We start from the raw sequence: 45342 nt of genomic DNA, 5'->3' as shown, positions 1-45342 counted from the left end.
GAGGTAACCGCAAGGGGCCAGCCGCCGAAGGTGGGGTAGATGATTGGGGTGAAGTCGTAACAAGGTAGCCGTATCGGAAGGTGCGGCTGGATCACCTCCTTTCTATGGAGTACCTCGTGACCGTAGCGTCACGGTACAATGAGCAAGACAATCGGCTGATGTTACTTACTCGTGTTCAGTTTTGAAGGATCACCGGAATAAGAGAGACACCTCACGGATGTGGGGTGTCTCTTTTGCGTGACCAAACTGTACGTCAGACTGCTCTTAGCGGCTTAACCGTTCGAGCCGGTGTCTGCCGTGGACGCCGCTTCCCATTCGGCGATCTTCTCTTTGTACTTCTCCAGCAGCTTGGTAAGGGCCTGTTTGATGGCCTCCGCCTCTTTGGCCTCCACCGCTTGGGATAAGGCGATCTCCGCTTCCATCAGGGACGCGTCCGGCATCCACGCCGGAATCGCACGTACGGCATCCGGTGCGCCGTCGAGCGTTACCGCCGATACGGCCCGAATCATATCCGGCGCTCCGTCCGGGATCAGATCCGGCGTAGCGCCCGGGATCCACGCAGGCACTGCGGGGACAGCATCGGGCTCTCCTTCGGGAAGGTGGGCTGCTCCGATCACGACATTCCCGTCAGGGCCGGCCACGGCGGCAGGCTGATCCGGGCTGCCAGTGTCAGCGGCAACTGCCGCTGAATAGAAGATTCGGACCGGCCCGGGTCCCTCGGCTCCCGGGGCGGCTGCTGTGATGGTGATGGCCACCTTATCGGGGCGGGGGACCGTGTTTTCGTCATCGGACGGTTTCGTAAGGATGACCTTCATCTTCGGCCTAAGAGCATCGTACCGGTCCAGCGTAGCCTTCCAATCCTCGACGGTGGCAGGGGCATAGGTCTCGGCCGCTGCAACAGGATCGACCATCCGGTAAACCTGGAGAGCCGGAGCGGAGACTGCGGACACCTGAACGGCGGGGGCCATGGGTTGGGCCGGTTGAACGGCATCGGTTGACGTGTCATCAGAGGCGTTCACCGTCAGGGGAACGGCGGCGAATGCGGCGAGCATGGCGGTCAGGGCGGATTTCTTCAGGGTCTGCATGGGAATCATGGTTACACTCCTTCGAATAGGGATATTGTCTTACAGGCTTCATTGTAGAGGGCGGGTGTGGCAGAACATCCGCGCTTTTGTGGAAAAACAATGGCATACGCCCCAGGCCGGCTGCCACGTTGTTATAATGGATCCAAGAACCTGCGTAGATGGAGGCCGGTCATGAAGCAGCAGCCTTTGATTGCCGTCGTGGATGACGATCCGAATATAAGGGAATTGGTGGAAGCCTACTTAAGAAAAGAGCAGTATGCCACGGTCGGGGTCGGCAGTGCGGAGGAAGCGCTGCAGCTGTGGCGCTCCCATGAGCCCGACATGTGGGTACTGGACATCATGCTTCCCGGAATGGATGGGTATACGTTCCTGCGGAGAGTCCGCCAGGAAGCCGAGGTGCCCATCATCATGATCTCGGCGAAGGATGCGGAGGTGGACCGGGTTCTGGGGCTGGAGCTGGGCGGGGACGACTACCTGGTGAAGCCGTTCAGCCTCCGCGAGCTGGTAGCCCGGGTCAAGAGACAGCTCCACCGTTGGCAGGCAGCGGGCCACCCAGCCGAACACCGGGGACAGCAGAGTCTGCTGGAGGCCGGACGGCTGAAACTGATGACGGAGGAGCGCCGCGTATTCTGGAACGGGATGGAGGCGGACGTCACGATGAAGGAATTCGAGCTTCTGAAGACTCTGGCGGAGCATCCCAACCGGGCCTTCACGAGGGAGGAGCTGCTGGTGAAGGTGTGGGGGGACGATTACTACGGCAGCGACCGGGCGGTGGACCACCTGATCAAGCGGGTCCGCAAAAAGCTGGAGCAGGTGCCGATCGAAGCGGTATGGGGCCACGGCTATCGGCTTCGTACGGAGGAAGGGGGAGCAGGCGATGAAGCTGGGACATCAGATTAATCTGGCCTTCGGCCTGATGCTGCTGGCGGTGATGTCGGTGACGGCGGTCGTTCTTCACTATGCGCTCTTGGACCATCTGATCGGCGTGCAGAAGGCAGACCTGAAGATCATGAGCCAATCCGTAAGCGACGTGCTGACTCTGAAGGCTTCCGAACCGGCGGGTAATGGAGTGGACCGGACGGAGGTGACGGTCTCGCTGGCCGGTGTTCAGGCGATTGTTGCCGACAAGGAGGGCCGGGTCGTCTATGGGGCTATGCCTGAGGGGGCCAGCCAGCTGACGGCTGCCGTTGCGGCCGCACGGGCCTTGCCCGCACAGCCTATCGCGGAAGCGGAGCCCGGCTGGAACGGCACCAAGCTGGGTTATCTGATGGACGTCCGCCCGATCCCGGAGGGGACGCTGACGCTGATGACCCCCATGAAGCGGATCGAAGAGATGGAACGGGCGCTGTTTTTGCGGCTGCTGTGGATTTTTGCAGCGGGCGGGGTAGTGGTCTACCTGCTCAGCCTTCTCCTAACCCGGAAGCTGACCAAGCCTCTCATGCTGCTGAAGACGGAGCTGGAGAAGGTGAAGGACCGGAGGTTCTCCGATGTCCGGAGGGTCCGGGCCGGAGGGGAAATCGGGGCCGTGGCCCAGACCGTCCACGATCTGGCGGAGGAGCTGCACCGGTACAGCGTGGCGCAGAAGCATTTTTTCCAGAATGCGTCCCATGAGCTGAAGACTCCGCTGATGTCCATCTCCGGGTATGCCGAAGGGATCCGGGACGGCGTATTCGAAGGAGAAGGCATGCACCGGGGACTGGAGATCATCATGAAGGAGAGCAATAGGCTGAAGAAGCTGGTGTCGGAGATGATGCTGCTGGCCAAGCTGGACAGCGAGGAAGACATCTACAAGTCCTCGAAGGTGAATCTGACGGAGCTGTTGACCGAGACGGCAGAGCGTCTGAACCCGGTGCTCGCCGCCAGAGGGCTCCAGATGGATGTGCCCGTGGATCAAGGGGAGCTGTACGTGGATGCCGACAAGGACAAGCTGCTGCAGGCGCTGCTCAATGTGGCCTCGAATGCGGCCCGGTATGCGAGGAGCCGGATCCGGCTGTCCGCGGAGGGGCATGGAGGACGCGTCGTCCTTCGGGTGGCGGATGACGGGGACGGCATCTCGGGGGAGCTGCTGCCGTACATGTTCCACCGCTTCGTGAAGGGGAAGGACGGGGAATCCGGCTTGGGACTGGCCATTGCACGGGCCATCGTCGAGCGCTGCGGAGGCTCCATCTCCGCCGGGAACCGAGCGGAAGGAGGGGCCGAGCTGGTGCTGGAGCTTCCTGCCGCGGCTTAAGGGGAGCGCCTCGTTGCAGGTGCTCTAGATCGTGCATAGGAGCGGGCGTAACGCAATATAAGTAGAGAATTCATGGATATTAACGGAGGAAGCCTCATGAACAAGCTCCTGAACCTGGTGAAGGAGGGGCTCCTGCCCCGGTTGACGCTGGAGAGTCCGGATCCCCATGACCCGGTCGAGGTGCTCGAGGTTCCGTCGCCCTGGCAGCTCTTGGGCGTCGGCAATTATGCGGCGGTGCTGGTCCATCCAGACTATGCGGATTATGCGGTGAAGGTCTACGCTCCCGGAAAACCGGGGCTTCAAGATGAGCTTCAGGTGTACGGGCGATTGGGCCGGCACCGGGCTTTTTCGGAATGCTACGGGTCGGGGGAGAGCTTCCTGATCTTGAAGCGCCTGCAGGGAGTAACCTTGTACGACTGCATCCGGAGAGGGATCCCCATTCCCGAGCGGGTGATCCGCGATATCGACGAGGCGCTGGAGTATGCCCGCTCCAAAGGGCTCTATCCCCATGACATCCATGCGAAGAACGTGATGCTGGCGGACGGACGGGGACTGGTGCTGGACGTGTCGGATTTCTTGAAGATGGAGTATTGCCGGATGTGGGATGATTTCAAAAAAGCGTACCGCAAGCTCTACAAGCCGCTTCTGCTCAGGAGACCGGTGCCCATTCCCGAGCGGCTGCTGGAGGGGGTCCGCAAGAGCTACCGGTATTATAAGAAGTGGCGCGGCGAGGACTGAAGGGTTTGGATTCGGGCGGACCGATGTGTTAGGATATTAGCACAATCCGGAAAAAACAGGAGGTCCCCCTAAATGAGCATCCGGTCGCGTTCGATCATTCCCGCCATCCTAGTGACCGCGCTGGTATCCAGCGGCCTGACGCTGGTGTGGGCCCGCGAGCAGGACAAGGACTGGGTGAAGCTGAAATCGGTCTATTCCATGCTGAATAAGGAATACGTGCAAACCGTAGATACAACCAAGCTGATGGACGGAGCGGTCGACGGCATGCTGAAGGCCTTGGACGACCCGTATACCGTCTATATGAGCCAAGAGGAATCCAAGGGCTTCGAGGAGTCCATCACCTCCTCCTTCGTCGGCATCGGTGCGGAGATTACGGAGCTGGACGGGCATATCGTCATCGTGGCGCCGATCAAGAATTCTCCCGCCGAGAAGGCAGGGCTGAAGCCCAACGACCGGATCGTCTCCGTCGGGGCTACGAGCCTGGAGGGGATGAAGGTCAGCGAGGCGGTCAAGCAGGTGCGCGGCGAGAAGGGCACCAAGGCGGAGCTCACCATCGAGCGTCCCGGAGAGTCCGAGCCGCTGCATGTTACGGTGGTCCGGGATACGATTCCCATCGAAACCGTCTACGGGGAGATGAAGGAAGGGCAGATCGGCTACCTGCAGATTACCAAGGTGTCCGAGTCCACCGCCCAGGAATTCGCCAAGCAGCTGAAGACGCTGAAGGACCAGGGCATGAAGGGGCTGGTGCTGGACCTGCGCCAGAATCCGGGCGGCCTGCTCGGGGTATCCTTCGAGATTGCGGAGATGCTGGTGCCGGCGGGCAAAACCATCCTGCAGGTCGAGAACCGCAGCGGCAAGAAGGAGATCTATACGTCCAACGGCAGCGGGGCCAACCCCAGCGTGGCGGGCCTGCCTATGGCGGCGCTGATCGACGAGGGTACGGCTAGCGCTGGCGAGATTCTGGCGGGCGCGCTGCAGGAGTCGGGGGGCGCCAAGCTGGTGGGGCAGAAGACCTTCGGCAAGGGCACGGCCCAGGCGGTGGTGGAGCTGGACGACGGCTCCACCGTCAAGTACACCAACGCCAAGTGGCTGACTCCGGGCGGCACCTGGATCCACAAGACCGGCATCAAGCCGGACGTGGAGGTGAAGCTTCCGGAATACGCCGGACTGCCGCTGGTGGATCCGGAGAAGGAGTGGAGGAAGGACAGCTTCTCCACGGATGTGAAGAGCATCCAGATGATGCTGGAGGCGCTGGGGTATCCGGCCGGGCGGACCGACGGCTACTTCGACGGGAAGACCGAGGCGGCGGTGCTGGCCTTCCAGCAGGCCCAAGGGCTGGAAGCGAACGGCGTCGTATCCGGCAAGACGACCCGCCGGATGATCGAGCTCCTGCGGGAGCTGATCCGCAAGAGTGATCCGCAGCTGGAGGCGGCCCTGAAGGTGGCGGCCGGGCGGTAGAAGAGAGGAGCATTCAGGCCGGGGGTCTGGATGCTTCTTTTTTTCGGTGGGGGCAGTTTATTGGAGTGTCACTGTCGAGGGCGCCTCGTTAGGGCAGGGGCAGATGTGCTCAATATGGCCCCGCTCGGGTAACACCGAAGGGGAATCCCGCAGCTTGACCCCATCCTCGCCCGGGTGGCTCCGCAGCATAACTCGACCCTGGAGAAAGGGGGGGGGTGAAATAAGGCGGTGGGAGGCCTTAAATCCACACCACGGCCCTATCCTCGGGCAGGGAGGGGGCGGGGACATAAGGAGACAGGCAACCACGCCTGCCTAGGGAGGTGGACCAGCCAAGCCAGTTTATGGTTCAGCCACGCCCGTCTGGTGGCATTTCGTGTGGGCCGGAGCTCGATTGCGGGAATGTTGTGACGGAGTGTCTCAAACCTTGTGAAAGCGTCGAAAAAAGCGAATGTTCGTAATTTGTGAACTTAGGAACGTTCGTCTTTATCGGTTGACATGGGGGGGATGGGGCTGTTACACTAAGCTTACATGGGAAAACCCACATATTGTGCGAATCAAGTCGTTTTTACTCGTATACCTTCGGGAATAGGGCCCGAACGTTTCTACCCGGAAACCGTAAATTTTCGGACTACGAGCGAAGATGCTTTTTTCTGTCTGCGCGTCGGCGTACACAGGTAGCATCCGCTCTGTCCGGCAGGTTGCAAGGGACATTTCGGTAAGCAGGCCTGGTCGCGGACGTTTTTTTGCGTATTCGGAAGCGGTTTGCCGGGGGCTGCCGCAATGGAATACGGCGTCGTTAAGGGGGCGCCGATGGCTTTTGGGAGAAATTTATAGTTGTGCTAAGATGGAATCATCAGGATATCGAGGAACAGGAAAGAAGGGGAATTATGTCCGCTGTTGTTGGAGTAATCATGGGAAGCCAGTCCGATTGGGAGACGATGAAGCATGCGTGCGACGTGCTCGACGAGTTGAACATCCCCTATGAGAAAAAGGTGGTCTCGGCCCACCGGACTCCGGACCTGATGTTCGAATACGCCGCAAGCGCGGTGGAGCGGGGCTTGAAGGTCATCATCGCCGGAGCGGGCGGCGCCGCCCACCTGCCGGGTATGGTGGCAGCCAAGACGGTGCTGCCGGTCATCGGGGTGCCTGTCAAGTCGTCCAACCTGAACGGGCTGGACTCGCTGCTCTCCATCGTGCAGATGCCGGGCGGCATTCCGGTGGCAACGGTGGCCATCGGCAAAGCGGGAGCCACCAACGCGGGCCTGCTGGCGGCACAGCTGCTGGGCGCCTTCGATCCGACGCTGCAGCAGGCCGTGGCCGACCGCCGGGAGCGCATCGCCCAGAGCGTCATGGAAACGAGTGATCAGCTGATATGAGCGGCGCAATGAGAAGAACCGAAGGGACGGCCCCCGTCGGCAGAGCATATGATCCCGGCAAGGTCATCCTGCCCGGCAGCACCATCGGCGTGCTGGGCGGCGGCCAATTGGGCCGGATGCTGGCACTGGCCGGCAGCCACATGGGCTACCGGTTCGCCACCCTGGATCCGACGCCGGACTGCCCGCTGGGGCAAGTGGCGAGCTACCAGATTACGGCAGGCTACGGGGATGCCGAAGCGGCAAGAGCCCTGGCGAAGCAGTCGGATGTCATCACCTACGAATTCGAGAATGTGGACGCCGCCGTGGCGGACATGCTGGAGCGCGAGTCCTACGTCCCCCAGGGCAGCCGGCTGCTGTACACGACGCAGCACCGCCTGCGCGAGAAGCGGGCCGTGGAAGCGGCCGGCGCTCCGGTGGCGCCGTACGCGGAGATCGGCAGCCTGGCCGAGCTGGAGGCCGCCGTGGCCCGCTTCGGCACGCCCTGCGTGCTGAAGACGGCGACCGGCGGCTATGACGGCAAGGGACAGTGGGTGATCCGCTCCGCGGACGTATGCGCCGAGGCCTACGCGGCGCTGAGCCGGGCGGGCACGGAGCTGGTGCTGGAGCAGTTCATCCGCTTCGAACGGGAGATCTCGGCCATCGCGGCCCGGAGCCCCCGGGGCGAGGTTAAGGTGTTCCCCATCGCGGAGAATATTCACGTGGACAACATTCTCCACCTCTCCATCGTCCCAGCGCGGACCACCGATGCGGTGCGGAAGAGGGCGGAGGAGCTGGCGGTGAAGATCGCCGAGACGCTGGATGTCGTAGGCCTGATCGCGGTGGAGATGTTCCTGACCCCGGACGGGGAGCTCTATGTGAATGAGCTGGCACCGCGCCCCCACAACTCCGGCCATTACACCATGGAGGCTTGTATGACCTCCCAGTTTGAGCAGCATGTCCGGGCGGTATGCAACCTGCCGCTGGGCTCTACGGAGCTGTTGACTCCCGTGGTGATGGTCAATGTGCTGGGCGAGCATGTGGAGCCTCTGCTGCAATGGCTCGGCAGCCAAAAGGCCGAGGAGCCTGGCGTCAGTGTGAAGGTGCACTTGTACGGTAAGGCCGAGGCGAAGCATAAGCGGAAGATGGGCCACGTGAACCTGCTGGCCCGCGACACGGAAACCGCGCTTGCATGGGTTGAGCGGACAGGGATTTGGAACCGGGAGCAGGAAGGCTAAGCCATCAATCAACTTATTGGAGGATTCCTATGTTAGAGCGTTATAGCCGCAAGGAAATGGCGTCCATCTGGACGGAAGAGAATAAATTCAAGGCATGGCTGGAAGTGGAGATCCTGTCCTGCGAGGCGTGGGCCGAGCTGGGCATCATCCCGAAGGAGGATGTGGCGGAGCTGCGCAAGAACGCCTCCTTCAACATCGACCGGATCTATGAGATCGAGCAGGACACCCGCCACGACGTCATCGCCTTCACCCGCGCGGTCTCCGAGACTCTGGGCGAGGAGCGCAAGTGGGTGCACTACGGCCTGACCTCCACGGACGTGGTGGATACGGCGCTGGGCTACCTGCTGCTGCAGGCCAACCGGATCCTGGAGAAGGATCTGGTGAACTTCATTGAGATCCTGAAGGACAAGGCCAAGGCCTACAAGGACACTCCGATGATGGGCCGGACCCACGGCGTCCATGCGGAGCCCACCACCTTCGGCCTGAAGATGGCCCTGTGGTACGAAGAAATGAAGCGCAACCTGGAGCGGTTCCAATATGCGGCCGACCAAGTCCAATACGGCAAAATCTCCGGGGCCGTCGGCACCTACGCCAACATCGACCCCTTCATCGAACAATACGTCTGCGGCAAGCTCGGCACCAAGGCTGCTCCGATCTCGACCCAGACCCTCCAGCGCGACCGCCACGCCCAATACATGGCGACCCTGGCGCTGATCGCTACCTCCCTCGACAAGTTCGCCACCGAAATCCGCGCGCTCCAGAAGAGCGAGTTCCGCGAGGTGGAGGAACCGTTCGCCAAGGGCCAGAAGGGCTCCTCGGCCATGCCCCACAAGCGCAACCCCATCGGCTGCGAGAACATCTCCGGCCTGTCCCGCGTCATCCGCGGCCATATGCTGTCGGCCTACGAGAACGTGCCGCTGTGGCATGAGCGGGATATCAGCCACTCCTCCGTGGAGCGGATCATCCTGCCGGATGCCACCTCGCTTCTGGACTACATGCTGAACCGTCTGGGCAACATCATCAAGAACCTGACCGTATTCCCGGAGAATATGAAGCGCAACATGCAGAGCACCTACGGCGTACCGTTCTCCGGCCGCGTCATGACCAAGCTCATCGACAAGGGCTTCAGCCGCGAGCAGGCTTACGATACCGTCCAGCCCAACGCTATGAAGGCGTGGGAGGAGCAGCGCTCGTTCCGCTCCATCATCGAGGCGGACCCGGTGATCTCCGAGGCACTGACGGCAGAGGAGATCGAGGATTGCTTCAACCCGGCATGGCATCTGAAGCATGTCGATACGATTTTTGAGAAGCTGGGGCTGAATTAAAGGATTGGTTCGGATAGAGGCAAGCGGAAGGTAAACGAGAAGGAGGCCTCGGGAGTGGAGACGAAGGCGCTGTCCACGGCGGTGGACCTGGTGAAAGCCCCCCTGCTGTACAAAGGCAAGGTGCGGGAGCTGTACGATTTGGGCGAGCATTATCTGATTGTGGTGACGGACCGGATCTCGGCATTCGACTACGTGCTGGATCCGGCAGTGCCGGATAAGGGCAATATGCTGAACCAAATCAGCGCATTCTGGTTCGGGCTGACGAAGAGCATGCAGGCGAACCACGTGGTGCACACGGATGTGGAGAAGCTGGGGGACCTGGTGACCGCGCCGGAGCTGCTGAAGGACCGCATCATGGTCACGAAGAAGGCGGAGCGGATCGACATCGAATGTATCGTGCGTGGCTATATCACCGGTGGCGGCTGGAGACAATACCAGCAAACGGGTGAAATCAACGGCCGCAAGCTGCCCGAGGGACTGCGCAAGAACCAGGCCCTCGCCGAGCCCATCTTCACTCCGTCGGCCAAGAACGATGTGGGCCACGACGAGGACATCTCCATCGAGCGGATGAAGGAGCTGGTCGGCGCCGAGCTGACGGCGGAGCTGGAGCGCCGGAGCATTCTGCTCTACATGCTGGCTCACCAGTATTGCGACAGCCGAGGCATCATCCTGGCGGACACCAAGTTCGAATTCGGCATCATCGGCGGAGAGATCATCCTGATCGACGAGGTGTTCACGCCGGACTCCTCCCGTTTCTGGGCCAAGGAGAACTACGCCCTCGACATCGAGATCGACAGCATGGACAAGGAACCGGTGCGCACGTATTTGGCCCACTCCGGCTGGGACAAGAACAGCAAGCCCGACCCGCTGCCCGCCGAGGTGGTGGAGGCGACGGCCAGCCGCTACCGGGAGATTTACCGCCGGCTGACGGCCCAGTAAAACAACAAACGGCCCTCAATGCGGCCGGTTCTCATAGACGGGCTGCCTGACGGCAGGCCGGTACTAAGCTTCCACCACGCTGCCCCTGCGGTAGACATCGTTATTCCAGACTAGGAGGAATCCTCATGATCAAAGCGACCGTATACGTCACGATCAAGCAAAGCGTGCTCGACCCTCAAGGCAATGCCGTTCAAGGCGCCCTGCATTCCATCGGCTTCAGCGAAGTTGAGAAGGTGCGCATCGGCAAATATCTGGAGCTGAACCTGAACACCACGGATCGGAACGAGGCGGAATCCCGCGTACGGACCATGTGCGAGAAGCTCCTCGCCAACACGGTCATCGAAGATTACCGCTTTGAACTGGAGGGCTATTAAGATGAACTTCGCAGTGCTTGTGTTTCCGGGCTCCAATTGCGACCTGGACTGCTACAAGGCGGTGGAATCCACCATCGGCCAGCCGGTGGACTACGTGTGGCAGACGGAAACCGACCTGTCCAAATATGATTGCATCATCGTGCCCGGCGGCTTCTCCTACGGCGACTACCTGCGCTGCGGGGCCATCGCCAACTTCGCTCCCGTCATGGGCGCGCTGAAGGAAGCGGCCCGGGCCGGCAAGTACATCCTGGGCATCTGCAACGGATTCCAGATTCTGACCGAATCGGGTCTCCTGCCGGGCGCCCTGATGCGCAACAAGACGCTGAAGTTCCGCTGCCATCCCTCGGCTCTCGAGGTGGTGAACAACAAGACCCCCTTCACCAACCAATACGCCGCCGGCGAGAAGATCGACATTCCGATCGCCCACGGCGAAGGCAACTACTATTGCGATGAAGCGACCTTGAAGGAGCTTCAAGCCCACAACCAGATCGTGTTCCGTTATGCGGCGGAGAACCCCAACGGCTCGGTCGCGGATATTGCAGGAATCTGCAGCAAGGAAGGCAACGTCGTCGGCATGATGCCCCATCCCGAGCGGGCGGTGGATCAGCTTCTGGGCTCCGAGGACGGGGTCCGCATGTTCACATCGATCTTAAGCACTTGGAGGGAAAAACATGGCGCAGCAGCTATCGGCTAAGGAGCCTACGGCAGAGCAAATCGCAGAGCAGAAGATTTACAAGCAGTTCGGCGTATCCGACGACGAGTATGCCAAGATCTGCGGGTTCATGGGCCGCAAGCCGAATTACGTCGAGATCGGCGTGTTCAGCGTCATGTGGTCGGAGCACTGCTCCTATAAGAATTCCAAGCCGGTGCTTCGGAAGTTCCCCGTGACGGGCCCCCGCGTCCTGATGGGACCGGGCGAAGGCGCGGGCATCGTGGACATCGGCGACAACCAGGCCGTCGTCTTCAAGATCGAGAGCCACAACCACCCCTCCGCCATCGAGCCTTACCAGGGCGCAGCGACAGGTGTGGGCGGTATCATCCGGGATATTTTCTCCATGGGCGCACGTCCGGTGGCCCTCTTGAACTCCCTGCGCTTCGGGCGCCTGGAGAGCGACAACGTCAAGTACCTGTTCGAGCACGTGGTGTCCGGCATCGCCGGCTACGGCAACTGCATCGGCATCCCGACGGTGGGCGGCGAAGTCATGTTCGACGAAAGCTACGAGGGGAACCCCCTGGTCAACGCCATGTGTGTGGGACTCATCGATCACGATAAGATTCAAAAGGGTGTGGCCCAAGGCGTGGGCAACCCGGTCTTCTACGTCGGTCCGGCTACCGGCCGGGATGGCATCCACGGGGCGACCTTCGCTTCCGAGGAGCTGACCGCTGAGTCCGAGGCCAAGCGCTCCGCCGTTCAGGTGGGCGATCCGTTCATGGAGAAGCTGGTGCTCGAGGCCACCCTCGACCTGATCAATTCCGGCATCGTCGTGGGCATCCAGGACATGGGAGCGGCCGGCTTGACCTGCTCCAGCTCCGAGATGGCCTCCAAGGCCGGCAACGGCATGGAGCTGTATCTGGACGCCGTGCCCCAGCGCGAGGAGGGCATGACGCCCTATGAGATGATGCTGTCCGAATCCCAGGAGCGGATGCTGTTCGTGGTGAAGCCGGAGCATGAGGAGCAGGCTAGGGCGATTTTTGCACGGTGGGGGTTGGATTGTCCGAAGGTGGGCAAGGTGACCGACGACGGCAACTTGAAGCTGTTCCACCATGGAGAGCTGGTCGGCTGCATGCCGGTCACCGCTCTGGTGGACGAGTGTCCGGTGTACAACAAGCCTTCCGCCGAGCCGGCCTATTACCGGGACAATGCGTCGGTGGACACCACCCGCTATCCCGAAGTGACGAACCTCGAGGAAGCCCTTCTGAAGGTGCTGGCCTCCCCGACGGTGGCGAACAAGGAATGGGTTTATAACCAATATGATTACATGGTTCGGACGGAAACATTCGTGCGGCCGGGCTCCGATGCTGCCGTCGTAGGCGTGCCGGGCACCCGCAAGGCGCTGGCCATGACCACCGACTGCAACGGCCGGTACGTGTACCTGGATCCTGAGGTGGGCGGGGCTATCGCGCTGGCGGAAGCGGCGCGCAACATCGTGTGCTCCGGCGCCGAGCCGCTGGCCATTACGGACAACCTGAACTTCGGAAGTCCGGAGAAGCCGGAGATCTTCTGGCAGCTGGAAAAATCCGTCGACGGCATGGCCGAAGCCTGCCGCCGTCTGAATACGCCGGTCATCGGCGGCAACGTCAGCCTGTACAACGAGAACGCCAAGGGGGCCATCTATCCGACGCCGGTCGTCGGGATGGTCGGCCTGGTCCATGATACGGACCATATCACCACCCAGGCGTTCAAGCAGGAGGGCGACGTGATTCTGTTGACCGGCGTGACGAAGGCGGAGCTGGGCGGGTCCGAGTTCCAATATGCCGTACACGGCGTGACCGAAGGGCGTCCTCCGGTTCTGGACCTGGACGTGGAGAAGAAGCTGCTGGACGGCGTGTTAGGCGCTATCCAAGCGGGCTTGGTGGCCTCGGCCCATGACCTGTCGGACGGCGGTCTTGCGGCGGCGCTGGCGGAATCCTGCATCAGCGGCCAGGTAGGCGCAGCGGTGGAGCTGGCCAGCGACCTGCGCGCCGACCACCTGCTGTTCAGCGAGAGCCAGTCCCGCATCCTGCTGACGGCTTCGGCGGAGAAGGCGTCGGCGCTGGTGGAACGGCTGGCTGCGGCCGGCGTTCCGGTTCAGCGGATCGGCACTGTGGAAGGCTCTGCATTGAACGTGAAAGTGAATGGTACCCCTGTCCTCAACACACCTGTAGCGAAGCTAGAAAAGGTTTGGAAGGATGCGATTCCATGTCTGATGAACTCCTGATTCCGGTCTCCAAGCCGGCGTTATGGACAGGTGACTACTATAACGAAGGCGTCGATCCGCAGGTGTTTGACAAGCTGAAGGAAGAGTGCGGCGTGTTCGGGGTGTTCGGACATCCCGAGGCGTCGGCTCTGGGATATTTCGGACTGCATGCGCTGCAACACCGGGGCGAGGAATCGGCGGGGATGTGCACGACCGACGGCGAACAGTTCTATGTTCATAAGGGCATGGGCCTGGTGAAGGAAGTGTTCGACAACGACAAGATCCAATCGTTGAAGGGGCACATCGCCATCGGGCACGTCCGCTACTCCACCTCCGGCGCCAGCAAGCTCCAGAATGCCCAGCCCCTGGTCTTCAAGTACCGGGGCGGGGATCTGGCGATTGCGACCAACGGCAATCTGGTGAACGCAGATGAGCTCCGGAGGGAGCTGGAGGAGGAAGGCTCCATCTTCCAGACCACCAGCGACACGGAGGTTCTCATCCACCTGATCGCCAAGTCCAAGGCGCAGGATCCGGCCCAGGCCGTGAAGGAAGCGCTCCGCCGCGTGGTCGGCGGCTTCGCGTTCCTGATCCTGATCAACGACCGGCTGTTCGTGGCCCAGGACCCCAACGGCCTGCGGCCGCTGATGATCGGCAAGCTGGGCAACGCCTACGTCTTCGCTTCGGAGACCTGCGCCTTCGAGACCATCGGCGCCTCCTATATGCGGGACGTGCAGCCGGGCGAGCTCTTGATCTTCGACTCCCGCGGCATGACGGAGGACCGCTTCGCCACCATGTCGAGACGGTCGCTCTGCGCCATGGAGTTCATCTACTTCTCCCGTCCGGACAGCGACGTGGATGGCTTGAATCTCCACATGTCCCGCAAGCGGATGGGCAAGCATCTGGCCATGGAGAGCTTCGTGGATGCGGACGTGGTGACCGGCGTGCCGGACTCCAGCATCTCCGCCGCCATCGGCTTCGCCGAGCAGACCGGCATCCCGTACGAGATCGGGCTGATCAAGAACCGCTACACGGGCCGGACCTTCATCCAGCCCAGCCAGGAGCTCCGCGAGAAGGGCGTCAAGATGAAGCTGTCGGCGGTCCGCAAGGTGGTGGAGGGCAAGCGCGTCGTCATGATCGACGACTCCATCGTCCGCGGCACCACCTCCCTGCGCATCGTGAACATGCTGCGGGAGGCGGGCGCCAAGGAAGTGCACGTGCGCATCAGCTCGCCGCCGTACATGAACCCGTGCTTCTACGGCATCGATACGCCGAGCCGCAAGGAGCTCATCGCTTCGCAGAAGAGCGTGGAGGAGATCCGCCAGGCCATCAACGCGGATTCGCTCCACTTCCTCTCGAAGCCGGGGCTCCTGGACGCCATCGGGCGTCCTATCGGGGAGCACAACCGGGGCATGTGCCTCGGCTGCTTCGACAACGACTATCCGACGAAGGTGAACGACGAGGCGGGGGAAGTCAGCTGCGGGTGTTAAGGGCCTGCCCGCCCGCCCGGGAAGCGAGCGGATTTCAACATCCCCGTCCAGCGTTCACTGCGTTAAATACTTCCGCTATGAACGGCTAAGAGCATCAATCATTCTACTTAACGGAATCAATATCCGTTAACCTGAAATACTCCGATAAACCGGAAGGATCGAGAGGCGCTGTATACACTCTGGAGGAGCGTGTACGGAACTCGCAGAGCCTGGAGCTTGTTTATCGTTATTCTTTTTTAGCTAAAGGAGCGAATCCCGGTGTCAGAAGCCTATAAAGAAGCAGGTGTCGATATCGCCGCAGGCAACGAAGCGGTGGAACGGATGAAGAAGCACGTGGGCCGGACCTTCCGTCCCGAGGTGCTGACCGGCCTGGGCGGCTTCGGCGGCCTGTTCGGTCTGAACAAGGACCAATACGAGGAGCCGGTGCTGGTGTCCGGCACGGACGGCGTGGGCACCAAGCTGAAGCTGGCCTTCGCCATGGACAAGCACGACACCATCGGCATCGACGCGGTGGCCATGTGCGTCAACGATATCGTGGTCTCCGGCGCCGAGCCCCTCTTCTTCCTCGACTATCTGGCTTGCGGCAAGCTGGTGCCGGAAAAAATCGAGGCCATCGTGGCCGGTGTGGCCGAGGGCTGCGTTCAGGCCGGCTGTGCGCTGATCGGCGGGGAAACCGCTGAGATGCCCGGCATGTACCAGGACGGCGAGTATGACATCGCCGGCTTCTCCGTCGGCATCGTGGACCGCAAAAAGATGGTGGACGGCTCCGCCATCCGCCCCGGCGATGCCGTGATCGGCTTGGCGTCCACAGGCGTGCACAGCAACGGCTTCTCGCTGGTCCGCCGCCTGCTGCTGGAGCAGATGGGCTATAAGCTCGATCAACGGATCGAGGGCTTGAACGGAACCCTGGGCGAGACCCTCCTGACCCCCACCAAGATTTATGTGAAGACCATCCTGGCGCTCCTGAAGCAGGTCGAAGTGAAGGGCATGGCCCATATCACGGGCGGCGGCTTCCTGGAGAACATTCCGCGCTGCCTGCCGGACGGCGTCAACGTGGAGATCGATTACGGCTCCTGGCCGATCCTGCCGATCTTCGAACGGATGCAGAAGGACGGCCAGATCAGCAACAACGATATGTTCCGCACCTTCAACATGGGCATCGGCATGGTGCTGATCGTGCCCGAGGCGCAGGCCGAAGCGGCCATCCAGCTGGCCAACAGCCTGGGGGACCCCGCATACCGGCTGGGCCGCGTCACCGAAGGCGAGAAGATCGTAACATTCAACGGGGCGGTCGTATGACCACCCGACCATTACGCATAGCCGTATTCGCATCGGGAAGCGGAAGCAACTTCCAAGCGATCGTGGACGCGGTGCGTGCGGGCCGGCTCGATGTGCGCATCGAGCTTTTGGTATGCGACAAGCCGAACGCAGCCGTCGTCACTCGCGCCCAGCAAGCCGACGTGCCGGTCCACACCTTCCGCCCGAAGGAGTACGCCTCCCGGCAGGACTACGAGCGGGAGATCGTGACCCATCTGCAGGAGAAGCAGGTGGACCTGATCGTGCTCGCCGGTTATATGCGCATCCTGACGGAGGTGCTGGTGGAAGCGTATTGGGGCCGGATGATCAACATCCATCCGTCCCTTCTGCCCTCCTTCCCCGGGCTCCACGCCGTCCGCCAAGCGCTGGACCACGGCGTCAAGATTACGGGCGTCACCGTCCATGTGGTGGACGGCGGCCTTGACAGCGGCCCGATCCTGGCCCAGCGAGCTCTCTCCATCGAGCCGGACGATACGGAGGATACCTTGAGCAGCCGTATCCACGCCATCGAGCATGATCTATACCCCCAAGTCATCGACGATATTGCGGCAGGACGCATCGACTTAACCCAACTATCGAACAAAAGGACGGGATGATCGAACCATGAGCCAGAGTGTCAATACCTCCGCCAATGTGCTGGAGCTCCGTTACGGCATGAACCCTCACCAGAAGCAAGCCAAGCTGATGAACGACGGCCCGCTGCCGATCCAAGTCCTGAACGGGGATCCGGGCTTCATCAACCTGCTGGACGCCCTGAACGGCTTCCAGCTGGCCCGCGAGCTGCACAAGGCTACCGGACTGCCGGCGGCCGCCTCCTTCAAGCACGTGAGCCCGGCCGGTGCGGCCGTTGCCGTGCCGATGACGCCGGAGCTGGCCAAGGCCTACTTCGTCGAGGGTCTGGAGCTGTCTCCTCTGGCTACGGCTTACGCCCGCGCTCGGGGTGCGGACCGCATGTCCTCCTTCGGGGACGCGGCGGCCCTCTCCGACATCGTGGATGCATCCACCGCCAATCTCTTGAAGCGGGAGGTCTCCGACCTGGTTGTGGCTCCGGGCTACACCGAGGAGGCGCTCGCCATCCTGAAGGCCAAGAAAGGCGGCAAATACCTGATCCTCCAGATCGATCCGGACTATGTGCCGGAGCCGGTAGAGACCCGCACCCTGTTCGGTCTGAAGCTCCAGCAGGAGCGCAATGACGCCGTCATCGACGAGAGCCAGGTCACCCACATCGTCACCGAGAACAAGGACCTTCCGGAGAGCGCCAAGCGCGACCTGCTGATCGCCCTCGTGACGCTCAAATACACCCAGTCCAACTCCATCTGCTACACCTTGAACGGCCAGACCATCGGCATCGGCGCCGGCCAGCAGTCCCGGATTCACTGTACACGGCTGGCGGGTGACAAAGCCGACCGCTGGTTCCTGCGCCAGCACCCGACGGCGCTCAGCATGAAGTTCCGCGAAGGCTTGTCCCGTGCGGAGCAGAACAACGCCATCGACCTGTGGCTCGAGGAGGAGCTGACTCCCGTGGAGCAGGCGGCTTGGGAAGCGGCCTTCGCCGAAGTGCCGGCCCGTCTCTCCCGCGAGGAGAAGCGCGCCTGGCTGAACCGGCTGACCGGCGTATCCTACGGCTCCGATGCCTTCCTGCCCTTCCGCGACAACCTGGACCGTGCCAGCCGCAGCGGCGTGAAGTACGTGGTCCAAGCGGGCAGCTCCATGCGTGACGAGGAAGTGGTCCAGGCCGCCAACGATTATGGCATGGTCATGGCTTACTCCGGCGTCCGTCTGTTCCATCACTGATATCGTGTACGGCCATCCCGGAAGCGGGATGGTTCTGGTTCTACGAACGATCCGAAGGAGGCATATATCCGAAATGACCGCGAACCGAGCCGCGCAGGCGGAGCAATATTGGACCAAGCTGCAGCAGAATGTATACCCGGGCCGGGGCATCGTCATCGGTCTGACCGAAGACGGACAGCAGCTCGTCCAGGTGTACTGGATCATGGGCCGCAGCGAGAACAGCCGCAACCGGGTGTTCATTGCCGAGGACAACGGGTTCCTCCGCACCGAGGCCAAGGACCCCGCCAAGCTGACCGATCCGTCCCTGATCATCTACTACCCGGTCCGCCACATCAAGGGCGCCCATATTGTGACCAACGGCGACCAGACCGACACCATCTTCGAGGAGCTGCAGAAGCACGGCGGCACCTTCGAGTCGGCCCTGGCCAAGCGAACCTATGAGCCGGACGCGCCCAACTTCACCCCCCGCATCAGCGGCCTGGTGGATCTCTCTAACAAGCAGTTTGCCTACAAGCTGTCCATCCTGAAGTCCGCCGGCAACACGGAGGACCAGACCCTGCGTCATACCTTCACGTACGAGAAGGCGCTGCCGGGCTACGGACATGTGATCCATACTTACGAAGGCGACGGCAATCCGCTGCCCTCCTTCGACGGCGAGCCGAAGCTGGTGCCCTTGAAGGGAGATGCCAAGCAGATCGCAGATACCTATTGGGGTATGTTGAATGAGGAGAATAAGATCTCCCTCCTCGTCAAAACCATCCGTCTGGACGACGGCGCCTCCGAGCTCCTCGTCATCAACAAGGAATAGGAGGCAGCTCATATGCGGGTATTGGTTATCGGTAGAGGCGGCCGGGAGCACGCCATCGTCTGGGCGTTGAAGAAGAGCCCCAAGGTCAAGGAATTGTACTGCGCGCCGGGTAACGGCGGCATTGCGACGCTGGCCGAGTGTGTGCCGGTGTCGGAGCTGGATTTTGAAGGGATCAGCCGGTTCGCTCTGGACAACAGCATCGATCTCGTGATGGTGGCCCCGGACGATCCTCTGGTGGCCGGTCTTGTGGACCATCTGGAGGAGAAGGGGATTCCCGCTTACGGCCCCCGGAAGAATGCGGCCATCATCGAGGGCAGCAAGGTGTTCACCAAGGATCTGATGCGCAAATACAGCATCCCGACCGCCGCCTACGGCAGCTTCGAGACGTATGAAGAGGCGCTGGCGTATGTGCGCGAACAAGGTGCGCCCATCGTCATCAAGGCCGACGGCTTGGCGGCAGGCAAGGGCGTTATCGTGGCCCAGACCCTGGAGGAAGCGGAGAAGGCGCTGCGGGAGATCATGCTGGACAAGGTGTTCGGGGAATCCGGCAACTGCGTGGTCATCGAGGAATTCCTGACCGGCCAGGAGATGTCGCTCCTGTCCTTCGTGGACGGCACGACGGTCCGCCCCATGGTCCCGTCGCAGGACCATAAGCAGGTGTTCGACAACGATAAGGGTCCGAATACAGGCGGCATGGGCACTTACTCCCCGCTGCCGCATATTCCGGAATCGGTCGTGCAGGAGGCCATCGAGACCATCGTCAAGCCAACGGCGGAGGCGATGGTGAAGGAAGGCCGCCCGTTCCGCGGCGTGCTCTACGCCGGGCTCATGCTGACGGAGAAGGGTCCGAAGACCATCGAGTTCAACGCCCGCTTCGGCGATCCGGAGACCCAGGTCATCCTGCCGCGGCTGGAGACAGACCTGCTCGATATCTTCCTGGCCACCATCAACGGTCGGCTGGCGGATCTGGAGCTGAGCTGGAGCGACGAGGCGGCGGTGTGCGTCATACTCGCCTCGAAGGGATACCCGGGTACGTACCCAAAGGGATTGCCGATTACCGGGCTGGAGAATGTGAGCTCCGACGCCATGGTATTCCACGCAGGCACAGCCGTCCAGGACGGCGTCACCGTCACCAACGGCGGACGGGTGCTGGGCGTGGTCGGCAAGGGCAAGGATATCGCGGAAGCCCGGGACCGGGCCTACGCCGAGGCCTCGAAGATCAGCTTCGACGGCGTTCATTACCGGACCGATATCGCGGCGAAGGCACTAAAGGGTGCCGGAATCCAATAAGTCTATTACACGCAGGCATTCAAACGATTTCCGTTTGAATGCCTTATTTGTCTTCCGGGTCTGCCGAAGCTCCGGACCGGCGTCCGGGCGGGCTGCCGTGGCGCAGCTGCGTGGGGGCTAGACCGGTATGTCCCTTTATGGCTTTGGAGAAGTGGTAGGGGGAATGGAAGCCGGTCTGATCGGCGATGTCCTTCATGGAAAGCCCGGTATTGCAGATCAAGCCGACCGCTTTGTCCAACCGGTAGCTCCACAAATATTTGACGGGGGTCGTTCCCCGGCTAAGGCGGAACAGCCGGACCAGATGCTCCTTGCTGATGGCCGCCGCCTGCGCCATATCCGTCAGCGTCAGCTCGGATTGGTAATGCTCGTGGATATAGGAGATGACGGTGGAGACAACCGGATTGGAGATCCGTGCGGTGCGGTTGATCTGGCATTCGGACAAGTACAGGTACAGAGCGGAGCTCCCGAGGGCCTTCAGGCAGTCGTCCCGATACGGAGTGCGGGTCCCGTTGTCCAAGAGAACCATCAGGTCGATCATCCGCACCATCTCATCCGATAACGGAATGTACGGGGTGGCCGACAGGTCCGGGCATTCCCACTCGGCGAGCCGAACCCAGATCCAGCGGTGCCAGGTCCGGACCGCCCGGTCAAAGCGGAACTCCTCCAGAACTCCAGGCTTCAACAGGGTAATATGCCCTTCCGGCACAAGGCGGGGAACCCCGTCCAGATAAACCTCCATACTTCCCTTATGGACGGATACCAATTGGTAGTCCGGCTGCAGGCGCGGGCCGAACCGTCCTCCTGGGGGATACTCGACGGTTCCTGCCCCCGCTTCCAATACCCGGTGGAGACAATAGGATGGATGGTTTCCCATAAAATCGCGGCCTCCTTCCTTTCGACGGCATATCAATTTGAATTAAAAACGGATCAACGGCAAGGATGGTCCTCGCAGTCAATGTCAGTATACTTGAAATCAAGAGGATATCCATCATCATTATGCGGTCCGAAGGAGAAGCGGGAATGCGGGAAACACTGGATCTGAACGGAGTGTGGGAATGTGAGCCTGTTGCTTGGCTTCTCGTGGCGAAGGACGGCTCGCTGCAGACGGTGGAGAGGGAGCTGCCGGCCGTACGGCACATGCAAATCCCGTGCAACTGGCATATGGGCGGGCTGCCGAACTTCTATGGTTCTGTCAGGTTCAAGAAGGAGTTTCCGTATTCCTCCAATGGGCTGGAGCCTTACCTTCTCTTCGAGGGTGTCGATTATGCCTGTGAGGTGTGGCTGAACGGCAGGCGGGTGGGAGAGCATGAGGGCTGCTTTCAGACCTTCGAGTTTCGGGTCGGGCCCTTCCTGAAGGAAGGCAAAAACATGCTCGAGGTCTTGGTCCTCTCGCCGAACGAGCTGCCGGGTGAGGTATGGCCACACCGGAAGCACCTGATTAAGGGCATACTGAGCCATTGGGATGCCCGTCCGGGAGGATGGGATCTGACAGACGGCCAGGACGGCAACACAGGCGGTATATGGGGAGATGTCAGGCTGGAGTTCCGCCGGCATATGTTTCTGGTAAGCGTGCGAGCCCATACGCAGCTCTTGCCCAACAAGCCGGTGGAGGACATTTTCTTCACTCATTGGGAGGACCGAAGCGAGGTCGACTTGCAGCAGAAGGCCTATGTGTGGTTCAAGCTCCGGCTGAACAGCTGTCCTGATCCTGGAATACCGCTCCGGGTATTAATTGAGCTGTACGCCGAAGACGGTGCGGTAACAAGCGGGGAATGGGAGTGGACCGTTCCCGGCAGCGAGCACCATGTCCTTCTGGTGCTGGACCGGCCGAGGCTGTGGTGGACCTGGGATCTGGGCCACCCCCATCTGTACCGCGTAGAGGTCCGGCTGCATGCCGGCGGGCAGCTGCTGGACGAGGTCTATTTTCATACTGGGGTCCGGGAGATCGGCGTAGAGCCGGAGACGGGGACGTGGAGAGTCAACGGCAAACGTCTTTTTGTCCGGGGGACCAATGTGATCCCTACCTTGTGGCTTGGCCATTACCGGCCCGAATCGGTCAAGCAGGACCTGGAGCTGATCAAAGGGGCTCATATGAACGGGGTACGCGTATGCGTGCATGTGACCCGCAAGGAATGGTACGAGGCCTGCGACCGCGAGGGCATCCTGATCTGGCAGGACTTCCCCCTGCAATGGGGCTATGCGGAGAACAAGCAGATCGTAGAGAGCGCCGTGCGCCAGATTCGCGATATGATCCGTCAGCTGCACCATCACCCCTCGATCGGGCTGTGGTGCTGCCAGAACGAGTCGCTGGCCTTCAACAACGAAATCGTAGGCCCCCAGCTGTACCGCGCCGCCAGGGAGGAGGACGGCAGCCGGTACGTCCACCAGGTCAGCCACTTCGAGGAGCATCCGTACAACGGCTGGTACTACGGGGTCAAGGAAGACTATGCGCACCTGTCCGGAGCGCGTATGCTGTCCGAATTCGGCGCACAGGCCCTCCCGTCCTTGGAGGAGACGACCGCGATGAACAGAAGCGATGCCTGGCCGCCCGATTACAAGAAGCTGGGGTATCATAATTTCCAGTATGACCAGACCTTCTTCGTGGCCAAAATCGAAACCGGCGGCTGTTGGGAAAGCTTCGTCCGCAACTCCCAGGATTATCAGGCCCAAGTGCTGAAGCTGGCCATCGAATCCATCCGCAAGTCGAAATTCGAGAAGGCCGGTTCCTTCTTCCAGTTCATGTTCATGGATGCCTGGCCTTCGATCTCTTGGTCTGTCGTCAGCCATGCCCGGATTCCGAAGAAGGCCTATTTCACGCTGCAGCAGGTGAATCAGCCGATTCTGGCAGGCGTCACCTTGAGCCGAACCCAATGGCCGTCCAGGATGCAGAAGGGCGGAGGGGATCCGTATATGTCGCTGACGCCTTGGGTGATCAATGATCTCCACACAGGCTATCCGGCCTGCACGCTGGAGATTGCCATTGAGAGCGCAGACGGGCGAATCAGGGAAACGATCGAGACGCAAGCCTGCGACCTGCCGCCGGACAGCAAACGTACCTTGAGCCCGTTCCGGTTCCGCCACATGGACCGTTTCCCCGCCGGCGACTACGAGATGGTGCTGGTTCTGGCCTGCGGCGGTCAGATCCTCTCCCGCAACAGTTACGCGATCGGGTACGGAGAGTCGGATGTGCAATCCTAACCGTATCCCGGCTCGCCGGCAGAAAGGCATTCCCCATCCGGGAATGCCCTTTTTTTCCATTCAGCAGGAAAAAGAGCGGTCCCGTCGAACATGACCTTGTACATGGACGGAAGAAAGGTCGGTGGGCCATGCTTCGTGCCAAGATCAGGCTGATCCCAACCACGCTTCGCAACCGGTTATTCGTCACCTACATCTTGCTGGTGCTGCTACCTGCAAGCTTCGCCTTTTACTATCTGTTCCACCGCATGGAGGCCGATCATCTGAACGATGTGACCCTGCGGATGTCGGGGCAGCAGCAGCAGATTACCCGTTCCTTCGAGGAATTGATGGGACTGGCCTACAAGTCCAGCATTCTTCTGAATCAGGACGAGAGCGTCTACGCGATGATGCGGCACCCGGAGCAGTATGACCGCCTGGACCGGAAGAAGATCATGGAGAGCAAGCTGTTCGGCATCAACAACAGCTTCGTGCTCTCCGATACCGACCTCTATTTCCGGCTGACCGATCTGTCCGGCAACAGCTACACCTCGTATATGCCCCTGACCCAGCTTATCCATTCCAAGGATTACGCCGGACAATGGATCAAACGGTTGGCGGATGCCCGCGCCGTGTATGAATGGGTGCCGGATGACGAGAATGACGTGGGCACGGTAGCCGGAGCCCGGCTGCTCTCCCTCTATTCCCGGTTCGACAGCTTGGGAGGCGACCCTTATGGAATCGCACGAATCAGCATCGATTACCGGCAGTGGCTCTCGAAGCAGCTGGCCAAGAACGCAACCGCCGGGCAGGATCTGATCGTCTTGAATGGCAGGGGAGAATCCATCTTTATGGCTGACGGCACCTCGTTGGAGCCGAGCCTCTTCCGCAGAATGGCGGATTCCGGCGAGGCGGACGGCTACTTTGCGGATGCCGGGACGGGCAAGCTTATCACCTACCGGTATATGGATACCCTCCAGTGGTATTTCATCTCCGAGGTGCCGCTGCATGAGGTGTACCGGGATATCTACCGTCTGCGGTTCTGGTTCATGTCGGCCTTCGGGGTCTTCGTCTGCCTGTTCGCCGCCGTCATCTATCTGGTCGCCGTGCGGACCACCCGGCCGCTGTCCAAGCTGCAGAGGCAGATGACCGCGGCGGCCTCGAACAAGCTGGACATCCGCATCACCCCCTCCTCCGGATGGTCCGGGGAGGTCCTGTCCCTGACGGGCAGCTTCAACTCCATGATGGACGACATCCAGCTCTTAATCCGCAAGCTGAAGGAGGAGGAGCGCCAGAAGCAGGCGGTCCGGTTCCAGGTGCTCCTGATGCAGATGAACCCCCATTTTCTGTTGAATACGCTCAATGTGGTCAAGTGGATCGCCCGCCGCAATCAGCAGGAGCAGATCTCGGATATCTGCGTCTCGCTGGGGCTGCTGCTCGAGGCCGGTCTGGATACGGAAACGGATATGGCGCTGATCAAGCAGGAGCTGGAGCTGCTCCGGGCTTACGTGACGATCCAGCAGAACCGGTTCCAGAACCGGTTCGAGGTCCTCTACGAGCTGGACGCGACGGTTGAATATGCCATCGTCCCCAAGTTCAGCCTTCAGCCTCTGGTGGAGAACGCCATCCAACATGGCATCGGTCCGTTGGGGCGCAAGGGCTTGATTACCGTCCGGATCCGGGCCGACGGAGGCATGCTGCTGATGGAAGTGGAGGATGACGGAGTGGGAATGGAGGCGGCCCGCCAAGTGCCGAGGCCCAGGAAGAGCTCGGGCATCGGGCTCGCCAATCTGCGGGAGCGCCTGCAGCTGCTGTTCAAGACGGATGCAGAGATTCTGCTGCTCCCTCTGGAGCAGGGAACGAGGGCCTCCGTCCGGATTCCGCTGCTCATATCCAAGCCTTACGGGGAGGGCGAGACCGATGTGGACGATCTTAATCGTGGAAGATGAAGATATCGTAAGGGAATCCATCAGGCAGACCGTGGATTGGGAATCGTACGGGTACCGGGTCATCGGCGAAGCGGCGGACGGACACCAGGCCATGACGTTCATACGGGAGCATCGTCCGGATGTGGTCATTGCGGATATCGTCATGCCGGTTATGGACGGCATTACGCTCTTGAAGCAGGCCCGCTCGGAGGGCTACGAGTGCCGGTTCCTCATGCTGACCTGCATGGGAGAATTCGAATACGCGCGGGAGGCGGTCGAGCATGGCGCGTCCAATTATTTGCTGAAGCTGAGCTTAAGCGACGAGCAGCTCCGCAGAGCGCTGGACAAGATTACGGCCGAATTGGAAAAGTCGAGAGCCTTCGCCGCGAGCCGGATGTCCGCTTGGTTGGATGAGATCTGGAGGAGGGCGGAGAACCGTTCCGCTCCATCTCCGGCCGAGGAGCTGCCCCCCTTCTATATGGGCCGTCAGGTTCAGCTGCAGGGCATACTCCACGGAGGGACTGCCTATCCTTCCTTGCCGGAGCGGTCAGATATGCAGGAGGGGGACCTATCCCAGGAGCTGAAACGGGCGGGAATCACGGTCCGCGTCCATTGGTTCGCCGAGCAAGGAGAGGCGGGCGAATGGCGCTGCATGGATATGGTGCCTGCCGTGGTGCTGTCGCCCCGGGGGTCCCCCGGCAGCTTGTCCGCCATGTGGAGAGAACTGCTGGAGCGGCTGGACCGGGTATGGTATGGAATGGATGCCGACGGTACCCCAAGGGGGCGGAGGCTGGCCGCCGGGCAGGAGGCATATGAGCTGGACGGCGACGGGATCTACCTGTGGAGCGAGGAGGAGGCCTATCTGCAAGCCCTGCAGCTTCAGAGGCTGGAGCAGGCCCGAGAGCTGCTGGAGCAGCTGCGTGATACCATGAGGGAGCTGCAATTGCCCGCCTCTACGGTTCTGCTGTCGGCTCGCTACCTGAAGAAGCGGATGGAGCGTCTCTGGAAGCCGGCCTCCGCCGAGGAGGGGAGCCTGTGCGGGATGACGCATGAGGAGCTGTTCCGGGAGCTCCTTCGGCAGGTGGAGGAGTGGGCGGGGGCCCGGCTGGCGGAGCGGGAGCTCGTCACCGATCATCCCGTGGTCAATGCCGCGGTCCGCTATGTGCTGGAGCACTACGGGGACAATCTGACGGTGAAGGACATGGCCCGCATCATGGCGGTACACGAGGATTACTTGAGCAATTTGTTCAAGAAGAAGACGGGGATGACCTTGATCCACTTTCTGCACCGGGTCCGGATCGAGCGTGCCTGCGAGCTGCTGGTGAATACGGCGGAGCCGGTATCGGAGATCACGGGCAGGGTCGGCTTCACGGACGAAGCTTATTTCATCAAGATCTTCAAACGCATGATGAACGAAACCCCCGGCGCTTACCGCAAGCGGTGTACGCCGGCCACCTCGACCTAAAGGTCGCCTACGCCTGCCGCATGACGGCGGGCGTTTTTCATTTTCGGCCAACTTCTCGGTTTTCTCCTATGGATTCATAAGATTTGACCCTACGTCCGCCTTTCGGACCAATGGTATAGTGAAGCTACAAAGCGAGGAGGTCCATAACCTATGAAAATCGCAAAATCGGTAACCGTCAGCTTATCCGCCTGCATCGCCTTGACCGCGTTCGCAGGCTGCACCAAGGAAGAAGAGAAGAAGGATTCCGCCGCCTCCCCGGCCAGCTCCGCCTCCCCGACGGCCGCAGCCACAACCGCGCCGAAGAAGGATCCGGTCAAGCTCGTGATGTGGGGCGGAGTGCCGCCGGAGAACGGCCCCCAGGAGGCGGTCGACAACTGGAACAAGCAGCATCCCGAGATCCAGGTTTCCTACGAGCGGTTCGTGAATGATGACGCGGGCAACCTGAAGCTGGATACGATGATGGCATCCGGCCAGCAGGTGGACTTATATATGAGCTACGCCTTCGACCTGTATGAGAAGCGCATCAAGGCCGGCACCGCACTGGACCTGAGCACCTTCAAGGATTACAGCGTGGATGACAAAATGGGCATCGGCGCCACGACCTGGAAGGTCGACGGCAAGTACTACGGCGTTCCGACGAACAAGGGCCTCTCGTTCGTATGGCTGAATAAGGATATGCTGGATGCCAAGGGCCTTCAGGTTCCGACGGATTGGACCATCGACGAGATGCGCGAGTACGCCAAGAAGCTGAAGGTGGATAAGGGCTGGGGCCTGGCGCAGACCGATTATTATTTTACCGTACCGATTACCGGCTCCCTGCTCAAGGCAAGCCCCAAGCTGGTGAAGGCGGACGGCACCTCCGGATTCGATTCCCCGGCTGTTCCCAAGACGCTGCAGACCTACTACGACATGATGTTCACGGACAAATCCTTGATGCCGCACTCGGAGCAGCTGACCTCCAAGCCGGCCATCGACCAGATGTTCGTCAAGGGCCAGACGGCCATGCTGTTCTCCACGCAGCAGGTGTTCCGGACGACCAACAATGTGAAGGATTACCCGAGAACCTTCAAGGTGGCGGCGGCTCCGGCGCCTAAGGTGTTCAAGGATCAGGCCGATTATATCAATGCGGGCGGACTGGGCGACGTGCTCTCCATCAACGCCAAATCGAAGTACAAGGAAGAAGCGTGGCAGTTCGTGAAGTGGTATGCGGACGAAGGCATGCTGCCCCTTGCGAGAGGAGGGCGGATTCCCGCCTCCAAGGACTTCAACAAGGATAACGTCGCCAAGCTGATGTTCGAGGGCGTGGAGAACACCTACGACCTGGAGTCGGTGAAGCGGGTCATGTTCGGGAATCTGCCGCTTGGGCTGGGCCAGCTGGATAAGAAGACGGGAGAGGACCAGAAGGCGGTCTACGACAAGTATTACTCCCAGAAGATTGCGAGCGCGGAAGAAGCGGCGAAGCAGCTGACCCAAGCGCACAACGAGAATCTCAAAGCAAGCAAATAAGCGCAGGAGGGAGGGGGAGACTGGCACCGCCGGGCTTCCCCTCTCTGACGAAAGGCGGCGAGCAGTCATGAGTTGGATGAGACGCCAACGGCTACTGGGGTACGTATTCATAGCCCCGAATTTTATCGGAATGTCCATCTTCCTGTTGGTTCCGGCCCTATTCTCCTTCTATCTGATGTTTACGGATTGGGTGTTCGCAAGCGGCCAAGCGCCGCATTTTATCGGTCTCCGCAACTTCAGCACCATGTTCCAGGATGAGCTGTTCTATCTGTCCTTGAAGAATACGCTGCTGGTCCTCGTGCCGGTCCCGATCTCCACGGTCCTGGGCTTCCTGATTGCCGTCCTGCTGAACAACCGGGTCTACTTTCAGAAAATATTGCGGGCCGCCTTCTTCGCCCCCCATATTACCAGCGGCATCGCCGTCGCCTATGTGTGGATGGTGCTGTTCCAGCCGACGGACGGGCCGATCAATGCCATGCTGCATGCGTTCGGGGTGGAGCAGCCCCCCCGGTGGTTCGCTTCGCCGGATACGGCCATCTACTCCGTCCTCATCATGAACGTGGCGGGAGGCATCGGATACTGCATGATCATCTTCCTTGCCGCACTGCAGGAGATATCCCCGGAGCTGCTGGAATCCGCCAAGATGGACGGCGCCCGCTTCTGGACGACGGTCCGGCGCATCATCTTCCCGCTGGTCAGCCCCACCACCTTCTTCCTGCTGATCACCGGCTTCATCGGCGCGGTCAAGAGCTTCGGCATGATCTATTCCATCACCCAAGGCGGACCCGCCAACAGCACGATGCTCTTCTCCATCTATGCCTACAAGAAAGCGTTCATGTTCTACGAGATGGGCTATGCCTCGGCGGTATCCTGGATCATGTTCGCCTTCATCCTCGCCATCACGATGGTCCAATGGATCGGCCAGAAAAAATGGGTTCACTATTAACCGGAAAGGAGGAGTTGCCATGGATGCCGGAACCACACCGTTGGTTGACCGCAAGCGGGTTGCAAGCCCGTTGTACTTGAAGGAACGGATGCACAAAACCGTCACGACCCTTGTCATGGCTCTGTTGAGTCTCTTGCTGCTCGCTCCCTTGCTCTGGATGATCAGCACGTCGTTCAAACCTCCGATGGACGTATTCGCGTACCCCATCGAATGGATCCCCAGCCACCCGATTCTGCATAATCACGTGGTCGTGTGGACCCAAGGGGACGGGTTCCTGCTGTATTATCTCAATTCTCTGAAGATCTCGCTGGTGCTGATGGTCTTGACGCCCCTTCTGGCTGCGATGGCGGCCTACGGCTTCGCCAAGATCGACTTCCGCGGACGCCAGACGATCTTCCTGCTCTACCTGTCCCTGATGATGATTCCACAGCAGGTGCTGTTCGTACCGAAGTTCATCATGTTTACCAAGATGCACATCTACAATACGCAGTGGGCCTTGATCCTACCCGGGTTATTCACGGTGTTCGGCGTATTCCTGATACGCCAATGGTTCATGAGCATTCCGCACGAAATTTCGGAGGCTGCTTTTATGGATGGTGCGGGTCACTTCCGGATCTTCACGCAATTGTTCCTGCCTCTCTCCAAGCCGGTGCTGGCCACCTTCGCCATCATCGATTTCACTTGGACGTGGAACGATTATGAGAATCCGCTTATCTTCTTAACCAACAAGAAGCTGTTCACGGTTCCGCTGGGAATGCAGAATTTCATGCAAGAAAACGGGGTGGATTACAATCTGATGATGGCTGCGGCGACGGCAGCGGTGATTCCGCTCCTGCTGGTTTTCTTCTTCGGCCAGAAGTATATCATTCAAGGGTTTTCGAGTACGGCAGTAAAAGGATGAAGGGAGAGTTCGAATGAATGCCACGTTAAGAAGAGCCGTTTCATTGTTCTGCGCACTGATCCTGCTGGTGGCGATCCTGCTGCCGGCGGGTTCGGCATTCGCAGCAGCCCCGGTCTTCACCGGCTTGACCGACAAGCAGGTGGACGAGGGGACCTCGTTAGGGTTTACGGTTCATGCCGACGAGCCGAGCGGCGGTGCGGTAACGTACAAGGCAAGCGGGCTGCCCGAAGGGGCAGCCTTCAATCAGACGACCGGACTGTTCAACTGGCTGCCCGGCTATGAGCAAGCGGGTCCCTATACCGTGACCTTCGCCGCTTACGGTGGTGGGTCGGTAACGCAGCAGAACGTGCTGATCAACGTGAAGGACGTTCCGACGGCGAATGTTCGCTCCGGGTTAAAATCGCTTCGGACCGACTTCATCGACTCCAACCATTCCTACAGCAGGACGGTGGCTGTAACCGAGCCGGAAGGCACGGAGCTCGTATTCAGCGCGTGGATCAAGATGGAGAGTGCCGACAGCCAGATGATCGTGAAGCTGACGGATACGAACACCAACGGAACCAAGTATGTGTTCTCGGAGTCCTCACACCTCCCCCTCACCTATCCGGGTGGGACCATGACCGACAAGGCGCTGACGGAGACCTCCACCTGGTTCAAGGTCAAGCCGGAGGAAGTAGGCAAGTGGGTACAGCTCAAGTGGAAGTTCCCCTTAAGGAACACTGGTAAAGTATTCGTGGAGTTCAAGAATACGAACATCGGCGTCGGCAAATCCTGCTACATAGACGATGTGTTCCTGGGTCTGGAGGGCGGTGTGAACAAGCTGACCAATCCGGGCTTCGAGAGCGGGACTACGGGTTGGAGCGTCTTCGGCAGCAAGATGACCATCAATGACGAATCCGACAGCAATTCGTACATCTCCCCCACATCCGCCACCTTCGATAAGGCATTGGGGCTTCAACAAGATGTAAGCGTAACCATTTCGGAGAGCGGCAACACCTTGTCGGCGGTGAAATATGGGATCCTCCCGTTGACGGCGGGTACGGACTATACCGTATCCGGGAATACCGTGACCATCAAGAAAGCTTACTTGGCCACCCTTCCCCTCGGGTCCGCCAGCCTGATCTTCGATTTCAACAAAGGACTGGACCGGACGCTGGCCTTGTCGATTGTGGATTCTTCTACGCCCAGCTCGGACATTGCGCCCGTGTCGGCGAAGTACGATAAGAATCCGGCGGCTTCCTCCAATCATGAGCCGATCCAGGTGACGATGGCGCTGAACGGCAATCATCTGAACGCGATCAAGAACGGCTCGTTCCCCTTGAAGGAGAATACGGATTACACCGTGACGAACGGCACCGCCGTCACTCTGCAGACGAGCTATCTGGATACGCTGGCTGTGGGACAGACTACGCTGACCTTTGATTTTGATCAAGGGGCGGACCGGGCTCTCGGCATCACCGTATCGGATTCCAGACCGGTGCTCGGCAATTACGTCTTGAAGCAGGTTCAGAACAACGTCATTAACAGCGGCCCTTACCAGGCTGTCACCGGTCTGAAGACCGACGGGACCAAGTACCGGTTCAGCGTGAAGATCCGGGGAGAGGGAAAAGTGGCCGCCAAGCTCTTCCCCTCAGGCTGGCTCCCGGATTTCGTGAGTCCCAATCCCGACGTCATTAGCGCCGACCCCCGTTCGGCTGCTTGGTTCACGGCGACTCCCGATTGGAAGACCGTCACCTTCGCCGGTGATTTCACCAGCAATGATACCTCGACAGTGATCTTCCTGATGAAGGATCCGGCGAATAACGGCGCCGTTCTGTTCATCGACGATATCAGCTTGTTCGAGGTGGATATTCAGGGGAATCCGGTCGGTCCGAACCTCGTCCGCAACGGGAATTTCGAAACTGGCGATATGACGGGCTGGACCCACCGGGACAGCTCCTCGGCAGGCTCTCACTCCGCTTACCTGTGGAAGACGGGAGAGGTGATCGTAACGCCGAACAAGTCGGAATTCGACCTGGCCCCGGCCTATCAGAGCGATATTACATTCACCTTGATGCAGGACCAAGCGGCGACTCCTTTGAAGGCCATCAAGTATGCAGGGGCCACGCTGGCTGCCGGAACGGATTATTCGGTTCTCGGCAATGCGGTGACCATCAAGAAAAGCTACATGAGCACCCACTTTCCCAAGGGTCTCCGCACCCTAACCTTCGAGTTCGCAAGCGGAGCTCCACAGGATGTACCCATCGACGTGCTGTTTACGCTGCCACCCAAAGGCGGCTGGTCCGCTTATCAGGCGGAGCGGGGGACCATCACCGGCGGGACGGTGGAGGCTGACTCCTTCGCCTCCAATGGGCGTGTCGTCACCGGCTTGGATGAAGTGGGGGATTCCATCACCTTCACCAATGTGGAAGGCGGCAATACCTTGGGTCTGCGTTACGCCAATGCCCAAGCCGCAGGCGGACAGATCAGCGTGTACGTCAACGGAGCCAAGCGAGGCAGCATCATCTTCGGCAGCACCGGTGCATGGCTGGGAAGCGATGAAGCTTATGCGGATGCTGTGGGCGCCCTGACCATTCCCAAAGGTGCGACCGTCAAGCTGCAGGTCGATCCGGGGGATTCCGCCCTTGCCGTGGATTGCATCCGGGTCTACTACAACTTTGAGGCCGAGACACTGACGAGAGCGGGATCGGGCACCGTCGCCAGCGATTCTTATGCCTCGGGGGGGATGACCGTTGCCGGGATCAAGCAGCCTGGGGATCGGGTCATCGCCTACAGCCCCGTCGAGGGAGATGAAGTGGCGATCGGGTACGCCGCGCTGTCCCGGGGCAAGATCGGTCTGTACGTCAATGATGTGCGGACGGATCTGAATTTCGACACGACCTATCAGCTGAATGGCAAGGGCTCCTATAAGGAAATGAGCGTCTATGTACCGGTACCTGTCGGCGCGAAGGTGGCCGTCCGCTTCGATGATGGCGATACTCCGCTGACGCTGGATTATATCAAGATCGTACCGAAGCCGACGTATGGGCCCGCCTACAGGGATATTCCGGAGCGGCCCATGATCACCGGGGTATACATCGGCAACGATTATACGGCGGTCAATCAATTCGAGACCTGGCTTGGCAATCCTGACGTGGAGGTGCTGGGCTATAACGGCAACACCAGCTGGGACGATTTCGTCCAATCCGAGCCGTGGATCATTAACACCAACTGGAGCAAGATGGACAACAAGGTGCTGTGGTCGGTGTCCCTGATTCCGAAGGCAACCAAGCCGTTCATCAAGGACTCCAACCTGGATGATGCGGCAAGGGGCAAATACAACGAGTATTACAAGCAAGTCGCCCAGACCATCTACAACTTCGTCCAAGACAAGGGCTATGACGAGATCCACATCCGGACCGCCTGGGAATTCAACGCGGACTGGTTCCCGTGGGGGACCGTTGCCAAGCCTGGGGAGAATCAATTGAAGAAGACCCAGGACTTCATCGGGGCCTGGCGGCAGTTCTACAAGTCGTTCAAGGAGGTATCCCCCAAGTTCCGCATCGAGTGGTGCGCGAATGTCGGCGATCCCCGGAAGTACTATCCGGACCTGGCTTATCCGGGTGACGATTATGTCGATATCATCGGGATGGACGTCTACGATGAGACGGTATGGAGTCATGTGACAGACACCATTGAACGGTTCCAATTCCTGCTGACCCGTCCGTACGGCTTGATCTGGCACCGGGAGTTCGCCAAGGCTCATCACAAGCCCATGGCTTATTCGGAATGGGGAGTGGGCGGCAATTCGGCCGGCGATTCGCCCTACATGGTGGAGATGCTGTACAAGTGGTTCAAGGTGAACAAGGTGGTCCAGCAGACGCTCTGGGATTCGGACGTGGCCTATACCGGCCGGTTGAGCGGTGGGCAGTATCCGAAGGCGGGCGCCAAGTATAAGGAACTGTACGGCGTCCCGCAATCCTTGCCGAATGGGGTGAACGTACCTGGTGATGTTATAACGGCAATCTCTTATCCGCTGGGAAGAGTGGAAGGCGGCGGTTTCGTTACGCTGGATTCCGTGCCCGCCTCCATCCGGATGTTTGCTCTGGACCCAAGCGGGAATAACAGCCACGTGACGAAGGCCCAGATTACCATTAAGAATGCAGCGGGCAAGTACTGGGACGTTGCGTCCAACAGCTATAAGGACACGGTCGTCTATAATCCGGCCGTACGGGATCCCAACGAAAATACCTACTGGGTTCTGGATCTGTCCGCAGCGCCTCTTGCCAAGGGCAGCTATACCATAACCGGCTATGCCTACGACGGAGCCGATAACCGGCCCGCCGTGGCCAAAGTCATCGCAGCCTCCGCCAGCTTCAACAAGAATGCGCCGGCCGATGTGACCATCATGATGTCCCAGAAGGGCAGCGGGCTGGCGGCCGTCCGGAACGGCACGTCGGTGCTGGTGAAGGGGACGGATTATACCATCTACGAGGAATATCTGACCATCACCAAATCGTACCTAGCGACGTTGGCTGGCACGAAGGCCGTCTTGACTCTGGACTTCGCAACCGGAGAAGATAAGACCGTAGACATTAACATTACCGGTGCCTCGGCGGCACAGGAGTAGTGCCCTAATCATAAGGCGGCCCCTATCGACATCCGGATGGCTCGGATGATAGGGGCCGTCTTTATGTGGGGAGGGCATTATTCCTTCGGCGGGGGGGACTTGTCCAGCATCAGCTTGTCTCTGTGGTCCATGACATACCAGATGGCAGCGACGACGCCCGCAATCAGCAGCCACGAAAGCTTGTTGGCTCCGAGCCATTGGAGTATTCCAGCCATACGGTGCGCCTCCTTTTTCCTATAGGTTCGCCCGACGGGGAGGGAAATATGTAAAAGGCTTTCAAAAACAGGCATAGCCCGTTCGGTTTTTGTGATACACTGTATGGTAGACCCAATTCTCATTCCAAAGGTGGTTATCGTCCATGGATATTCAATCCCGCCCGAACGCGGTGGAGGTGGAGAGGGAATACAACGCCCCCTTCCATAAGCTCATGCGTCTGTTCACCCTTTCGATTCTGGTATCCTTCATCGGCACGGCTATCGGCACCTATGTGCCCCCGGCCCTGTTCCTGCCCTTGGTGGTAGTGGAGCTTATCATGATCTTCTCCGCCTTCCTCTTCCGCAGAGGCAAGCGGGCCATCGGCATGCCCTTCGTCTTTACCTTCACCTTCATTAGCGGTATCACCCTGTATCCGACCATCGCTCATTATGCCAGCATCGGCGGCACCTCTCTGGTGCTGACGGCCTTCTCCGTCACGACGGGTGGCTTCGCGGCGCTGTCCTTCTATGCTTACTTCTCCAAGCGGGACTTCAGCTTCCTGGGCGGCCTCTTGACCATCGGCTTGTTCACGCTGATCGGCTTCGGCATCGTCGGTCTCTTCACCGGCGGCTTCGGCGGCGGCCTGGGCCTTGGCATCGCCGTTCTGGGCGTGCTGATCTTCTCCGGCTACATCCTGTACGACATCTCGAACTACAAGCAAGGCCTGGCGGAAGAGATGGTTCCTCTGGCGGTGCTGAGCCTGTACCTGGACTTCATCAACCTGTTCCTGTACGTGCTGCGTCTTCTGGGCATCCTGTCCTCGGACGATTAATCCATGTGTTGCAAGAGGCCGCGTTCTCCTTCGGAGGGCGCGGCTGTTTTTTTATCGTTTGTCTGGGGGGACGTTGTCCTTATGGACACGATGTGAGAAGCTTTATTGCAGTCAAAGGCATAATTGCCGTTGATTACCTCGAATATTAATCAAAGTTCGAGATCAAGGGCAAATATGCCGCTTGTTCCCCCATAGAAGGGAAAGAGGGGGTTTCCCACCCAATCAACGGCATAAATGCCTTTCATCGAGTCGGATGAAGGAGAGCACGATAAAACGAAGGGCATATGTGCCGTTGATCGGACGGACGATTGGCCCTTTGTGGTTAGATGCGAATCATTACTAAATTATAAATATTCCTTGACTGGAATATTCCCAATCAGGTATATTTGGTACAGAACCTAGAAGGAGGCTGGATAGATGCCGGGGAATGAACCGTTGGATGAGGTCGAAGCACGGGTGGGGGAGCGGGAATTCGTATTGGAGCGGATCTACGACGCGCCGCGGGAGCTTTTGTTCCGGGTCTTCACGGAGCCGGAGCATCTGGCGCAGTGGTGGGCGCCGGGGGATTATACGGTCCCGGTGTGCAAGGTGGATCTTCGACCAGGCGGGCAATGGCACTACAGCATGAGGTCGCCGGAGGGGGAGGACCATTGGGCGTTGGCGGTCTTCCGGGAGATCCAGCCACCGGAGCGGATCGTGTACAGCTGCACGTTCGCAGATGAGTTCGCCAACCGGACGGAAGGGATTCCGGAGCACACGGCTACGATCACATTCTCCGAAGCGGACGGGAAGACTAAGGTGGAGGTCCGCATCTCCTTCGAGTCGGCAGAGGACCTGAAGACGACGGTCCGGATGGGCATGATCGATGGCCTGACCATGACGTTGAACAGCCTGCCGAAGCTGTTGGCGGACCTATTGGCATAAGCCGATGAAGCCGATCTTGAGCGCGCTCGGGGAACCCCACCGGCAGCAGATCGTCGAGCTCCTGCGCCAAGGACCCCTTACCGTTGGCGAGATCGCCGAACGGTTAGGCCTGAACCAGCCCCAAGTCTCCAAGCATCTCCGCACCCTGAGCGAATCCGGTCTGGTCCAAGTAGAGGCGCAGGCGAACCGGCGGATCTATAAGCTGCGCCCCGAGCCCTTCAAGGAGCTGAACGACTGGGTGTCCTCCTTCTCGTTCTTGTGGGAGGAACGGCTCGACCGACTGGAGGATTACCTGCGTAAGCTGCAAGCCCCGAATAAGAAGGAAGAATGAGGGAGCGGGCAACAGCCGCTTCATGAAGACCTAATATTCCGTAGAGGAGCCGTGTGTACATGTCCAAGCAAGCCGAACTGGTGATTACCCGTACGATTGACGCCCCGAAGGAGCTGGTGTTCCAAGCCTTCACCCAGGCTGAGCATCTGAAGAACTGGTGGGGGCCGAAGGGCCTCGAGCTGTCGGTGCTGAAGCTGGATGTCCGGCCGGGCGGCGTATTCCACTATGGGATGCAGACCCCTGACGGACAGATGATGTACGGGATCTTCCACTATCGGGAGATCGAAGCGCCGAACCGCCTGGTCTTCTCCAGCGGCTTCGCCGACGAAGCTGGGAATCTGATCCGCGCGCCGTTCAGCGCCGTGTTCCCCATGGAGCTCCTGAATGAGTACACCTTCACCGAGGAGAACGGGAAGACCGTCCTCACACTCCGCGGCGAACCCTTGCATGCGACGGAGGAGGAAGCCCAGTTCTACGCCTCGATGAAGGAGAACATGGAGCAGGGCTTCGGCGGCACCTTCGGCAAGCTGGACGAGTACTTGGCAACCCTGTAAGTCGTAAATCGCAAAAGCCCGCATGCAGCGCCGACCGGCGCTGCATGCGGGCTTTCTTCGTGACGGGGCTTACAGCGTCACGCCATCCTTGAAGATGGAGATCTCACGGTAGCCGTTCTCTTCATTGCGGGCTTGCTTCACGCCGGAAGCGACGTCCAGCACGTGCTGGAAGAACTCGTCGCGGACCTCCGGCATGGTGCGGCCCTCGAGCAGCTGGCCGGCATTGAAGTCGATCCAGTTGCGCTTGCGGTTGTACAGGTCCGAGTTGGTGGAGATCTTCATCGTCGGCACCGGAGCGCCGACCGGCGTGCCGCGGCCGGTGGTGAAGAGGATCAGGTGGGCGCCGGCCGCCATCAAGGCGGTGACGGCTACGATGTCGTTGCCCGGGCCCTGGAGCAGGTTCAAGCCCGGCTTCGCCACACGTTCACCGTACTGAAGCACATCAACCACGTTGCCGCTGCCGCCCTTCTGGGTGCAGCCGAGAGATTTCTCCTCCAGGGTGGAGATGCCGCCCTTCTTGTTGCCCGGAGACGGATTCTCATACACCACTTGGTTGTAGCGGATGTAATATTCCTTGAAGTCGTTGATCAGGCTGACGGTCTTGTCGTAGACGGACTCATCCACGCAGCGGTTCATCAGGAGCGTCTCGGCACCGAACATCTCCGGCACCTCGGTCAGGATGGTGCTGCCGCCGTGAGCGATCAGGGTATCGGAGAACTCGCCCAGGAGCGGGTTCCCGGTAATGCCGGAGAAGGCGTCGGAGCCGCCGCACTTCAGACCGACGACAAGCTTGGAAGCATCCACCGGCTGGCGCTTGAAGGTCTCCGCATACTCTACCAGCTGCTCGATGATCTCGAGGGCGGCTTCCACCTCGTCGTTGACGTCCTGGGTGGAGAGGAAGCGCACGCGCTTCTCGTCGTACTCGCCCAGATGCTTCTTGAACTCGGGAATGTTGTTGTTCTCGCAGCCGAGGCCGAGGACCAGAACACCTGCAGCATTCGGATGCTTCACCATGTCGGCCAGAATCTTCTGGGTCATGGTCTGGTCGTCGCCCATCTGAGAGCAGCCGAAGGGATGGGTGAAGTTGAAGACGCCGTCCACCCGGCCCTCGAACATGCGGGAGCCTTCTTTGGCCAGAAGGTCGGAGGTCTTGTTCACACAGCCTACGGTGTTGACGATCCAGATCTCGTTGCGGATGCCCACATCGCCGTTGGAGCGGACGTAGCCCATGAACTGTGCATTCTTCTTTGGCTGCTCAGGGGAGAGCGCCGGGCTGTAGGTGTACTCCAGGATGCCGTCGAGATTGGTCTTGATGTTATGGGTGTGGATGTAATCTCCGGCTTGGATCGGAGCGGTGGCATGGCCGATGGGGAAGCCATACTTGATGATGTTCTCACCGGTGTTGATGTTGCGGAACGCGATCTTGTGACCCTTGTCGATGGCTTCACGGGCGGTGACTTTATATTGGCCCAGCTCTACGGTCTCGCCTTCGGCGATCGGGACCATGGCTACAGCTACGTTATCCTGTTCGTTAATCTGGATCAGCTTGTCGCTCTTGATCATCTTACAGCACTTCCTTCAAGGATTCTTCCACGCCCTTGGTGATGATGGAGAACAGGTAGTCAGCGACCAGATCGGCGAAGCCTGCGACTTCGTTCAGGTTCTGACCCCACATCTCGGTACGGGCGAGGAGCGTGTTAACCAGTTGGCCTACGCAAGCACGGCTGCCGTCACAGTTGGACCACAGGGATTGGAACAGCTCAAGTACCGGCTGATCGTCGGAGATGTTGTATTCGTTGCCTGCCGGACGCTTGCCGATCAGGACGTTGCCGCGGATCTCGGTGCCGCGGTAGAAGGCGAAGAGAGCGGCCAGAGAGAAGGAGAGAACCTTCGGCAGCTGACCCTTGCGGTTCACATACTCCAGTACGGACGGCAGGACGCGCGTCTTGAACTTGGAGGTCGAGTTCAGCGAGATGCTGAGCAGGTAGTGACGGATGAACGGGTTGGCGAAACGCTCGGTGACTGCCGCCGCGAAGTCCCGCAGCTCCTTCTCGGACAGGTCGAGGGTCGGGATGATCTCGTCGAACACGCCTTTTTCCATGAAGCTGCGGATCTTGGCATCGTCCATGCACTCCTTGACGGTATCCAGGCCGTACAGGTAAGCGGCCAGCACGGTCATGGTGTGGGCGCCGTTCAGGATGCGCACTTTACGGGTGCGGTACGGGGTCATATCGTCAGTCCAGACCACGTCCAGGCCGATCTTGGTGAACGGCAGCTCCTCGGAGAAGCGCTTGTCGCCTTCGATGACCCACAGGTGGAACGGCTCGGCGGTGTTCAGGATCTTGTCTTCGTAACCCAGCTTGGCGGTCAGCTCGGCGATCTCGTCCTTCGGATAGCCGGTTACGATCCGGTCCACCAGCGTATTCAGGAAGTAGTTGGCATTCTCCACCCATGCGATGAAGTCGGCGCCCAGGTTCCATTCGGAGGCCAGACGCAGAACGATCTTCTTCAGGTTGTCGCCGTTGCGGTCGATGAGCTCGCAAGGGATGATGACGAAGCCCTTGTCGGCTGCGCCGTTGAAGGCGGTGAAACGCTTATGCAGCAGCACGGTCAGCTTGCCCGGGAAGGAGGCCGGAGGCGCATCGTCGTAACGGTCCTCCGCGGAGTAAGAGATGCCGGCTTCGGTTGTGTTGGAGATAATGAAGCGCAGATCCGGATTCTTAGCACATTCCAGATACGCGTTGAAGTCTTCGTAAGGGTTGATGCCACGGCTGATGGCGGAGATCAGGTCCTGCTCCTCGACGATCTGTCCGTTCTGGAGACCGCGAAGCAAGAGGGTGTACAGGCCGTCCTGCTCATTGATCATTTTCGTCAAGCCCTGGGCGATCGGTTGAACGACAACGACCCGGCCGTTGAACAGGTTGTTCTGGTTCAACTTGTGGATCATCCAATCGACGAAGCCGCGCATGAAGTTGCCTTCGCCGAATTGAAGCACGCGTTCGGGCATTGCGGCGATCTGGTCATAGTTGGCAAGCAGGGACTTGTTCAAAACAGTCATGGGTTAATAACCTCCTGGGAATAGTAAGTTCGGACAACCATCGTGAATATTATGTTAATGTTCACGTGTGCATATTTAAAGTGTAACACATACACCGATTGGTGTATGTGTCAAACGTGTGACTACTTGTTGTGAATCTGATGACTGACCGGGATGCGGATCTGATGACTGACTGCTGCTTTTTCTGATGACTGACATGCTGCAGATCTGGTGTGTATAGTAACGGCCGATTCTAGGATGTCAGGAGTGTTGGGTTCGGCCGAAACGATCAAGCTTGAAGAGCTTCCGCAGGTAAGGCAGGACGAAGTAGTCGCCGCCCAAGCGGCCTGCATTGCTGCTGCCGAGGATGATGAACACACCCAGCAGGATGAACCAAGGGTTGCTGGAGACGGTGCCGGCGAAGACGAACATGAAGTTCATCAGGAGCCCGAAGAAGGCGGCGGCAGCGGTCAGGGTGCCCAGAAGCAGGCCCAGACCGACCAGGAATTCTCCCCAAGGAATCAAGGTGTTGAATAATTTGGCGTTCGGTAATGCAAAATTATCTAAGAACTTCACAAAGTTGGGATAAATCAGCTCTTTGGTCTTGCTATCGGCAACGGGCTTGGCAACGGCGTTCTTCAGGAAGCCGGATGCGTCGAAGGTACCGCCGGTAATCTTCTCCCAGCCATGGTGCATCCACTCCCAACCCAAGTACAACCGGACGGCGAGAAACAGGAACGAGGCGATGAAGCTCTCTCTGAGCCACTTGGTAATCATCGTGTTCACTCCTTATAGGGGGTTTAGGGCTACGGGGTGGATGGTATGTTCCGTTTCCCTTGATGACTTAAGCATACTTGATGACACTTGTCACAGTATGTGATAAACCTCACTCGATATAACATTTTTCCCGATGTGTGATGGATTTATGACTGACGTTTCGACACCCCACTTCAACGATAGAGGAGATTCGACATGAGAAAAACCGCTTTGCTCATCGGATGCACGATCACCATCCTGACTGGGGGAACCGGCGGCCTGACCGCATCTGCAGAGCCTTCGGACAATTCCCGGCAGGTGCTGGGCCATGCCGTTTCGGAGGAATGGCCGGACGAGCAGCGTGCCAAGAACCACAGCCCGTTCCCGTTGAATGGATTATTGGCTAATACGGTGGGGGATATGCCTCGGCCCGTTATGATTATGGTGGAAAATTCGAACGCCGCCCGGCCCCAGAGCGGCTTGGATCAAGCGGATCTCGTCTATGAGATCCTGGCCGAGGGCAACATCACCCGCTTTGCGGCCGTGTACCAGAGCCAGGCGCCGCAGGTGGTCGGGCCTGTGCGGAGCATTCGGCCTTATTATGTAGAGATCGGGGACGGTCTTGACGCCATCATCGTCCATGCGGGCTGGAGCCAAGAGGCCATCAACATGATCATGGACCGCAAGCTGAACCACTTCGACCAGGTGTACGGGGATTCGGCCTATTATTGGAGGTCGGCCGAGCGCAAGGCGCCCCATAATCTCTACACCGGGGTGGACAAAATCCGCCAGGGCGCCGCTGAGCGCAAGATGCGCCAGGCATGGAGAGGGAGCGGCTTGTCCTATGCACCCGTGGAAGGGGTCCAGGAGGAGGGAGCCCGGCCTGTCCATTCTCCGGGCGGAGGCAAGGAGGCGGCATCCGTGTGGATCCCGTATCCGGGAGGCTACTCGGTGGGCTACCGCTACGATGGAGAGTCCAAGCTGTACAAGCGGGAAATGAACGGTGCCGCCCACACGGACAAGGAGACGGGGCGAACCCTTACGGCCGCGAACATCCTGATCTGCAAGACCCGGCACAAGATCGTGGACAATGCCGGACGGAGGGAGGTTCAGGTGGAGGGTCCCGGACAGGGCTATCTGGTCCAGCGCGGCTTGGTCCGGGAGGTCACCTGGAAGCGGGAGAACGGCTTGATCCGCGCTTACGAGGGCGGCGTGGAGCAGGAGCTGCTTCCCGGACAGACCTGGGTGCAGATCGTTCCGGATACGGCCGCCGTCACCTTCGGAGCCTTCTAATCGGCGGCACGCCGTACGCCAATTACCTCCGGAGATGTTGACCTCGGAGGTAATTGGCGTGCGTGCTTAGGTATAGTCGGGGATCGGCCGGGTCAGCGGACCTTCTTGCGCTTGGGCGTCCAGGTGCTGCCGGAGCCGGAGCCGGAGCCTTTGCGGCGAACCTTGCGGCCCGTATTCTTGCCCTTCTTGCGGGCGCGCTTGCGTCTCGGACGGTCCAGATCGTCGAAGTCCAGCGATTTACTCGCCGCCTTGCCGCCGAAGGAGCCCATCAGGAGCTTCAGCATCGGGGCCATCTGCTGGAAGCTGGATACCATCTTCTGAACGCGGGTCATGGTGCTGACGAGGCCGTCGATCCCGCCCATCTTGTCAATGAAGCCCTTGACCTGGTTCAGGTTCAAGCCGCCGAGGAGTCCGCCTGCGCCGCTGCCGCCGGCTGCTCCTCCTGAAGCGCCGCCGGTTAAGCCGCCTGCCCCTCCGAACCCTCCGGTTCCTCCCGGAACGGGAAACTCCGGATTGTACGCGGCGGGCCAGCTAGGCGTGCCTCCTCCGACATAGGGGTTCCCGATTCCGGGAAACTCTCCGCCCTGTCCGCCCCATAAGCTCTGCGTCATCGCATAATCCTGTTGGCGGGTATGCATCGTTTGTCTCGGTTTCACTTGGCTCACAACCCTTTTTATTGGAATGATCGGGCCTCCGCATCGGTTTCGGACCGGAACCGCCCGTTTGGACTTCCTTTTGCGGAGTTATTTTTATATAATCTATTCCATGGGCAAACGTTTGGTATGGACGAATGCCCGGTTTTTCGTCGCCTTCGCAGTTTAACCCGCTAACGCTTCAAAATTTTACAGTTTGAAATTTTTACAATTGCACAGCAGGAGAACCGATTATATTGTCGAATTGCTTGTATGCAAGTCTAGACATGGGCCAGGGGATGATGGGGATGCAGCTTAAGAAGCTGAACGATAAAGCCATTGAACAATTATTTGAAGCCATTCTGACACTTAAGGATATGGAAGAGTGCTACATCTTCTTCGACGACTTGTGCACGGTCAACGAGATCCAATCCTTGTCCCAGCGGCTGGAGGTAGCCCGGATGCTCCGCAAGGGCTGCACCTACAACCAGATCGAGGCCGAGACGGGAGCCAGCACGGCGACCATCTCCCGGGTGAAAAGATGCTTGAATTACGGCAATGACGGGTATAAAATGACATTGGAGCGTCTTGGAAGATAACACTTCCGAACGGCAGGCAATATAGCTCTTCACTTATAAATCCTTCTCTGCAAAGAGTGGGATTTTTCATGTGGAGGGGCTTTCAACCGCGGCTTCGTTTGACAATAAAATATCCTTTCGATAGCATGGAACTACGTCCGGTTACATGGCGGCGGCCGCACCTTGAAGGCGGTCCCGGAACGGGCGAATCCAGTCGCTGACGGAGGGAGCTATGCGTAAATTTGGAGTGTTGGTTATCAGTCACGGCTCACGCAGCGCCGAATGGGTCCGCCTGGTGGACGAGGCGGTGGCGGGAGTCCGGCTGGACGAGGGTATTCCGGTCGTGTCCTCCTTCTTGGAGATTGTGGAGGGCCGGCTGATTCAAGACGGGATCCGGATGCTGGAGGCCGAGGGCGTAACCGACATTGTCGTCGTCCCGTTGTTCGTGTCCTCGGGGAGCACACATATCGATGAGATCAGCTATGCGCTCGGAGTGATTCCCGAGCCGAACCTGCCTACGGATATGGTGCCTTTTGAACGGAGCGCGGCCATTCACTTTACCAGTCCGATCGACGATGATCCAGACATTGCGCGCATCGTATTCGAGAAGGTGCGTGAGCTGTCTGTTCAGCCGGACAAGGAGATTCTTCTTCTGGTGGGGCATGGCTCCATCGAGAAGGGCTTCCACCTGCGCTGGAAGACGGGGCTTGAGCGGCTGGCGGCCCGGCTGAAGGAGCTGGGCGGCTTCGACGAAGCGGATGTGTCCATGCTGCTGCCGGATCAGATTCCTTGGAAGATGAAGCGTTGGCGCAAGCTGAAGCCGGAGCATCGGGTGATCGTCGCTCCGTTGTTCTTGAGCGAGGGTTATTTTACCAAACAAGTAATTCCTTCCCGAATGGAAGGCTATGAGTACCGCTATAACGGACAAGCGATGCTGCCTCACCCTCTGGTGTCCAGATGGATGGAGAACCAGATCCGGCCCGTGCTGGCGGCGAACGGTGTAATCACTATGCGATGAACGGGTGAACTAGGGGATGGCCAAACGAGCAAGATTGATCTACAACCCGACTTCTGGACGGGAAGAAATGAGACGGCGGCTACCGGATGTCCTGCAGCGCTTGGAGCGCGGCGGGCTGGAGACGTCGACTCATGCGACGACCGGTGAAGGGGATGCGACTCTGGCTGCGGCGGATGCGGTGGAGCGCGGGTTTGACGTCATTATTGCTGCGGGCGGCGACGGGACGCTGTATGAGGTAATCAACGGGATGGCCGAAAAGCCGAACCGACCTCCCCTGGGTATCATTCCGCTCGGGACCACCAATGACTTCGCACGGGCGATGTCGATTCCG

Annotated in this window: 39 protein-coding genes, 1 rRNA gene and 1 riboswitch (1 of these 41 running past the window's edge); of the genes, 33 read left to right on the top strand and 7 right to left on the bottom strand. The window is 59.7% G+C overall.

Annotated features, from left to right (window positions below; genetic code table 11):
• Positions 1-102, top strand: a 16S ribosomal RNA gene (locus ACSEXW_RS20955); the annotation flags it as partial.
• A gap of 170 nt (positions 103-272) precedes the next feature.
• Here ACSEXW_RS20955 and ACSEXW_RS20950 read toward each other — a convergent pair.
• Complete coding sequence (locus ACSEXW_RS20950; RefSeq protein WP_438448123.1) at positions 273-1094, bottom strand: hypothetical protein; 822 nt, start codon at positions 1092-1094, stop codon at positions 273-275.
• 162 nt (positions 1095-1256) lie between these two features.
• On the opposite strand from ACSEXW_RS20950, the gene ACSEXW_RS20945 reads away from it, so the two are divergent.
• The 17 genes from ACSEXW_RS20945 (at position 1257) to purD (ending at position 20332) form a co-directional block, all read left to right on the top strand.
• Positions 1257-1985 (top strand): response regulator transcription factor, encoded by a 729-nt coding sequence (locus ACSEXW_RS20945; RefSeq protein ID WP_438448122.1) that lies wholly within the window; start codon positions 1257-1259, stop codon positions 1983-1985.
• Positions 1963-3315: a sensor histidine kinase gene (locus tag ACSEXW_RS20940; protein ID WP_438448121.1), complete on the top strand. Its 1353-nt coding sequence runs from the start codon at positions 1963-1965 to the stop codon at positions 3313-3315. Before ACSEXW_RS20945 ends, ACSEXW_RS20940 begins: the two co-directional genes overlap by 23 nt.
• A gap of 96 nt (positions 3316-3411) precedes the next feature.
• Positions 3412-4053, top strand: coding sequence for a protein kinase family protein (locus ACSEXW_RS20935; RefSeq protein WP_438448120.1), 642 nt, complete (start codon positions 3412-3414; stop codon positions 4051-4053).
• A gap of 72 nt (positions 4054-4125) precedes the next feature.
• Positions 4126-5511 carry a S41 family peptidase gene (locus tag ACSEXW_RS20930; RefSeq protein WP_438448119.1) on the top strand — a complete coding sequence of 462 codons (1386 nt, stop codon included), beginning with the start codon at positions 4126-4128 and terminating at the stop codon, positions 5509-5511.
• 549 nt (positions 5512-6060) lie between these two features.
• Positions 6061-6162, top strand: a riboswitch (purine riboswitch).
• Between the two features lie 236 nt (positions 6163-6398).
• A complete protein-coding gene (gene purE, locus ACSEXW_RS20925; RefSeq protein ID WP_438448118.1) occupies positions 6399-6887 on the top strand; it encodes a 5-(carboxyamino)imidazole ribonucleotide mutase in 489 nt (162 codons plus the stop codon).
• 8 nt (positions 6888-6895) lie between these two features.
• Positions 6896-8101, top strand: coding sequence for a 5-(carboxyamino)imidazole ribonucleotide synthase (purK, locus tag ACSEXW_RS20920; RefSeq protein WP_438448117.1), 1206 nt, complete (start codon positions 6896-6898; stop codon positions 8099-8101).
• 29 nt (positions 8102-8130) lie between these two features.
• Positions 8131-9426: an adenylosuccinate lyase gene (gene purB, locus ACSEXW_RS20915; protein WP_438448116.1), complete on the top strand. Its 1296-nt coding sequence runs from the start codon at positions 8131-8133 to the stop codon at positions 9424-9426.
• Between the two features lie 54 nt (positions 9427-9480).
• A complete protein-coding gene (locus ACSEXW_RS20910) occupies positions 9481-10365 on the top strand; it encodes a phosphoribosylaminoimidazolesuccinocarboxamide synthase (protein ID WP_438448115.1) in 885 nt (294 codons plus the stop codon).
• Positions 10366-10490: 125 nt separating this feature from the next.
• Positions 10491-10739 carry a phosphoribosylformylglycinamidine synthase subunit PurS gene (gene purS / locus ACSEXW_RS20905; protein WP_438448114.1) on the top strand — a complete coding sequence of 83 codons (249 nt, stop codon included), beginning with the start codon at positions 10491-10493 and terminating at the stop codon, positions 10737-10739.
• 1 nt (position 10740) lies between these two features.
• A complete protein-coding gene (gene purQ / locus ACSEXW_RS20900) occupies positions 10741-11433 on the top strand; it encodes a phosphoribosylformylglycinamidine synthase subunit PurQ (RefSeq protein WP_438448113.1) in 693 nt (230 codons plus the stop codon).
• Positions 11411-13657 carry a phosphoribosylformylglycinamidine synthase subunit PurL gene (gene purL / locus ACSEXW_RS20895; RefSeq protein WP_438448112.1) on the top strand — a complete coding sequence of 749 codons (2247 nt, stop codon included), beginning with the start codon at positions 11411-11413 and terminating at the stop codon, positions 13655-13657. Before purQ ends, purL begins: the two co-directional genes overlap by 23 nt.
• Entirely contained in the window at positions 13639-15123 is a 1485-nt protein-coding gene (purF, locus tag ACSEXW_RS20890; protein WP_438448111.1) for an amidophosphoribosyltransferase, read from the top strand. Before purL ends, purF begins: the two co-directional genes overlap by 19 nt.
• A 258-nt stretch (positions 15124-15381) precedes the next feature.
• Positions 15382-16422: a phosphoribosylformylglycinamidine cyclo-ligase gene (purM, locus tag ACSEXW_RS20885; protein ID WP_438448110.1), complete on the top strand. Its 1041-nt coding sequence runs from the start codon at positions 15382-15384 to the stop codon at positions 16420-16422.
• Complete coding sequence (purN, locus tag ACSEXW_RS20880; RefSeq protein WP_438448109.1) at positions 16419-17036, top strand: phosphoribosylglycinamide formyltransferase; 618 nt, start codon at positions 16419-16421, stop codon at positions 17034-17036. The genes purM and purN overlap by 4 nt, the downstream gene beginning before the upstream one ends.
• Before the next feature lie 7 nt (positions 17037-17043).
• Complete coding sequence (locus ACSEXW_RS20875) at positions 17044-18234, top strand: phosphoribosylaminoimidazolecarboxamide formyltransferase (RefSeq protein ID WP_438448108.1); 1191 nt, start codon at positions 17044-17046, stop codon at positions 18232-18234.
• 73 nt (positions 18235-18307) lie between these two features.
• Positions 18308-19042: an IMP cyclohydrolase gene (locus tag ACSEXW_RS20870; protein WP_438448107.1), complete on the top strand. Its 735-nt coding sequence runs from the start codon at positions 18308-18310 to the stop codon at positions 19040-19042.
• A gap of 12 nt (positions 19043-19054) precedes the next feature.
• Positions 19055-20332 carry a phosphoribosylamine--glycine ligase gene (gene purD, locus ACSEXW_RS20865; protein ID WP_438448106.1) on the top strand — a complete coding sequence of 426 codons (1278 nt, stop codon included), beginning with the start codon at positions 19055-19057 and terminating at the stop codon, positions 20330-20332.
• Positions 20333-20375: 43 nt separating this feature from the next.
• On the opposite strand, the gene ACSEXW_RS20860 is transcribed toward purD, so the two are convergent.
• Positions 20376-21206: a helix-turn-helix domain-containing protein gene (locus tag ACSEXW_RS20860; RefSeq protein ID WP_438448105.1), complete on the bottom strand. Its 831-nt coding sequence runs from the start codon at positions 21204-21206 to the stop codon at positions 20376-20378.
• Between the two features lie 146 nt (positions 21207-21352).
• Between ACSEXW_RS20860 and ACSEXW_RS20855 the strand changes: the two genes are divergently transcribed.
• The 7 genes from ACSEXW_RS20855 to ACSEXW_RS20825 all read left to right on the top strand — a co-directional run bounded on the left by ACSEXW_RS20855 (position 21353) and on the right by ACSEXW_RS20825 (position 34861).
• Positions 21353-23530 (top strand): glycoside hydrolase family 2 protein, encoded by a 2178-nt coding sequence (locus ACSEXW_RS20855; RefSeq protein WP_438448104.1) that lies wholly within the window; start codon positions 21353-21355, stop codon positions 23528-23530.
• A gap of 128 nt (positions 23531-23658) precedes the next feature.
• Positions 23659-25455, top strand: coding sequence for a sensor histidine kinase (locus ACSEXW_RS20850; protein ID WP_438448103.1), 1797 nt, complete (start codon positions 23659-23661; stop codon positions 25453-25455).
• On the top strand, positions 25427-26899 hold the full coding sequence (locus tag ACSEXW_RS20845) for a response regulator transcription factor (protein WP_438448102.1): 1473 nt from the start codon (positions 25427-25429) through the stop codon (positions 26897-26899). The genes ACSEXW_RS20850 and ACSEXW_RS20845 overlap by 29 nt, the downstream gene beginning before the upstream one ends.
• Positions 26900-27049: 150 nt before the next feature.
• A complete protein-coding gene (locus ACSEXW_RS20840; protein ID WP_438448101.1) occupies positions 27050-28405 on the top strand; it encodes an ABC transporter substrate-binding protein in 1356 nt (451 codons plus the stop codon).
• A gap of 67 nt (positions 28406-28472) precedes the next feature.
• Positions 28473-29351 (top strand): carbohydrate ABC transporter permease, encoded by an 879-nt coding sequence (locus ACSEXW_RS20835; protein ID WP_438448100.1) that lies wholly within the window; start codon positions 28473-28475, stop codon positions 29349-29351.
• Positions 29352-29370: 19 nt separating this feature from the next.
• Positions 29371-30252 (top strand): carbohydrate ABC transporter permease, encoded by an 882-nt coding sequence (locus ACSEXW_RS20830; protein ID WP_438448099.1) that lies wholly within the window; start codon positions 29371-29373, stop codon positions 30250-30252.
• Between the two features lie 13 nt (positions 30253-30265).
• Entirely contained in the window at positions 30266-34861 is a 4596-nt protein-coding gene (locus tag ACSEXW_RS20825) for a X2-like carbohydrate binding domain-containing protein (protein ID WP_438448098.1), read from the top strand.
• Between the two features lie 77 nt (positions 34862-34938).
• On the opposite strand, the gene ACSEXW_RS20820 is transcribed toward ACSEXW_RS20825, so the two are convergent.
• Positions 34939-35076 carry a hypothetical protein gene (locus ACSEXW_RS20820; RefSeq protein WP_438448097.1) on the bottom strand — a complete coding sequence of 46 codons (138 nt, stop codon included), beginning with the start codon at positions 35074-35076 and terminating at the stop codon, positions 34939-34941.
• Between the two features lie 143 nt (positions 35077-35219).
• Between ACSEXW_RS20820 and ACSEXW_RS20815 the strand changes: the two genes are divergently transcribed.
• From ACSEXW_RS20815 to ACSEXW_RS20800, 4 genes are all read left to right on the top strand, one after another.
• Entirely contained in the window at positions 35220-35888 is a 669-nt protein-coding gene (locus tag ACSEXW_RS20815) for a Bax inhibitor-1/YccA family protein (RefSeq protein ID WP_438448096.1), read from the top strand.
• Between the two features lie 417 nt (positions 35889-36305).
• Positions 36306-36812: an SRPBCC family protein gene (locus ACSEXW_RS20810; protein WP_438448095.1), complete on the top strand. Its 507-nt coding sequence runs from the start codon at positions 36306-36308 to the stop codon at positions 36810-36812.
• Between the two features lie 4 nt (positions 36813-36816).
• Positions 36817-37143 carry an ArsR/SmtB family transcription factor gene (locus ACSEXW_RS20805; protein WP_438448094.1) on the top strand — a complete coding sequence of 109 codons (327 nt, stop codon included), beginning with the start codon at positions 36817-36819 and terminating at the stop codon, positions 37141-37143.
• A gap of 59 nt (positions 37144-37202) precedes the next feature.
• Positions 37203-37697, top strand: a complete 495-nt coding sequence (locus ACSEXW_RS20800; protein ID WP_438448093.1) for an SRPBCC family protein — start codon at positions 37203-37205, stop codon at positions 37695-37697.
• A gap of 69 nt (positions 37698-37766) precedes the next feature.
• On the opposite strand, the gene ACSEXW_RS20795 is transcribed toward ACSEXW_RS20800, so the two are convergent.
• The 3 genes from ACSEXW_RS20795 to ACSEXW_RS20785 form a co-directional block, all read right to left on the bottom strand.
• Entirely contained in the window at positions 37767-39260 is a 1494-nt protein-coding gene (locus ACSEXW_RS20795) for a UxaA family hydrolase (protein ID WP_438448092.1), read from the bottom strand.
• Position 39261: 1 nt separating this feature from the next.
• The gene (locus tag ACSEXW_RS20790) at positions 39262-40755 is read right to left on the bottom strand and encodes a tagaturonate reductase (RefSeq protein WP_438448091.1); all 1494 of its coding nucleotides are present in this window, start codon (positions 40753-40755) and stop codon (positions 39262-39264) included.
• 240 nt (positions 40756-40995) lie between these two features.
• Positions 40996-41511 carry a DoxX family membrane protein gene (locus ACSEXW_RS20785; protein ID WP_438448090.1) on the bottom strand — a complete coding sequence of 172 codons (516 nt, stop codon included), beginning with the start codon at positions 41509-41511 and terminating at the stop codon, positions 40996-40998.
• 195 nt (positions 41512-41706) lie between these two features.
• On the opposite strand from ACSEXW_RS20785, the gene ACSEXW_RS20780 reads away from it, so the two are divergent.
• Positions 41707-42783, top strand: a complete 1077-nt coding sequence (locus tag ACSEXW_RS20780) for a DUF3048 domain-containing protein (RefSeq protein WP_438448089.1) — start codon at positions 41707-41709, stop codon at positions 42781-42783.
• Positions 42784-42875: 92 nt separating this feature from the next.
• On the opposite strand, the gene ACSEXW_RS20775 is transcribed toward ACSEXW_RS20780, so the two are convergent.
• The gene (locus ACSEXW_RS20775) at positions 42876-43439 is read right to left on the bottom strand and encodes an aminotransferase (RefSeq protein ID WP_438448088.1); all 564 of its coding nucleotides are present in this window, start codon (positions 43437-43439) and stop codon (positions 42876-42878) included.
• Between the two features lie 284 nt (positions 43440-43723).
• On the opposite strand from ACSEXW_RS20775, the gene ACSEXW_RS20770 reads away from it, so the two are divergent.
• From ACSEXW_RS20770 to ACSEXW_RS20760, 3 genes are all read left to right on the top strand, one after another.
• Positions 43724-44014: a YerC/YecD family TrpR-related protein gene (locus tag ACSEXW_RS20770; protein ID WP_438448087.1), complete on the top strand. Its 291-nt coding sequence runs from the start codon at positions 43724-43726 to the stop codon at positions 44012-44014.
• 211 nt (positions 44015-44225) lie between these two features.
• Positions 44226-45011: a sirohydrochlorin chelatase gene (locus tag ACSEXW_RS20765; protein ID WP_438448086.1), complete on the top strand. Its 786-nt coding sequence runs from the start codon at positions 44226-44228 to the stop codon at positions 45009-45011.
• A 16-nt stretch (positions 45012-45027) separates the two neighbouring features.
• Positions 45028-45342 carry the start of a diacylglycerol kinase gene (locus ACSEXW_RS20760; protein WP_438448085.1) on the top strand. 600 nt of this gene lie beyond the right edge of the window, so 315 of the gene's 915 nt are visible here — the first part of the coding sequence; it begins with the start codon at positions 45028-45030; the stop codon falls past the right edge of the window.

This window comes from Oryzibacillus soli, from assembly GCF_051594765.1.
Taxonomy (GTDB): Bacteria; Bacillota; Bacilli; order Paenibacillales; family NBRC-103111; genus Paenibacillus_AR.
This window is presented reverse-complemented; position numbering and strand designations above follow the sequence as displayed.

Excerpts from the sequence above, each read along its gene's own strand:
- ACSEXW_RS20950 (WP_438448123.1), bottom strand. The coding sequence starts at position 1,094 with ATGATTCCCATGCAGACCCTGAAGAAATCCGCCCTGACCGCCATGCTC.
- ACSEXW_RS20815 (WP_438448096.1), top strand. The coding sequence starts at position 35,220 with ATGGATATTCAATCCCGCCCGAACGCGGTGGAGGTGGAGAGGGAATAC.
- ACSEXW_RS20855 (WP_438448104.1), top strand. The coding sequence starts at position 21,353 with ATGCGGGAAACACTGGATCTGAACGGAGTGTGGGAATGTGAGCCTGTT.
- ACSEXW_RS20940 (WP_438448121.1), top strand. The coding sequence starts at position 1,963 with ATGAAGCTGGGACATCAGATTAATCTGGCCTTCGGCCTGATGCTGCTG.
- ACSEXW_RS20810 (WP_438448095.1), top strand. The coding sequence starts at position 36,306 with ATGCCGGGGAATGAACCGTTGGATGAGGTCGAAGCACGGGTGGGGGAG.
- ACSEXW_RS20930 (WP_438448119.1), top strand. The coding sequence starts at position 4,126 with ATGAGCATCCGGTCGCGTTCGATCATTCCCGCCATCCTAGTGACCGCG.
- purF (WP_438448111.1), top strand. The coding sequence starts at position 13,639 with ATGTCTGATGAACTCCTGATTCCGGTCTCCAAGCCGGCGTTATGGACA.
- ACSEXW_RS20860 (WP_438448105.1), bottom strand. The coding sequence starts at position 21,206 with ATGGGAAACCATCCATCCTATTGTCTCCACCGGGTATTGGAAGCGGGG.
- purS (WP_438448114.1), top strand. The coding sequence starts at position 10,491 with ATGATCAAAGCGACCGTATACGTCACGATCAAGCAAAGCGTGCTCGAC.
- ACSEXW_RS20795 (WP_438448092.1), bottom strand. The coding sequence starts at position 39,260 with ATGATCAAGAGCGACAAGCTGATCCAGATTAACGAACAGGATAACGTA.
- ACSEXW_RS20765 (WP_438448086.1), top strand. The coding sequence starts at position 44,226 with ATGCGTAAATTTGGAGTGTTGGTTATCAGTCACGGCTCACGCAGCGCC.
- ACSEXW_RS20770 (WP_438448087.1), top strand. The coding sequence starts at position 43,724 with ATGCAGCTTAAGAAGCTGAACGATAAAGCCATTGAACAATTATTTGAA.
- purB (WP_438448116.1), top strand. The coding sequence starts at position 8,131 with ATGTTAGAGCGTTATAGCCGCAAGGAAATGGCGTCCATCTGGACGGAA.
- ACSEXW_RS20780 (WP_438448089.1), top strand. The coding sequence starts at position 41,707 with ATGAGAAAAACCGCTTTGCTCATCGGATGCACGATCACCATCCTGACT.
- ACSEXW_RS20850 (WP_438448103.1), top strand. The coding sequence starts at position 23,659 with ATGCTTCGTGCCAAGATCAGGCTGATCCCAACCACGCTTCGCAACCGG.
- ACSEXW_RS20845 (WP_438448102.1), top strand. The coding sequence starts at position 25,427 with ATGTGGACGATCTTAATCGTGGAAGATGAAGATATCGTAAGGGAATCC.
- ACSEXW_RS20820 (WP_438448097.1), bottom strand. The coding sequence starts at position 35,076 with ATGGCTGGAATACTCCAATGGCTCGGAGCCAACAAGCTTTCGTGGCTG.
- ACSEXW_RS20840 (WP_438448101.1), top strand. The coding sequence starts at position 27,050 with ATGAAAATCGCAAAATCGGTAACCGTCAGCTTATCCGCCTGCATCGCC.
- ACSEXW_RS20830 (WP_438448099.1), top strand. The coding sequence starts at position 29,371 with ATGGATGCCGGAACCACACCGTTGGTTGACCGCAAGCGGGTTGCAAGC.
- purK (WP_438448117.1), top strand. The coding sequence starts at position 6,896 with ATGAGAAGAACCGAAGGGACGGCCCCCGTCGGCAGAGCATATGATCCC.
- ACSEXW_RS20805 (WP_438448094.1), top strand. The coding sequence starts at position 36,817 with ATGAAGCCGATCTTGAGCGCGCTCGGGGAACCCCACCGGCAGCAGATC.
- purQ (WP_438448113.1), top strand. The coding sequence starts at position 10,741 with ATGAACTTCGCAGTGCTTGTGTTTCCGGGCTCCAATTGCGACCTGGAC.
- ACSEXW_RS20870 (WP_438448107.1), top strand. The coding sequence starts at position 18,308 with ATGACCGCGAACCGAGCCGCGCAGGCGGAGCAATATTGGACCAAGCTG.
- ACSEXW_RS20800 (WP_438448093.1), top strand. The coding sequence starts at position 37,203 with ATGTCCAAGCAAGCCGAACTGGTGATTACCCGTACGATTGACGCCCCG.
- purL (WP_438448112.1), top strand. The coding sequence starts at position 11,411 with ATGGCGCAGCAGCTATCGGCTAAGGAGCCTACGGCAGAGCAAATCGCA.
- ACSEXW_RS20945 (WP_438448122.1), top strand. The coding sequence starts at position 1,257 with ATGAAGCAGCAGCCTTTGATTGCCGTCGTGGATGACGATCCGAATATA.
- ACSEXW_RS20790 (WP_438448091.1), bottom strand. The coding sequence starts at position 40,755 with ATGACTGTTTTGAACAAGTCCCTGCTTGCCAACTATGACCAGATCGCC.
- ACSEXW_RS20825 (WP_438448098.1), top strand. The coding sequence starts at position 30,266 with ATGAATGCCACGTTAAGAAGAGCCGTTTCATTGTTCTGCGCACTGATC.
- purN (WP_438448109.1), top strand. The coding sequence starts at position 16,419 with ATGACCACCCGACCATTACGCATAGCCGTATTCGCATCGGGAAGCGGA.
- ACSEXW_RS20785 (WP_438448090.1), bottom strand. The coding sequence starts at position 41,511 with ATGATTACCAAGTGGCTCAGAGAGAGCTTCATCGCCTCGTTCCTGTTT.
- purE (WP_438448118.1), top strand. The coding sequence starts at position 6,399 with ATGTCCGCTGTTGTTGGAGTAATCATGGGAAGCCAGTCCGATTGGGAG.
- ACSEXW_RS20935 (WP_438448120.1), top strand. The coding sequence starts at position 3,412 with ATGAACAAGCTCCTGAACCTGGTGAAGGAGGGGCTCCTGCCCCGGTTG.
- purD (WP_438448106.1), top strand. The coding sequence starts at position 19,055 with ATGCGGGTATTGGTTATCGGTAGAGGCGGCCGGGAGCACGCCATCGTC.
- ACSEXW_RS20835 (WP_438448100.1), top strand. The coding sequence starts at position 28,473 with ATGAGTTGGATGAGACGCCAACGGCTACTGGGGTACGTATTCATAGCC.
- ACSEXW_RS20875 (WP_438448108.1), top strand. The coding sequence starts at position 17,044 with ATGAGCCAGAGTGTCAATACCTCCGCCAATGTGCTGGAGCTCCGTTAC.